The following is a 55,694-nucleotide window of genomic DNA, read 5'->3' as shown; positions in this document are numbered from 1 at the left end:
CCAGCGGCCAGCCCAGCGGGGTCATCCGGATACGCATGTCAGTTCTTCCCCCCGACCGGAACGATGGTCATTGCGTTGCCGCGTGCGATCCGGACCACCGGCCCCTGGACGATCGGCGTACCGCCGCCACCACCACCGGACTGCACCATCGGCATGCCCTGCATCGGCGCACCGCCACCTTCGATTGCTTTGCCGGGCACCGTGCTGCGCTGGTAGCGCGAGACGTCAGCACCCGTCTGATAGCTCGATGCGCCGGCCGACGGCTGGCTCGCTAGCCGTACCATCATCGCCTTTTCGGCCTTCGGATCATTGCCTTGCGGCACCTTCACGGCCCCAGAGGCGATCGCCTCCTCGAGTTCGGCCGAATTGTCGGCGATCGAGCGGAGCGACAGCGAGAGCGAGCCGAGCGTCTGCGCCACCGCCACCTGCTCGGCCATCTTGGGCGTCGCCTCGATCGTCACGTTCGAGAACGTGCGGACCTGCGTCTTGCCGTCTTCGCCCACGAGATTGTCGGTGCGCTGGTCGGTCGCGAGGACGCGGATGTTGCGCATGATCGTCTCGGACACCTTGAGCGGCTGGCCTTCGCCGCCGCCTGCGACCGTCTGCGTCAGGACCAGATCGATCCGATCGCCTGGAAACACGAAGCCTGCGACCGCGGCCTGCGCCGAGACGGGCACGGTGACCGCCCGCATGCCAGGTCCGAGCGCCGCTGCCAGGAAACCGCGATCACCGGGCTTCACCAGCGACCCTTGCGTCACCGGTTGCCCGGCGGTGATGATGCTGCGCACCACCGTGCCCTGCAACGACTGGAGATTGGTCTTGTCCCGGAGATAATAGGCGTTGTCGACCAGCTCCTTCGGCCAGGGCTGGAATTTCAGCGCGGTCGCGTCGAGGATCGTGCCGACCGGCAGCGAGCGGGTCGCGACGAGCACCTCGGGGCCGTCGACCACCGGCGCGGTCATCGCGACCGCCCCGGCTTGCGGCGCCGAGCTTCCGGCGATCAGCGTTCTGGCAAAGAATGCTGTGATGGCCGCGACAATCAGCGCGCCAGCCAGCAATATGATTTTACGACTGTCCATGACTAGTTCGTGCCTTTCAGGCGCCGGAATTCTGCTTCGGCGTTAATCATGACTGAAACTGATTAAGGAGTGGTTCGCGCAGTGCGAGCAGCCCTGCGAATGCTATAGCCACGCCGTACGGGACTTCGATCGCCGCCGATGTCTTCTTGATAAGGCGCTCGGCTATCATGACGAGGGTGACGACGCCGCCTGCGATCGACATGACCATCAGCATCGAGAGGAACGCCGGAAACGGCAACCACAGGGCCAGCGCGACGATAAGCTTGACGTCGCCGCCGCCCATCAGGCCGAAATGGAACGCGACCAGGAACGCGGCGAACACCGCGAGTGCGACGCCCAGCTGCAATACGACGTCGGGCCAGATTTCGAGCCCGTTGGCGTACCACCAGACCGGCGCGAGCAACGCGACCGCGGCATTTTTCCAGTTGGCGATTTCCCGCGTTCGCGCGTCTTCGATGCCGGCGGACACCAGCAGGCCGCCAAGCGCGAAAATCAAAATTGGAAGAGCAATGTTCCACCCCATCGGCTAGACCCTAACGAAGATGGCTTTCGAAAAAGTAACCGTCCCGACCGATTCTTCGTTCGGTTACACGCACGTAGCGGAGCGTGATGCCGCCGAGGCTGTTCGGCGTGCGATCCCGGCCGATGCGCGAATCGGGTATTGGACTGCCCCCGACGGCTGGGCACTGCGTCGCTTCGACTGGCCTGCCGACACAGTATCGCGGCGGTCGCGGGGCGCGGTGCTGTTCCAGACCGGGCGCGGTGATATCTTCGAAAAATACCTGGAGACGTTTGCGCATCTCCATGCACACGGGTGGTCGGTGACCGCGTTCGACTGGCGCGGGCAGGGGGCTCGGGACGGCTTTCCGGGGACCCCCATGTCGGGCACGTCGACGATTACACGACCTATGACCGCGACCTGGCGGCGTTCTGGTCGGACTGGGTGGCGGAGCGGGGGTAGCTAGCCACCCCCGTGATACCTCGCGTGATCTTGGGACATTCGATGGGCGGCATGATGGTCGTGCGCGCACTCGCGGCACGGTCGATCCAGCCCGATGCCGCGATTCTGGTGGCGCCGATGATCGGGCTGAAGTCACCGGTCGGCGCCGGGATCGCCGGTCGTGTCGCGCGGTGGATGGCGTCGCGCGGCAATCCCGCGCGGGGTGCTTGGCGCAGCAACGAGCGGCCCGGTTCGATCGCGTCGCGACAATCGCTGCTGACGCATGACGCCTCACGCTATGATGACGAGCGCTGGTGGCAGGCCGAAAAGCCCGCGCTGTGCCTTGGGCCACCGAGCTGGTCGTGGTTGGCGCAAGGCTTTGCCGCCGCCGCTGCGCTTGCGGTCGATCCGCGGATCGAGGCGATGGAGACGCCGGTCCTGATGCTTGTCGCGGAAGCCGACAAGCTGGTCGATCCCCATGCGGCCTTGCGACTCGGCGCGCGGTTGCCCGATGCGCAGATCGTCCGGTTCGGCCGCGAATCGGCGCATGAGATCCTCCGCGAGGCGGACGGCGTGCGTGACCGGGCCTTGGGCGCCATCGATTCGTTCCTCGATGCCGTCGTGCCGCCGCGTTCGTAATGGCCGCGTTCGCGACGCCCGTGTTCGGACCGGTTTACGACGTGGCGATCGTCGGTGCGGGGATGGCCGGCGCCAGCCTCGCCGCCGCCCTCGGATCGAACGCGCGCGTCCTCGTTCTCGAGGCGGAGGCGGCGCCCGGCTATCATGCCACTGGACGATCCGCGGCGTTCTGGTCGGAGACCTATGGCGGTCCAGATATCCAGCCGCTGACCACCGCCTCGGGGCCGCTTCTCCACGCCGGCGGTCATCTCGCGCCGCTCGGATCGGTGCATATTGGTCGCGCCGGGGACGAGGCGGCGATCTATGCGTTCCTTGCGGCGTTCGCGGATAGCGCGGTGGTCCTGGATCCGGTCGACCCCGCTGCGTTCGTCCCTGGCCTGCGAGCCGACTGGGTGTTCGGCGTGCAGGAAGCGAGTTGCGCCTATATCGATGTCGCGGCGTTGCATGCGGACAGCATCGCGACCGGCCGGCGTGCCGGCGCGCAGTTCGTCACCGATGCTGCCTTCGTCGAGGCACGCCGCGCCGACGGTGTCTGGACGATCGTCACAACCGCGGGAACCGCGCGTGCACGGATTTTGGTGAACGCTGCCGGGGCGTGGGCCGATCGTGTCGCGATCGGCGCGGGGGCGAGGCCATTGGGCCTGCAGGCGTATCGTCGGACGATGGCGCAACTGCGGACCGATCCCGGTGCGCCGGAGACCATGCCGCATGTCGCGGACATCGCCGGGCGGTTCTACTTCAAGCCCGAATCGGGTGGGCGGTTGTGGCTCAGCCCACACGATGAAACCCCGACCGATCCTTGCGATGCCGCGCCGGAAGAGATCGATGTCGCGATTGCGATCGATCGGTTCGAGCGCGTCGTCGACTGGCGGGTCGCTGCGGTCGAGCGACGCTGGGCCGGGCTGCGGACGTTCGCGCCCGATCGCGTGCCGGTCTACGGCTTCGACCGCGATGTTTCCGGCTTTTTCTGGTGCGCGGGGCAGGGCGGCTTCGGAATCCAGACGGCACCTGCCGCCGCCTTGCTCGCTGCCAGCCTGTTGCTGGGCACTGCCCCAGACGTCGCGATCGCGACCCTCGATACGCAGCGCTACTCGCCGCATCGGTTCGCCTGACAGGCGCGACGCTTCGCGAAGTTTAAGCCTCGAAATCGCGAGTCGCGACGGCGCAAACTGATTTCACCGCCGTGAAAACGATCCGCCGCGAAAAATTCGCTTACCATTGTGATAAGCAAATCCGGGAATCTATTGAATAAAATTCCGAAAATTTTCGGTGAAAACCAACAGAATCGGTTTCTTGAGTAAAACTAAAAAATGTTAATTCCCCGCTATGGTTAACGCGCCATGAGTGCCGGGACGAACAAGCATCCGATGATGTCACGATGTGATACTCAACAGATGTGCTTCGCCGGTCCGGTCACTTGGCAGTGGTGTAGTTGCGGATGGACAATATCTTCGTTGGAAGCGCGGTATCTACGATAAGCGCACGGGGCGATCTGGTTCTTCCCGATCAATTCTGCGTTACGATCCAATCCAGGGGCGTACGGGACGATTTGTTCGTTGGTCTTCATGCCGAAGATCCTTGCCTGCTGGTCTATGATCGCGCGAGCGTCGACGATCATCGTGGCGACGTTGCGCGAAACTGGGAGGGGTGCGCGCGATACGGTGCTTCGGCGGCGGCTGGGCTTTGTCGCGCCCGCGCAGATGGACGGCAAGGGCCGGCTCCGCATCGCGTCGTGGATGCGAGCCCGGCGCGGGGTGCAACAGCGCGCGTTGCTGGTCGGCATGGGCCGTCATTTCGAAGTCTGGAATCTCGATCAGGTACTCGAACAGGGGCCGGGGGATCTGATCGTCCTCGCCGCGCTGCATCTCAACACGTCGATCATCAAGGAGGACCATCATGAACCTGCTCTGTCACGCCTCGGGGCACGTCGCCGCGCCGCTGGTGCTGGAAAATCAGGGGTTTCTGTTCAGTCGCTGCCAGCGCTGCCGGCACGATCTGATCCGCTCCGCGCCGTCGGTGGTCGGTTCGGCGGGCGATAGCTGGACCGGTGTGCCCGAGGGGTTGCGCGTGGCGTGGCGCTCGGCGGACGTGTCGGCCTTCGATCAGCCGTCATGGGTACGCCAGTCCTTGCGCCGGATGCGCGAGCGCGGCCAGCAATCCGCGACCGCCGTCAGCGACGCCGCGCAGGTCGCGCTTGCGGTGGTCGGCTGGCACGCCACTAACGCGGCGCGCCGCGCGAAGGATACGACGTTGGCCGCCTATCGCTCGGGCCGCCGCGTGATCCGCCTACCGCGCCCGGCCCGGCCACCGCATGCGGGCATCGTCATCATCAACCTGACGATGAACCGAGACCCGTCCTGGCAGGACGCGGTCCGCGCGGACACGCAGTTCGGCGACATGATCGGCGCGTGATGCGGTGGCAGCTGGATGGCGGCGGTTCTGATAGTCCGGTCACACCGGCGCAACGCCGCCGACAGGTGTACAATTACCACCCCGGCGAAGGCCGGGGCCCAATTGGAAAGGTCGGCGTAACGACACGCCGTCCTTAATCAGAGTCGTTTCCCAGTTGGGCCCCGGCCTTCGCCGGGGTGGGGTAACAGACGCCCGGTCTCAGCGTCGCCCAACCTAGCGCCGCCCGGCGGCCACCGCCGCGTCGCTCGCCAACTTGTCCGCGCGCTCGTTCTCCGGGTGGCCGGCGTGACCCTTGACCCATTGCCATTCGATCTTGTGCCGGGCCACCGCGGCGAGCAGCGCATGCCACAGCTCGGCGTTCTTCACCGGCTTCTTGTCGGCGGTCTTCCAGCCGTTCCGCTGCCAGCCCTTCACCCACTTGGTCAGGCCGTCCATCACGTATTTGCTGTCGGTGTACAGCGTCACCGCGCACGGCCGGGTCAGCGCGTTGAGCGCCTCGATCGCCGCGGTCATCTCCATCCGGTTGTTGGTCGTCGGAGTCTCGCCGCCCGACAATTCCTTCTCGTGCGCGCCCATGCGGATCACCGCGCCCCAGCCGCCGGGGCCGGGATTGCCCTTGCACGCGCCGTCGGTGAAGATCTCGACCTTGGTGATGGAAACGTCGGTGTCGTCAGTCATGCAAACAGATCGTCCTTGCGATACGCCTCGAACCGCCGCCAATACGCCAACGGATCCTTGCGCGTCACCAGCGCATCCGCCGGCGTGTTGAGCCAATCCCACGCGCGCGTCGCCAGAAAGCGAAGGCACGCCCCCTGCGCCAGCACCGGCAGCGCGGCGCGTTCGGCATCGGTTAGCGGATGCCGACTGACATACCCCGCGACCAGCGCCTTGCCGACCCCCGCATCATAGCCTTCGCCCTGCGCATCGAACGCCCAGGCGCTGTGCAGGATCGCCAGATCGTAGGCGCGGATATCGGTGCAGGCGAAATAAAAGTCGATCAGCCCCGTCACCCGGTCGCCGAGCATCAGCACGTTGTCGGGAAACAGATCTGCATGGATGACGCTGCGCGGCAAGTCGGCAGGCCAGGCCGCGACGACCGCATCCGCTGCCGTGCTGATTGTATCGAACAGCTCGGGCTCGATCGCATCCAGATCGCGGCCGCATTTTGCCAGCAAGGCGCGCCAACCGTCAGGCCCCAGCGTATTCGGCCGCACACCAGCGAACCCGGCGAGGCTGACGTGCATCGCACCCATCGCCGCGCCCGCTGCATATGCCTGTGCTTCGCTCGGATGCGACACCGACACCCCGGTCAGGAACTCGATCAGGCACGCCGGCCGCCCGCAAAGCTCGTGGATCAGCGCACCGCTGCGATCGGGCAGCGCGCGCGGCACCGGGTTGCCGTCGACCGCGAGATGGTCGAGCATCGCCATGAAGAACGGCAGGTCGTCCGCCGACACGCGCTTTTCGTACAGCGTCAGGATGAACCGCCCGGTCGTCGTATCGACCAGGTAGTTGCTGTTCTCGACCCCCTCGGCAATGCCCTTGGCCGAGACCAGTTCGCCGTGATCGAATTTGGCGAGGAACGCGCCCAGCGCCTCCGCCGACACCTGCGTGTAGACCGCCATGCTAGGCGGCCGCCTCCAGCCCGCGGGGCAGCTTGAACGCGATCGTCTCGCGGTTGGTCTCGACCTCGCGCTCGGACACCGTGTAGCGCTCCGACAACCGATCGACGAGTTCGCGCACCAGCAATTCAGGCGCCGAGGCGCCCGCGGTAATTCCCAGCGTACCGACGCCGGCGAGGAAGTCCCAATCGAGCTCGCTCGCTCGCTGGATCAGCATCGCCGGCGTACCCTCGCGCTCGGCGACCTCGACCAGTCGCACCGAGTTTGACGAATTGGGCGCACCGATCACCAGTACCGCATCGACGCTGTGCGCGATCGCCTTCACCGCGGTCTGGCGGTTCGACGTCGCGTAGCAGATGTCCTCGCCACGCGGCGGCAGCATCTGCGGGAAGCGACGCTGCAACGTCGCCACCACCGCAGCAGTATCGTCCACCGACAACGTCGTCTGCGTCAGGAAGGCCAGGTTCGACGGATCGGCGGGTGCGAACACCTCGGCGTCCTCGACCGTCTCGATCAGCGACATCGCGCCCGCGGGCACCTGTCCGAACGTGCCGATCACCTCGGGATGCCCGGCATGGCCGATGAACACGATATGCCGGCCCTGCGCGACCAGACGCTCGGCCTGGCGGTGCACCTTCGACACCAGCGGGCACGTCGCATCGAGATATTCGAGCCCGCGATTCTGCGCGTCGAGCGGCACCGATTTCGGCACGCCATGCGCCGAGAACACGACCGGCGCGCCATCAGGCACCTCGTCGAGCTCTTCGACGAAGATCGCGCCCTGCGCCTTCAGCGTGTCGACGACGAACTTGTTGTGGACGATCTCGTGGCGGACATAGACCGGAGCGCCATGCTTCTCGATCGCCAGTTCGACGATCCGGATGGCGCGGTCGACGCCGGCGCAAAAACCTCGGGGCGCTGCGATCAACAGTTCGAGCGGCGGCTTGTCGATTGGGCTCATGATGCGTCAGCCTCTACGCGATTGCTTGCCTGGACGATAGCCGGTTCCTATGGTGCGCCGCGACAGGGGCCGCTTGCGACATGCGGTGGCCCTTTCGCTCGTTCGAGAAGGTAAGCGTCGCCGTGAAAGCCCCTATCCTAGCCGTTTCGGCGTGTGCGATCCTCCTGACCGGGTGCGCCGGCAAGGGCGAAGTCGATGCGACCGGCGGCATTTCCGCGGTCCGCTCGGTCTGCCCGCCTGTCGCGCTCCCTGCTGCGACCGGCGACATTACGCTGTTCAATCCCGCCACCAGCCGTGACCAGTCGGCGATCGACGTCGCCGCGCTGATGACCAATGTCCGGTCGACCTGCGCCGATGCGACCGACCAGGTCGTCACTAGCGTCACCTTCGACATCCGCGCCCGTCGCAACCGCACCGAAGGCGCGCGGGACGTGACGTTGCCATACTTCATCACGGTAGTCCGCGGCGGCACCGCCGTCGTCGCCAAGCGCATCGGCCGCGTCGCGCTGCATTTCGACGCCGGTCAGGCGCTCGCCTCGACCTCGGCGACCGCTTCCGCAACGGTCGCGCGCTCGGCGGCAACGCTGCCCGACGACGTTCGCGAAAAGCTGACCCGCAAGCGCAAGGCTGGCGATCAGGACGCCGCGGTCGATCCGCTGAGCACGCCGGAAGTCCGTCAGGCCGTCCTCCGCGCCAGCTTCGAGGCATTGGTCGGCTTCCAGCTCACCGACGATCAACTCAAGTACAACGCCACCCGCTAAGCCATTGTCCCTCTCCCCGCCGGGGAGAGGGAAGGGGCCCGCCGCCCTTGCGGTGGGAAGGGAGAGGGGAGTGAGGCTCAAAACGCCCGCCCCGCCGTCATGCCGAGCTAGTTCCGAGGCAACGGAACGATGGCCGACGCGCGCTAAATCTTCCCCCACCCCCAAACCCCCGATTGACTAAGATTGTGCGCCGCGTCACAACTCGCGGCGTCGATGTCGTGCAACCGGCATGGCACCGCGCGGGAGAGCGTTTCCGGTCCTTTCAGGGCTGGCCCTTGACTGGGCACGGAACCGCCGAAGGAGCAACCACCCCGGAATCTCTCAGGCACCAGAGACCGCGCGGGGCTGATCGACACTCTGGAAAGCGTCCTGGCGTAAGCCGAGGGCCACCGAAGGGGTAAGCGCTGGACATTGTTCGCGCGAAAGCTCTCAGGTCCCGTGACAGAGGGGTTCGGATCGCAGCACCACCGGGTGCCGCGCGCCCCTTCGACGGAGACCGAGCATGAGCGACCCCGAACTGCGCGACTACGCCAGCATCATCGATCAGGCCGACGATTACGTCGAGCCCGAGATCCTGCCTCTGCCGCTCGACGCGTGGCACCGGGCGCAGGGCGCGCGGATGGTCGAGTTCGCCGGCTACGAGATGCCGATCCAGTATGAGGGCATCATGGCCGAACACGCGTGGACGCGCGACTCGGCCGGGCTGTTCGACGTCAGCCACATGGGCCAGCTGGTCTTCTCCGGCGAGGGCGTCGCGCACGCGCTCGAAACCGTCTTGCCGGGCGACATCGCCGGGCTTGGCGAGGGCAAGATGCGCTACTCGCTGCTGCTCGCACAGGACGGCGGCATCCTCGACGACCTGATGGCCACGCGCCTCCCCGACGACCAGCCGTCGCCATTCTCCGCGCAGGACGTCGAGCCCGAGGCGTACGACCCGCTCCACCCGTCGCCGACCGCCAGCGGCAGCTTCTACGTCGTCGTCAATGGCGCGACCAAGTACGACGATATCAGCTACCTGATCGAGCATCTGCCCGACGACGTCACGATCAACATCCTCGAAGACCAGGCGCTGCTCGCGGTACAGGGTCCGAAGGCGGTTGAAGCAGTCGCGCGGATCGTCCCCGGCGTCGACGGCCTCGTGTTCATGACCGCCGGTGCGTTCCACTGGAACGACGTGCCGCTCTGGATCAGCCGCTCGGGCTACACCGGCGAAGATGGCGTCGAGATTTCGCTCCCCGCCGAGCACGCCGTTGCGTTCGCCGACGCGCTGCTCGCGCTCGCAGAGATCAAGCCGATCGGCCTCGGCGCGCGCGACTCGTTGCGTCTCGAAGCCGGCCTGCCGCTCTACGGTCACGACCTTGACCCCGAGATCACGCCGGTCATGGCCGACCTCGGTTTCGCGCTGTCGAAGCGCCGCCGCGAAGCCGCCGATTTCCCCGGTGCCGAGCGTATCCTCACCCAGCGCGAGCACGGCCCCGCCACCAAGCGTGTCGGCCTGATCGTCGAGGGCCGCCAGCCCGCGCGCGAAGGCGCCGAGGTGATCGACGACACCGGCGCGACGATCGGCCGCCTCACCAGCGGCGGCTTCGCGCCAACGCTCGGGAAGCCGATCGCGATGGCCTATGTGCCGCTCGCGCTCGCCGCCCCCGGCACCCGCATCGAAATCGCGCAACGCGGCAAGGTCCACACCGCCACCGTCACCGCGATGCCCTTCATTCCCCACCGCTACGTCCGCGCAGGAGCCAAGTGATATGAGCCGTTACTTCACGCAGGATCATGAATGGGTCGATGTCGACGGTGACGTCGGCACCGTCGGTATTTCCGAATACGCGCAAAGCCAGCTCGGCGACGTCGTGTTCGTCGACGTCCCAGAAGCCGGCAAGACCTTGTCGAAGGGCGACGAAGCCGCGGTCGTGGAGTCGGTCAAGGCCGCGTCCGACGTGTATTCCCCGGTCTCGGGCACCGTCACCGAGGGCAACGCGGCTTTGACCGACGACTCCAGCCTGGTGAACTCGGATGCCGAAGCGGCGGGCTGGTTCTTCAAGCTGACGCTCAGCGACCCGAGTGAACTCGACAGCCTGATGGACGAAGCCGCCTACGCAGCCTTCGTCGAAGGGCTCTGAACTAACTCGCTCTGACGTAATCCGTCATCCCAGCGAAAGCTGGGACCTCCCGCCGCGGGGCCGACACCAGCGTCTACCCCGCGGTATGAGACCCCAGCTTTCGCTGGGGTGACGGTCTTTTGGAAAGACCGCCATGCGCTACCTTCCCCTGACCCAGCCCGACCGCGCGGAAATGCTCGCCGTCATCGGTGCCGCGACCATCGACGACCTCTTCGTCGACGTCCCCGAAGCCGCCCGCCTCGACGGCCCGGTCCGCGACCTGCCGATGCACGCCTCTGAAATGGCGGTCGAACGCCACATGTCCGCGCTCGCCAAGAAGAACCTCACCGCGGGCGAAGCGCCGTTCTTCCTCGGCTGCGGCGCCTACAAGCATCACGTTCCCGCCAGCGTCGACCACCTGATCCAGCGCGGCGAGTTCCTCACCGCCTACACGCCCTACCAGCCGGAAATTGCGCAGGGCACGCTGCAGATGCTGTTCGAGTTCCAGACGCAGGTCGCGCGGCTGCTCGGTACCGACGTCGCCAACGCCTCGATGTACGACGGCTCGACCGCGTGCTGGGAAGCGATCGTGATGGCGCGTCGCATCACCAAGCGGGGCAGGGCGATCCTGTCGTCGGGCCTCCACCCGCATTACGTCTCGGTCGCCAACACGATGGCCAAGTTCACCGGCGACGTGCTCGACACGACCGCCCCCGAACTGGTCGCCGACATGGACCTCGACCAGCTGATTGCGAAGATCGACGACGACACCTCGTGCGTCGTCGTCCAGTATCCCGACATCCTCGGCCGCATCGCCGACCTGCGCCCGCTCGCGGATGCGTGCCACGCGAAGAAGGCGCTGCTGATCGCGGTCGTCACCGAGCCGGTCGCCTTGGGCGCGATTACGTCGCCCGGCGAGATGGACGCGGACATCGTCGTCGGCGAAGGCCAGTCGCTCGGCGTCGGCCTCCAGTTCGGCGGACCCTATGTCGGCCTGTTCGGCTGCAAGGACAAATACGTCCGCCAGATGCCCGGCCGCCTCTGTGGCGAGACCGTCGACGCCGACGGCCGCCGAGGCTTCGTCCTCACGCTGTCGACCCGCGAGCAGCACATCCGCCGCGAGAAGGCGACGTCGAACATCTGCACCAACTCGGGCCTCTGCGCGCTGGCCTTCTCGATCCACATGACTCTGCTCGGTGAAGCGGGTCTGCGACGCCTTGCGGGGGTGAACCATGCAGGCGCGGTTCATGCCGCGCGTAGACTGGCGAAGGTGCCGGGTGTCGAATTGCTCAACACGTTGTTCTTCAACGAATTCACGCTGAAGCTCCCCGTCGAAGCCCGCCCGGTCGTTCGCACGCTGGCCGACCGCGGCATCCTAGCGGGCGTCTCGCTGGGCCGGTTGTATCCCGGCAATGACGACCTCGCTAACGGACTGGTCGTTGCGGTGACCGAGACGACCACGGCGGAGGACGTCGAAACGCTTGCGTCCGCACTCGAGGAGATACTGGCATGAGCATCAACCAGAGCGGCTGGCGCCCTACGGCTCCCGAGGCGAGCACCGGCGGCGTTCCCGCAAGCGTCACCGGCAACAAGGCGCTGATGCTGGAAGAAGCGCTGATCTTCGAGATCGGCGATGCGAAGACGACGGGCGTCGACTTCGGCGAAGGCGACGTCGCACACGACATGCTCGGTGACCTCACGCGCAAGGCGCCGATCGGCCTCCCCGGTCTCTCCGAGCCCGAAACCGTCCGTCACTACACCCGCCTCTCGCGGCAGAACTACGGCATCGACCTCGGCTTCTTCCCGCTCGGCTCGTGCACGATGAAGCACAACCCGCGCCTCAACGAGAAGATGGCGCGGCTGCCCGGGTTCTCCGACGTCCACCCGCTCCAGCCGGTCGACACGGTGCAGGGCGCACTCGAAGTCATCCACCAACTCGCGCATTGGCTCGTCACGCTCACCGGCATGACCTCGGTCGCGATGAGCCCGAAGGCGGGCGCGCACGGCGAACTCTGCGGCATCCTGGCGATCCGCGCCGCACTCGAAGCCAAGGGCGAAGGCGCGCGGAAGATCATCCTCGTCCCCGAGAGCGCGCACGGCACCAACCCCGCCACCGCAGCGTTCGCCGGCTATAGCGTCGAGGACATCCCCGCCACCGCCGAAGGCCGCGTCGACACCGCCGCGCTGAAGGCCCGGCTTGGCCCCGACGTCGCCGGCGTGATGATCACCAACCCCAACACGTGCGGCCTGTTCGAGCGCGACATGCGCGAGATCTCCGACGCGGTGCACGCGGCGGGCGGCTTCGTCTATTGCGACGGCGCGAACTTCAACGCGATCGTCGGTCGCGTCCGCCCCGGCGATCTCGGCATCGACGCGATGCACATCAATTTGCACAAGACCTTCTCGACCCCGCACGGCGGCGGCGGCCCTGGCTCGGGTCCGGTGGTGTTCTCGGAGGCTTTGACTCCCTACGCACCGCTCCCGTTCGTCGAGAACCAGGACGGCCAGTTCGTCCTCGTCGAGGAGGAAACCGCAGGCGAACATCACGCCGGCAGCTTCGGCCGCATGGTCGCGTTCCACGGCCAGATGGGCATGTTCACGCGCGCACTGACCTACATCCTCAGCCACGGCGCGGACGGCCTGCGCCAGGTGTCCGAGGATGCGGTGCTTAATGCGAACTACATCCTCCGCAGCCTCGACGACACGCTCGACGCGCCGTTCGGCCCCTCGGGTCCGTGCATGCACGAGGCGCTATTCTCGGACTCGGGTCTCGCTGCCGGTTTCTCGACGATCGACATCGCGAAGGGCCTGATCGACGAGGGCTTCCACCCGATGACGATGTATTTCCCGCTCGTCGTCCACGGCGCGATGCTGGTCGAACCGACCGAGACCGAATCGAAGGCGGCACTGGACCAGTTCATCGCCGCGCTCCGCTCGGTCGCCGAACGCGCCAAGGCCGGCGATCCGAGCCTCAAGACCGCGCCGCATTTCGCCCCCGCGCGCGCCTCGACGAGACGCTCGCGGCACGCAAGCCGGTGCTGGTCTGGAAGGACCCGGCCCCGCTGGCGCAAGCCGCCGAGTAACGATACGCTCCCCGTCTAGCTCGGGATCACCGGGCAGGGCGGGGGGCTATCAATGCAGGCGCACGAAGCACAAGGCTGGATCAGCTACGCGATCACGGCCGTCATCATCGGCATCGTCTTCGCGGTCCGCTGGCGCCGCATGAGCGTGGTGAAGCCGCTCAAGCTCGAGCGCCTCTGGGTTTTCCCTGCGGTCTACGCTGCCGTCGCGCTCTACATGTTCGTGATGTACCCGCCGCAGGGCCTCGCCTGGCTGTTCTGCGCGCTAGCCTTGATCATGGGCGCCGCACTCGGCTGGCAACGCGGCAAGCTCATGCGGATCACGATCGACCCCGACAGCCACGCGCTCAACACGACCTCCTCGCCGGCCGCTGTCTTCTTCCTGATCGCGATCGTCGCCGTCCGCACCGGCGCGCGCGCCATTATCGGCGACGGCCACGCGCTGCACCTCAACGCCTTCGCGATCACCGACATGCTGGTCGCGCTCGCGCTCGGCCTGTTCACCACCCAGCGCGTCGAGATGTACCTGCGCGCCAAGCGGATGCTGGAAACTGCCCGGGTTCGCTAGCCCCACCCATCCACGAGCCCCACCCGTCATCCCAGCGAAAGCTGGGATCTTTCGCGGCTTGGGAGCGACATTCCTCAGAGAGATCCCAGCTTTCGCTGGGATGACGGTGGGGAGGAGTGAAGGTCACGCAACCGGACCGACGACGGAATCGAGCCGCAACTCACACGTGACGAACCCCCGCACACCCGCTATCCGCACCCCATGATAAAGCGCGCACTCCCCGTCACCCGTGAGGCGGATTTCTCCGCCTGGTACCAGGCCGTCATCTCCGAGGCCGATCTCGCCGAGGAATCCGGCGTCCGCGGCTGCATGGTCATCCGGCCCTGGGGCTACGGCATCTGGGAGCGCATCCAGCGCCTGCTCGACGACCGGATCAAGGCGACCGGTCACGAGAATTGCTATTTCCCGCTCTTCATCCCGCTCTCGTATTTCGAGAAGGAGGCCGAGCACGTCGACGGGTTCGCCAAGGAAATGGCCGTGGTCACGCACCACCGGCTCAAGGCCGACGGCTATGGCCGGCTGATCCCCGATCCCGACGCCAAGCTCGAGGAGCCGCTGGTCGTCCGCCCGACCTCCGAGATGGTCATCGGCGCCGCGTTCGCGCGCTGGGTCCAGTCGTGGCGCGACCTGCCCGTGTTGATCAACCAATGGGCGAACGTCGTCCGCTGGGAGATGCGCACGCGCATGTTCCTGCGCACCAGCGAGTTCCTCTGGCAGGAGGGCCACACCGCGCACGCCACTCCGCAAGAAGCGCGCGACGAGACGCTCAAGATGCTCGAAGTCTATCGCGATTTCGCGGAGGAATGCCTCGGCGTCCACGTCATCGCTGGCGAAAAGCCCGAGAATGAGCGCTTCCCCGGCGCGGTCGCGACCTATTCGATCGAGGCGATGATGCAGGACGGCAAGGCGCTGCAAGCCGGTACCTCGCATTTCCTCGGCACCAACTTCGCCTCGGCGCAGAACATCCGCTTCCAGAATGCCGGCGGCGAGTTCGAGCTGTGCAACACGACCAGCTGGGGCGTGTCGACGCGGATGATCGGCGCGGTCATCATGGTCCACGGCGACGACGACGGCCTGCGCGTGCCGCCGATGATCGCGCCATGGCAGGTCGTGATCGTCCCCATGTTGCGCGACGTGCCCGAGGACGCGGCGATCGTCGAGTATTGCAAGTCGCTCCAGGCCGAGATCGCCAAGCAGTCCGCGCTCGGCGAACCGGTCCGCGCGCTGCTCGACCTCAAGCCCGCCAAGGCCGCGACCAAGCGCTGGGGCTGGGTCAAGAAGGGCGCACCGATCGTGATCGAGGTCGGCGGCCGTGATGTCGCCGGCGGCAACGTCACCGTGATCCGCCGCGACCGCCTCTACCGCGAGGACGGCAAGCTCGACAGCAACGCCGTCGCGCGGACCGAGTTCGTGAGCGAAGTCTCGGGCATGCTGCACGACGTTCAAGCGACGCTCCATGTCGAGTCGATGAATCGCGTGAAGGGCAACATCGTCCCCGCCGATGACTTCGCCGCGGTCGAAGCGCATTTCGCCGACGGTATGAAGAACCCTGGCTGGGTCGATGTTCGCTGGTCGAAGCCGACCGGGCCTGCGCTCGACAAGGTGGTCGAGCGGTTGAAGGCGCTCAAGCTCACCATCCGCAACGCGCCGATGGGGCAGACCGGCTGCGACGACGGCGCGTGCATCTTCACCGGCGAACCCGCGGTGGAGCGCATCCTGATCGGCCGCGCTTACTAAGCGCGCCGATCGGCTGCGGTCGGCGTCACGTCGAGGGCTTGCTCGAAGTCGGGGGCGGGGTGCCAAACGACCCGGATACCCAGTGCGGCGGACCAACCGAAACGGACCGGTCTGTCGGCTGCGTCGCGGTTCCCTGTGTGGTATCGTCGCATCGTCTTTGAACGGTGCGACCTTAGGGGGCAGGCATGGGCGTGACGGGGATCGGCGGCTTCTTCTTCCGGGCGAAGGACCCGGAGGCGATACGAGCTTGGTATGTCGAGCATCTCGGCGTCGGATCGGTGCCCTCTGGTCCGTGGGAGACGCAGGCAGGGCCAAGCGTCTTTGCGCCGTTCGCGGTCGACGCCGAATATTTTCCCGTGGATCGCCCCTGGATGCTCAACCTGCGCCTCGACGACCTCGACGGCATGTTGGTGACCCTCCGTGCGGCCGGGATCGCGGTGATCACCGATCCCGAATGGGACATGCCCGGCTTCGGCCGCTTCGCCCGCATCCATGACCCGGAAGGCAACCCGATCGAACTCTGGCAACCCGACGATCCTTCATAAGGAAGCCGCGTTCGGCTTCGGTCGGATGAGCGGCGGTGCCGCCAGCCGATCGGTTGAGAATGTGGCGACTCCAAGTACGCGGCGTTCGACCCGCTCGGGAGTGGGCCACTCACCGTGCCGCCATTGATCTGCTGTCTGGTCTTTAGGATGATTGTCGCACGCGCTGCGTTATTGCGGCGGCCCGGGACGGATCGACATTCGACCATCCACCGTTGCGCGCGTGCTACAGCGGTTGGCTCTCCGACCGGTGCCCATGTTTCCCCGCGAAGGCGGGGATCCAGACTGGGCTCCCGCCTTCGCGGGAGAACAAAGAGGAGAAGCGTAACGAACGCGTTGGGCAGCGCGTGCAGGTCCGATCGCGACAGTACCGACAAATTCCGAGCGCCGCCGTTCCGCAAAACCAGATTTTCTCGCCTCCGCGACACCTGGATGCCGACCCAAGCCGGCCCGAGCGAAGCCTAAGGGCCCGCCATGACGAGAACAGATCAGACGGCACACGCTGAAACCCGGCTATCCGCGCCCTCGCGCACCGATCTCCGGGTGGTCAAAACAATTCCCCCTGCGGCCCCCGCGGCGCCCGGAACAGGTCGTTGCGGAGCGCGATCCGCTCCTGATTCAGCCCGTGCTTCGCGCACGCGATCCGGAACCGCGTTCCCAGCAGGTCCGCCCACGGCCCTTGCCCCTTCATCCGCGTGAAGAAATTCGGGTCGTTGTCCTTGCCGCCACGCAGCGACGCGATCGTCGCCATCACCTTCCCCGCGCGATCAGGGAAATGTTCGTCGAGCCACGCGCGGAACAGCGGTGCGACTTCATGCGGCAATCGCACGGGAATGAAGAACGCCCGGCTTGCTCCTGCTTCCGCCGCCCGCGCGACGAGGTGTTCGATCTCATGGTCCGTAATCGCCGGGATGACCGGCGCGATCGACACGTACACAGGCACGCCCGCATCGGCGAGCTTGCGCACCGCGGCCAAGCGTCGCTCGGGATGCGGCGCGCGCGGTTCGACGGTCGACACGATCTTCGGATCGAGCGAGGTGATCGACATCGCCACCGCCGCCAACCCCTTCGCCGCCATTGGTGCGAGCAGGTCGAGATCGCGCACCACGCGGTCGGACTTGGTCGTGATCGTGAGGGGATGATCGGTTTCCGCCAGCACCTCGATGATGCCGCGCGTGATCCGCCAGTCGGTCTCGATCGGCTGGTACGGATCGGTGTTCGTCCCCAATGCCATCGGCGCACAGACATAGCCCGGCTTCGACAGTTCGGCGCGCAACAGCGTCGCCGCCGAAGGCTTGGCGAACAGCTTGCTCTCGAAATCCAGCCCCGGCGACAAATCGTGGAACGCATGGCTTGGCCGCGCGAAACAATAGATGCAGCCGTGCTCGCAGCCCCGATACGGATTGATCGAGCGGTCGAACGGTACGTCGGGCGAGGCATTGCGGCTGATGATCGTCCGCGGTGTCTCGACCGTCACCGTCGTGCGCAGTTTCGGCGCGATCCCGTCGATCCCCTCGCGCATGTCGAGCCAGTCGCCGTCCGCCTCGGTCTGCGGCAGATTGAACCGGCGGCTTTCGTCATTGCGCGTCGCACCGCGAACCGGACGGACCTGTTTCATCGCACGATGATACGCTCGACTACGGAACATATAAAGAACATAATGTTTCGGTCTAAAAAATGCTCGAACGGCTGAGTTAATCTGCATCTACCTGAAATTGATCGCTTTTCACCAAGTGCGACGACACGCGAATCAATACTCGCGGGCGGTCGCGATCCGGCGTAGGGCAAAGCGATGACGGGACAGATGACCACGGTGGAACGCGCATTCGAACTGGCACGCTCGGGCGAGTGCGAGTCGGTCAATGCGCTACGGCAACGCTTGCGCCGCGAGGGGTACGACGCGGTGCATCTCCATCTTCATGGCTCGTCGATCAACAAGCAGCTTGTCGATCTCATCCATGCGGCGAGGGGCGGGTCCGCGCTGGCGTAGTGACGGGCGTCACGCCTTGAACAGCGAGCGGGCCTTCAGCACCGATGTTGCGCCGCTCGCGTCGGTCACCGCGTAGGTGAAGCCCGGCAGCAGACAGTAAGCCCCGACATTCCCTTTCGTATCGAGTGCCAGGAAGCCGACCTGGATGCCGCGGATCGCCGCGCCGCGCAGCGTTGCGATATGACGAACGACCTCTTCGCACGCCTGCTGCGGCGTTGCGCCCGCGCGCATCGAGGCCACGACCCGCGCCGATCCCGCCACGCGCGTGACTTCCTCGCCAAGACCGGTCGAGGTCGCGCCGCCGACGCCCGCCTCGACGTACAATCCCGAGCCGACCTGCGGAGAATCGCCGACCCGGCCGCGCATCTTGAACGCCATGCCCGACGTGGTGCATGCGCCGGCCATCCGTCCGTCGACCGTGCGTGCAAGCAGACCGATCGTGTCATGGTCGAGCGCGCCACCGGGCGTACGGGTAATGCGGTTTTCGCTATTGGCCTCAGGTTGGTATTTCGAGGTCTTGAGCCACTCGCGCCACGCCTTTTCGGACTCGGGCGTGAGCAGCGACTGTTGCGGGAAGCCCTGATCGCGCGCGAACCGCGTCGCGCCTTCGCCGACCAATAGCGTGTGCGGGGTCCGCTCCATCACCCGGCGCGCGACCGAGATCGCGTGCACGGTGTCCTCGAGCGCGGCGACCGCGCCGACGCCGCCGGCATCGTCCATGATGACCGCATCGAGCGTGACGTGGCCATCGCGGTCGGGATAGCCTGAATAGCCGACGCTGTGGTTGTTCGGGTCCGCCTCGGGCACCATCGCTCCCGCCTCGACCGCATCGAGCAACGATCCGCCGGCGCGCATCTTGGCGAATGCCGCGTCGTTGGCGGCGGCCCCGAAGTCCCAGGTCGAGAGGATGACCGCACCCGATCCGCTGCGAATGCGGGGCGAACCCCTTGGTCGCGCGTGTCCGGTCGCGACGCGGCGCGCGCGAAAGGCGCGGCGAGATTGATCGCGCCAAGGCCGCCCAGCGCCGCCAGCAATGACCGTCTCGTATTCATCGTTCGTCCCCCCGGGCACCAATCGCGGGATGCTATCGCAGACCATATCGGCTGACCAGTCACCATGCTGCTTTGCAACATTATTTCTTCGATGTCCTAGATCGGTATTGTTTAGGCATTGACGAAAACTCTCTTTGACCAAACCTGTCATCGGGGCCGGTGAACGCGTCGTGACGCAGCCGGAGTTAAAAGGGGAACATGATGATATTGGATCAGTCCGTGTCGCGGATCGCTCTCGCAGCGTCGATCTTTCTCGCGGCCATGCCGGCCGCGGCGCAGGTCAGTCCCGCCGATGCGGTGAGCCCGGCGCAGGCTGCGGCAACGACGCCGGCGGAGGCGAAGGTCCAGGCCGACGCCGATACCGCGCTCGCCACGCAAGAGACCGCCCGTCCCGCCGCGGTGGCGGACGACACCGTCGTCGTCACCGGGTCGCGGATCCGCCGTCCCAACATGACGTCGGCGGCGCCGATCACCACGGTCACCGCGCAGGATATCCGCGCGCAGGCCGCGATCACCGTCGAGGACGTGCTCAATCGACTGCCGCAGGTGTCGCCCGACAGCCAGCAGACCTATCAGGATTCGGACGGCCGCCAGCGGATCAAGCTGCGCAGCCTCGGTTTCGAACGCACGCTCGTGCTGGTCGACGGCAAGCGGCTCGGCACGCAGAACGGCCAGGACGTCGGCATCATCCCGCCCTCGCTGCTCGAACGCGTCGACGTGCTGACCGGCGGCGCATCGTCGGTCTATGGCTCGGACGCGGTCGCCGGCGTCGTCAACTTCATCCTCAAAAAGGACTTCGAGGGTATCCAGCTCGACGGCAATTACAGCTTCTACAATCACGACAACAAGGACACGATCGTCTCGCCGCTGGCCCGCGCGAACGCATTCGGCAGCCCGCGCGGGCTCGCCAACGACGGCGGCCGTTCGGACGTCACGCTGACCGCGGGGTCGAAGCTGTTCGACGGTGCGCTGCGTTTCTCGGGCTTCGTCAATTACCGCCAGGCCAACGACGTTCCCTATGATGCGCGGTCGACATCCGCCTGCCAGCTCGTCCAGACCGGCAAGGACGGCCCACTGTCGTGCTCGCTGTCGACCTATTCGCCGAGCGGCTATGTCTCGCCGCGCAGTGGCGCGAACAGCGGCGTCGGCTATGTCAACGATCCCGCCGGCACGCAGACGTTCGTGCCCTACGGCGCCGGCGCGGGGAACGCCGCCAATCCGTATGACGGCTATTCCTATCAGCGCCAGTTCGAGCGGTATACCGCCGGCGGTTTCGTCAGCGCACGGATCACGCCCGAAATCGAGCTGTACGGTTCGGGAATCTGGTTCCGCGACAAGTCGATCAATCCCTACCCGACGCGCATCTACAGCTACACCGCCTATGGCGATGCGCCGTACCAGGTGAACTGCAACAACCCGTATCTGTCGGCGTCGCAGGCCAGTACGATCTGCGGCGCGCAGGCGGGCACGTCCGCGACGGCACCGCTCGATGTGCGTTATCGCTTCAACGACCTGCCGTTTGCACCCGACACGTATCTGAACACCGCGATCCGCGCGACCGCGGGCGTACGCGGCACCGTCGGTAAGGCGTGGACCTATGACGTCGGCGGCGTCTTCTCGCGCAATCAGCAGGATATCACGTTCGGCAATTTCGCCGATTACGACCGGGTCAATCGCTCGCTCAACGTCGTCAACGTCAACGGTACGCCGACCTGCGCCTCGAAGGTATCGGGCGTCGATCCCGCCTGCGTTCCGTTCGACGCGTTCAGCGCCGGAACGCTCGGCGCACCACTCGCCGAGTATCTGTTCACCGGCCGCAGCGGCACGTCGAAGGGCGTCGCCAAGCTATGGGACGTCGTCTCGTCGGTCACCGGCGATCTCGGCAAATACGGCGTCACCTCGCCCTTCGCGAACGACGGCGTAGCGATCGCGCTCGGCGCCGAATACCGCAAGGACAGCTATGCTTCGTCCGCCGATGCGATCTACCGCGAGCAGAATGGCGGCACCGACTTCAATCTCAGCCAGGACGTCTGGGAATCGAACATCGAGGTTCAGGCGCCGCTGGTCCAGGAGCGTCGCTTCGCGCATCTGCTGCAGGCGACTGGAGGTTTCCGCGTCTCGAAATACAGCAGCAACCCGAGCGTCTTCAACACTTGGAAGCTGGAGGGCGTCTATGCGCCGATCAGCGACCTGACCTTCCGCGCCTCGTTCAACAAGGCGCAGCGCGCACCGACGGTGTTCGAGATCCGCCAGGCGACGAACATCGATTACAGCCGCCAGGGTGGATCGCAGAACGACTTCTGCGCACCGGTCGCGCGGCAGGTGGCGGATCCGAACAATCCGGGCCGCACGATCACCAGCACCACGCCGCTCGCCTCGCGCGAGGTGTGCGCCGCGACCGGACTGTCCGACGCACTGTACGGCAGCGCCACGCTGCTGTGCCCGAACGACCAGTGCACGGTGCGCTCGGGTGGCTTCACCGCGGATCCCGAGACCGCCTACACGCAGACCTATGGCCTGGTCGTGAAACCGAGCTTCCTCAAGGGGCTGGTCTTCTCGGTCGATCGCTACCGGATCAAGATCAACAACTCGCTCGGCTATAACGACGACAGCTATTACACCGATGGCTGCCTGCGCTCGGGCGGCGACCAGTTCTTCTGCTCGGGGATCGTCCGCCAGCCGGGCACCGGCATCCTCTACGCCGCCGCCGCGAGCAACCCGACCAGCGGCTTCATCCGCGCAGGCACGACCAATTACTATTTCTCGATCGCCCGCGGCTGGGACTTTCAGAGCCAGTACACGGTCGGCCTTGGCGGTGCGGGCAAGCTCGATCTGAACTTCAACGGATCGCTGACGACGTTCGCGGGCGGCCAGGATTCACCGCTTCAGCCCAAGCGCAACTGTGCGGGCTATTACGGCAATGGTTGCAGCCAGCTGCTGCCGAAATGGTCGCACGGTCTGCGGACGACCTACACGACGGGCGACGGGATCTTCAGCACGTCGTTCAACTGGCGCTATGTCGGTTCGCTGACGCATGCCGACAATTCGGGTGACGAGGCGATCGGCGGCACTGCGGCCCGCGCGCGGACGACCTTCTACCATATCGCGCCGGTCAGCTATTTCGATCTGGCGATGACGTTCGCGATCTCGAGGGACTTCTCGCTCCGGTTCGTCGCCAACAACCTGCTCGACAAGACGCCGCCGATCCTGGCGAATTCATACGACATCAGCCTCGCGCGCAGCAACACCATCCCCGCGCGCTACGACTCGCTCGGCCGTAACCTGGCGGTAGGCGCCACCGTCCGGTTCTGACCGCTCGGATGAACGACTGCCCTCCGAAACCCTCCCCCACCGGGGGAGGGTTTCGGTTCAGTCCCCTTCGATCAGCGCCGCGCCGCCCTGCGCATCCAGATCGAGCATCGCCGGCGCGTCCGCCTTCGTCGCCGGCCATTTCGGCAGCCCTGTACCGTTCGGGTTACCGGTCTTCACGAAGTTCACGAGATACGCGCTCGCGGTGTGCGCCGCCGCCCGGTCGGTCGCGCTGGTCTGCGCACCATATTTTATCGCTGCGGTATCGAAGAAGAACGGGATGTCCGTCGCATGCGACGCGCCTGCGGTTGTATCTGTCCGAACCGACGTCGCCACATACGAGAACCGGTAATGATAGGTCGGCACGCCCTTCGCCGCGAGCACCGCCGCGGTGTCGCGCGCGCCGGCGATCATATAGCCTTGCGGCCCACCGATATCGTCACTGGTCGCGCCGATCATCACCGGCACCCGGGCGAACCGTCCCGCGGCATAGGCGGCGACGGGATCGACCGCGAGCCTGCCATCGACCACCGGCCCGCTATACGTCCGCGGCCCCGACCCCGGCGTGAACATCGCCGCCAGGCTTAAGCCATCGGTCACCTGGTCCGCCGACAGTCGACGCAGCTTGGCCAAGGCCTGCGGATCACCGGCCGCGATCCCCTTCGACTGCGCGAACGCGATGCCGATCGTCTCCGCCGTGGCGATCGTCCCGGCAGGCCCGGTGCTGGGGCCGCCCGATTGCACCACCGCCTTCTGGAATGTCCCGCGCGCCATCGGCGACGTCAGCAAAGTGTGGACCGACATGCCGCCCGCGCTTTCGCCGATGATCGTCACGTTGGCGGGGTCGCCGCCGAACGCCGCGATGTTGCGCTTGACCCATTTCAGCGCGGCGAGCTGATCCATATAGCCATAATTGCCAAGCAGCCCGTGATCGGGATCCTGCTTCGTCAACTGCGGATGCGCGAACGTGCCGAACCGTCCGAGGCGGTAATTGAAGCTGACGACCATGATGCCGGACTTGGCCAATTCGCTGCCGGAATAGGTCGGTGGCGACGATCCGCCGTTTACGAAGCCGCCACCGTAGATCCACACCATCACCGGCAATTTCGCCTTCGCACCGGCGGGCTTCCACACATTGGCATAGAGGCAATCCTCGGCCGGCGGCGTGCCAAGCGGCGCGGCATCGCTTGGGAAAGGTTGCTGCATGCAGTCATTGGCATAGCGGCTCGCGTCGCGCTCGCCACGCCAGGCGGCCGCGGGCTGGGGGCCCGCCAGCGGAGCGGACCGACCGGCGGCGCAGCGAACGGAATACCCTTGAACGCCACGACGCCACCGGACTCGCGACCCTGCAACCGACCGGTATCGATCCGCACACGCGTCTCGCCAGCTTCGGCGTGCGCCAACGTCGAACTGGCCAGCAAGGCCGCCGCAAGGGTGAAGGTCAAACGCATGGCACTATCCTCGTCTCTGATCGAAGCGATAACGGCCGAAGCGCGCGACAGAAATGAGTGATGGGGCCCGCGGCGGGAAATCGAACCCGGACCCATCTCCTGCATCGCTGTAACGCAACGTCTGACAATTCCGCCACCTTGGCCTGACAATGGTAGCGCACAGTTAATCGCATAGACAACGGCTGGCTGAACGTAGCGCATAGTATCGACGCAGCCATGATGACTGGGGGAAGGCGATCCGAACGCTTTCGAAACCTCACCATGGGAAAGCCGCCACCAGATGCCCGCGTGAACACGCCTCCGACAGCGTCCGCTGGCGTCTAATCTTCTGGTCGCAGGCTTCGTGCCACCGACACCGATGTGCTTGGACGGTGCCGCCGGACGATCGCAACCGATTTGCCCCCGACAGAGTAGACTTGGCGGTCGGTTTAGATAATCATGGCGTCTGCCAGACACTTGAAGGGTAAAGCCTTGGTATCCTGCTACTCACCGACCCCGGTTTTGGAACAGATCGGTGAACGGTGGTGGCGACGCATCGGGGCTGGAACGCTGACCGCCATCATCATTCTGCTGGCGCTGTGGTTCACCCTTTTTGGATCGAAGAGCGACACGAGGATATCGGGCGGAACACTCCCGTCCTTGTCACGCTGCTACCTCTGCCCGAACGTCCGGTCGCGTCGCCCCCGTTCCTCCTGAGCCCCAGCGTGTTCGCGAGGTCGACGCGGCGGATGGACGGCAGCGTCAGGAGCCTATGCCGGACATCAGGCCGCAAACGGCACCACGTGCGCCTTTAATTCCGGATGTGTCGGATAGTACATTACTGCCTCCTACCATCACGCTCGCCACGTCCGAACCGATTGCTCCGGCACGGCTCGCGCGTGCCGATGGCGTTGGCGGAGGGCCATCGCACGTCGCCAACCGCGGTGATGGTGCCGGCATCGGGCTTGGCACCGGATCTGGTAACGGCATCGCCGGCGGTGAACTCGACGGTCCAGGCCCGCTCGACGTTCTTCGAAAGGCCGATTGGGTATGGAAACCCGGCGACAGTGCGTTGCAGCCGTTTGCACCCCGGCAGGCCGTCGAGAAACGCATTTCCGGAAAGGCGGTCCTCGCCTGCCGGGTTCTACTCTCGACCCGCGTCCATGATTGCCGCGTCATCGCCGAGAGCGCCGGGGGATTTGGCTTTGGCAAGGCGGCGCTGACCGCCTCACGGATCTTCCGGGTTCATCCCCCGCGGCGCAACGGCAAGCCGCTGAACGATGCGTGGGTCGGCATTCCCGTTGTTTGGATCACGGACTCCGTGGTCAAGATGGGCAAGCTGGAAATCGTGACACCAGCCGTCCCAGACACCGCGCCGACCCACTGAGTACATAATAGCGACCCGCGATCGGGGGCACGGATAGAATTCTCAAGTTCCGCCAAGGCGATGAGCCTGGCCGCGTCTGCGAACACAACCCGTTAGCAAACTCTCAATTAGTCGCTGCGAAACCATCCCGCCGGATCACCCGCGGGTCTGGCTGTACTCTAAGCGCTCTGATTTGCCAGCAATCCTGCAGGCGTTGCAGGACGGACGTTTTTGGAACGGGAAGGTGCTCCAGTGATGCTAAACGCAATCTGCAAGCCCATCTTGGGATGGCTTCCGCCCGTATATTTATTGGCGGGCTGGGCTGTCAGTGGATGGTATGTTTTCCACTATACCAGTGCAGTAGCCGCAATCGGGATAGTTTCGGGCATCGCGATATTCGTCCATTACAATGTGATGATCAGGTCGAATATCGTGAACGAACGCAAGTCTATTGACCTGGATCGGACGGCCAAGATCGCCCTTGTTCTCGCTAGCTTGGGATTTTGTGTAGTATTTCTGTATCTGCTGATCGCCAGCTGGACAGCGTATAAAGCGTACGCGGCTGCACCGCTATTTGGCGTCGGAATGGTCTACGTTCCCGCCTTCTCGCTCGGCGTTGCTTCGGCCGCGTATGTAAAATTGATCGCGGTGCACGTATCCAAGCTCAAAGGATAACGTGAGCCAGGTCGGTCGGGGATGCTGGCTAAGAGGTCAGGCGGGTCGAAAGCCCGGGGATCGCGCGACGTGGACGACCGGGAAACGAGATAGATGGGCCGGTCGTCGGACCGGCCCACTATACTTACGCCTTCTTGCGCGCGCGCTTCGGGCTTGCGGCGGCCTCGGTGTCTTCCTCCTCGTCCGGCGAATCCTCACCGGCTTCGGTCAATGCCTCGCCAAGCGCCTTGAGTTTCTCTTGCGACTTGTCGGACTTGTCGGCGATCTTGGTCGTCGCCGTGCCCAGGCGGTGCAACAGCGCATGGACGCGATCCGCGTCGGGCGTGTCCTTTTCCAGTTGCTTGCGCAGCGAGGCGAGGTCGCGCAGGATGCCCTTGGCACCCGCGGTATCGACGTCGGCCAACGCGGCTTCCCAATCCTCGACCATGTCGGCACCCTTGGTGGGCTTGGTAGCATCAAGTCCGCGGTTGATCGCGTTCATCGTTCCGGCGAATTTAACGGCCATGTCATTCTCTCCGCAAAGCCTGTGGTGGCGATCGTCAACGCGGTGTCGCGGGGGAAATGTCCGGGCGGATCGGGTTACCGTATTGCTCTCGATCAATCGGGTGGCGAAAACCGTACGGACCGTATCCTGGGTTATCTTTTGGCGACGCGGCCAAGGCCGAAGTCGACGGGCGGGCAGTAGCTGAAGGACGCATGAGCCGACCGCCAAAACTCGGCAACCGCGCTAACTCTCCTTCGAAGGCAATAGTTTGCAACAGCCCCACACCCGGCGCAGCGGCACGCAAGGACCCCCACCGCCACGCCGGTATTTAAGCGAATTCCTCAGGCGAGCGTCAACCCAACATCCACATTCCCCCGCATTGCGTTGGAATACGGGCAAATCTGATGTGCTGCATCGACCAGTTTCTGCGCATCGTCACGCTCTAGACCCGGCAACGATACCGTCAGGTCGGTCGTGATACCGAAACCACCCGCGGACCGGGGACCAATGCCGACCTTGGCCGTGACCGCGACGTCTTCGGGCAATTTCATCTTCAACTGCTGGCCGGCGACCTTCAGCGCGCCGATGAAGCAGGCGGAGTAACCGGCCGCGAACAGCTGTTCCGGGTTGCTGCCGTCGCCGCCTGCGCCGCCCAGTTCCTTTGGCGTCGAGAGGGCGACGTCGAAGCGGCCGTCTTGCGAGCGAGCATGTCCGTCACGACCACCGGTTGCTGTGGCTTCAGTGGTGTATTTTACGTCGATCGACATTTTGAGCCTCCAATTGCTTATCGCGATAAATATCTAGGTAAGCTTGCTGCTGCTGTCCAGCATTATTTGGTGCGATAATCATTTCCGTGATAGTGATCGTCATGAAGGAGCTATGTGTGTCCGACCCTCTGCCACTCGACGATCAACTGTGCTTTTCGCTCTACGCTGCGACGATCGCGATCAATCGTGCCTACAAGCCTGCGCTCGACCGGCTTGGCATAACCTACCCGCAGTTTCTCGTTCTTCAGACCTTGAACGAGGTTCAGGATGGCCGTTCGATCGGCGCCATCGCCGAGAGGCTCGCGCTGGAACCGAGCACGATCACGCCACTGGCCAAGCGTTTGGAGGCAGCGGGGCTCGTTACGCGGATTCGCAATCCCGCCGACGAGCGTGAGGTCCGCGTCCGTTTGACCGACGCGGGTCGCGCCCGCTGGGCTGAGACGGGATGTCTGGGTCCGTTGATCGTGGAACGATCGGGAATGACGCCGGATAGGCTGGCGTATCTCAACGCTGAAGTGGCGGCGCTTCGTCAGGCGCTAGCGCTCAAGCCCGGGGCCAAATCCGCAGTGGTTCAATGAAATTTGCGATAGATCTTAGGATGCATCTGCTAAAAGCATAGGCGCAAAGATGAAGCCTTCGCTCATTTGATGAGATAGCAACCCGTCGGTCCGCTCCGCGGTTGCGGCTCCGACTGACAATGTCAGACGGGCTGCCGCTGCGCCCGCAACCATCCCGTAATCGAATACCGCTTCGTCGGCGCGGAGGGCGTTATATAGGACACGCTGTGGAGTTGCGGGACAGCTAGGATGTCGAGCGTGTTGAAGTCCGGGACAAGTCCCTCGACGATGCCGTCGCGATCATGGAACAGCAGCAGGCCGCCCATTCGGCGCGCCACTGCGGGGTGAGGCCGAACACATAGGCCGCACGTCGATCCTTGCCGGCAACCTCGTCGTCGTGCGCGGTGAGGAAGTCGCAGGCTGCGTAGGCGGTCGCCTGCGCATCGACGAACCGCGTATCGTCGGCGCCGGTGATCGCCTTCAGCACCGGTAGCGGGGCGGGACTCGACAACCACGAAGCGAATAGCGTGAGCAGATCGGGGTTCGCTACGCGTGCGCCCACGCCGTCCGCCACGCGGATCGTCTCGTAGCGATATTGGAAACCGCTCTCGGCGCCCTTGTGAACCGCGGCATCCAGCGCCTTTCGCTGCGGATCGCTCATCGCGTCCCGGACCGAGCGATCGAGTTCGTAAAAAGTGTCGTTGCTGTTCAGCACCTGCCGCCAATCCGCATGGTCCTGAAGATATGCGCGCAGGCGTTGCGGCCCATCGTCCGACAACAGGTCCTTAATCCTGACGCGACCTGCGCGCGCGTACCGCGCGCGCAGGTCCGAGACATCGAGGTTGGGGTTGAGCAAGAATGGGTCGGTCGGCATCGAAAACCTCGCAGAGGATGCCCACGCCTAACGCCGATGTGCGGCCAGCAGAAGGGTGCGTGTTTATCCCGCTACGCCACCGATATGAGTTCCAGCGCGCGTGGTGGAGCCGAGGGGAATCGAACCCCTGACCTCTGCAGTGCGATTGCAGCGCTCTCCCATCTGAGCTACGGCCCCGCGCGGTTGGCCATAGGCCAGGATCGATGATCTAGCGGCTCGATTTGGGCGTTGCAACCGGGTTGGCGCGACTGCGCCAACTGACCTTCGGCGCGTCGTCGCAACGGAGCGTCGGGTCGCCGTCAAGTTGCCGCAATCACAGGAACATTCCGCCAGCTTGGCGCTTGTAGTCCTCGGAATGTACGACCCCGCGATCGACGGGGCCGGCAGCCGCAGGACAGCAATTAGGAGGTTCCTATGGTCTACGAACGCAACACCCGAGATCGCCAGTCGGGCGACTATTACGGTCGGCCGAACTCGAACGATTATGGTCGCGATTTCCGCGCGGATGGTGGCGGCTATGGTCGTTCCAGCGCGCGCGAATATGAAGCCGCCGGCGAATTTGATCGCGACGACAACCGCAGTGGCCGCGGTCAGGGATATCAGGGGCGTGACGACCAGGGACGCGGCGATCAATATGGTCGCGAGCAGGGCGGTCGCGACTATTATGGCGGCCACAATGACCGCTCGCAGCCATCGAGCGGCGATCGCTACGGCCAGTCGCGCTACGGCCAGGGATCGGGCCAGGGTTATGGCCAGCAGGGTTACGGTCAGCAGGGATATGGCCAGCAGCGCTCCGGCCAGGGCTATGGCCAGCAGTCCTACGGGCAGCGCAGCCAGGGTTCGGGCGATGCCGAATATCACGGCAGCTACGCTTCGGACGGACGTCGCTTCGAGGACGTAGGTCGCAACCGCGATGCCGATGACGACAACCGCAATTCTGCGCGCGGCGGCAGCCGTAACGAGGGGCGTGACTATGGTCGCCAGCCACAGGGCTATGACTATGACGATCGCGGATTCATCGCGCGCGCAGGCGACGAAGTTCGCTCGTGGTTCGGTGACGACGAGGCCGAGCGCCGTCGCGAAGCCGATGCACGCTATGACGAGCGGTCCTATGGCAACTCCGACAACCGTGCGTTCGGCAATCGCGCGTCGAACACGCATGACGACCATTACCATAGCTGGCGCAGCACGCAGATCGCGGCGCTCGACCGCGACTATGACGAGTATCGCAACGAGAACCGCTCGAAGTTCGAGAATGAATTCTCGTCGTGGCGCAATGAGCGCCAGGGCCAGCGCAGCTCGCTGTCGCAGGTTACCGAGCATATGGAAGTCGTCGGGTCTGACGGCAGCCATGTCGGCACGGTCGACAAGGTGAAGGGCGACCGGATTCTGCTGACCAAGAACGACCGCGATGCAGGCGGCGTGCACCACTCGATCCCATCGCGCTGGATCAAGACCGTCGACGGCAAGGTCACGTTGTCGAAGTCGGCCGACGAAGCCAAGGCGGCGTGGAAGGAAGAAGAGCGCAACTCGGCGATGTTCGAGTACGGTGATCGCATGGGCGGCGACAAGAAGGATACCGGCACCAGCGGTTATGCTTCGAGCACGCAGACGGGCAGCACGGCGACTGGTAGCACGCAGACTGGCAGCACGCAGACGGGCAGCACCGGGACCGGCACGGCATCGACCACGGGCACGACCGGCGGCACCACTACTGGCACGACGTCGGACACGCTTGGCAAGTCGGGTTCGACCACGTACTAACTGGTTGAAAGCGTTGGCTGGCGTTGCATGATGTCAGCCGAAAAGGGGCCCGGGCGGAAACGTCCGGGCCTTTTTGCAGGTTGCGTTGAGTGTGCGTTTCGCCATACCCGCAACACGAATAATCAAGACAGGAGCAAGTTTATGGCCCGTGCATGGAGCCTGAAGGCACGTCCGCAAGGCATGCCGAAGCATACCGACTTCGCCATGATCGATCTCGATCAGTCGACGCTCGGCGCCGGCGAGGTGCGTATCGCCAATCGCTGGCTGTCGGTCGACCCGTACATGCGCGGGCGGATGAACGACGTGAAGAGCTATGTCCCGCCGTTCGCTCTGGGCGAGGCGATGCAGGGCGGCGCGGTCGGCGAAGTGGTCGAGAGCAACGACGACGGCATCAAGGTCGGCGACATGGTGCTGCACATGGCCGGCTGGCGCGACGAGGCGGTGGTGCCGGCCGCGCAGGTGCAGAAGCTGCCCGCGCTCGACGTGCCTCCGCAGGCGTTTCTGGGTCAGCTCGGCATGCCGGGGATGACCGGGTATTTCGGCCTGCTTCAGGTCGCCGAAGCCAAGGCTGGCGATACGGTGTTCGTGTCGGCGGCGGCGGGTGCGGTCGGATCGACGGTCGTGCAGGTCGCAAAGGCGAAGGGCATGACGGTGATCGGCTCGGCCGGCGGTGCGGAGAAGTGCGCGTGGGTGAAGTCGCTCGGTGCGGATGCGGTGATCGACTATAAGAGCGACGTGCCGGTAGTGAAGGCGCTCGGCGAGGCTGCTCCGAAAGGTATCGACGTGTATTTCGACAACGTCGGCGGCGAGCATCTCGACGCGGCGCTGGCACATGCGAACCTGCATGCGCGGTTCGCGGTGTGCGGGATGATCGACGTGTATAACAGCGGGGCTGCGACGCAGCTGAAGTATCTCGCGCGGCTGATCGGTAACCGCGTGCAGATCCGTGGGTTCATCGTCAGCGACTACATGAATCGTGCCGAGGAGTTCTACAAGGACATGGGCGGGATGCTGGCGGCGGGGACGCTGAAGCGGCAGGAGACCGTGCACGAGGGGCTCGAGACGATGCCGGATGCGTTTTTGGGGCTGTTCTCGGGTGGGAACACGGGGAAGATGCTCGTCAAGGTTTGAGTTCGTATCCCCAACCTCTCATCGTCATTCCCGCGCAGGCGGGAATCCATACTGGCAAGCGTAGCGGTCTAACCGCCAGCGTTTGAGAATATGGGTCCCCGCCTCCGCGGGGATGACGATGGTTGTGCCCCTTCCTACAGCCACTTCGCCTGCTTGAACTTTACGTATAGCGCGGCGCAGACGACACCGATCACCCCCAGCACGACGAAATACCCGTATTCCGTCTTCAACTCGGGCATGTTCTCGAAGTTCATGCCGTAGATCCCGGCGATCGCGGTGGGGACGGCGAGGATCGCGGCCCAGGCGGCGAGCTGGCGGGTGATCGCGCCGGTGCGTTGTTGTTCGAGCAGGTTGCTGAATTCGAACACCGACGTCAGCACTTCGCGCAGGCCCTCGACCATCGTCTGGACGCGGCGGACGTGATCGAGCACGTCGCTGAAATACGGTTTCGCCTCGGTGTCGATGCAGGGGAGGTCGAGGCGGACGATCTTGCCCGCGACCTCGCCCATGGGTCCGAGGATGCGCTGGAAGCGGATCATTTCGCGTCTCAGACCGAAGATACGGACAATTTCGTCGCGGCCTAGGAATGCGTCGATCGTGCGTTGTTCCATCGCCAGCACCTCGTCCTCGATGCTCTCGACGATCGGGAGATAGCCGTCGACGACGTAGTCGAGAATTGCGTGGAGGACGTAATCGACGCCGTTGATCAACAGCGTTGGCGCGGCTTCGAGCTGTTCGCGGAGTGCCTTGTGCGAGCGTGCCGAGCCGTGGCGGACGCTGATGATGTGACTGTGGCCGACGAAGATCGCGGTTTCGCCGTACGCGATCTTGTCGTCTTCGAGTTGCGCGGTGCGCGCGACCACGAACAGCTGGTCGCCGTACACGTCGACCTTGGGCAGCTGGTCAGCCTTGATCGCGTCCTCCACTGCCAGCGGGTGGAGGTTATACTGATCCTTCAGCGTCCGCATTTCCTCGGCCGACGGATCGCAGATGCCGATCCAGACGAACTCAGAGCGATCCGCGGGGCAATCAACTTTCTCGTCGATCGAGACCGCGCGGACGCGCTTGCCATGACGATAGAGATACGCGGCGACGACCGTCATGGAGCCTCTGAATTACGCTAACGAGGCTCGCGCCGGTATCAGAACGCCGGGAGCACCGCACCCCGATAATGCTGCTCGATGAAGGTCTTGGTCGCCGGGCTACGCAGTGCGGCGATCAGTTTCACGACGCGCGGGTCCTTCTCGCCACCGGGCAGGCCGACGACGAAATTGACGTAAGGGCTGTTCTTGTCCTCGATCGCGAGCGCGTCGCGGACCGGGTTGAGCTTCGCGTCGAGCGCGTAGTTGGTGTTGATCAGCGCGAGATCGACCTCGCCGAGCGTGCGGGGCAGGGTGGCGCCCTCCAGTTCCTTGAAGTTCAGGTTCTTCGGGTTGGTGGCGATGTCGTTGAGGCTCGACAGCGGGTTGGTCGGGTTCCGGAGCGTGATCAGCCCGGCCTTCTGGAGCAACAGCAGCGCGCGGCCACCGTTGCTCGGCTCGTTCGGGATCGCGACGGTGGCGCCGTTGGGGATCTGCGCGATCGACTTCCACTTGCGCGAATAGGCACCGAGCGGTTCGACATGGACGCCGGCGTAGGTCACCAGATGCGTGCCGCGCGAGGCGTTGAACTGGTCGAGATACGGCTTGGTCTCGAAATAACTCACGTCGATCTGCTTCTGCTCGACCTGGAGGTTGGGCTGGACGTAGTCGTTGAAGACGCGGATCTGGAGGTCGACGCCTTCCTTGGCGAGCGTTGGCTTGATCGATTCCAGGATTTCGGCGTGCGGCACCGCGGTTGCGGCGATCGTCAGCGTCTTGCCGTCGTTGGTCTTAGCACCACCGCAGGCGGCGAGCGCGAGCAGCGAGAACGAGGCGAGCAGGGTGCGGCGGTTCATGGCAGTTCCTAGCGGCGGGTGAAGTGGCGAGCGAGCGCGTCGCCGGCATATTGGATGATCTGGACGAGCACGACCAGCAGCACGACGGTGACGACCATGACGTCGGTCTGGAAGCGCTGATAGCCGAACCGGATCGCGAGATCGCCGAGCCCGCCCGCACCGACCACGCCCGCCATCGCGGTGAACGAGACGAGCGCTACCGCGGTGACGGTGGCGCCGGCGATCAGTCCGGGGAGCGCCTCGGGAATCAGCGCGCCGGTGACGATCTGACGCGTGGTGGCACCCATCGCCTGCACCGCCTCGATCGTGGTGCGGTCGACTTCCTTGAGCGATCCCTCGACGAGCCGCGCATAGAACGGCGCGGCGCCGACGACGAGCGGCGGGATGGCGCCGGCGACGCCGAGCGAGGTGCCGACGAGCATCACGGTGAGCGGGATCATCACGATCAGCAGGATGATGAACGGCACCGAGCGGAGAATGTTGACGATGATGCCAAGGACGGCGTTGGCGACGCGGTTCTGCGACAGCCGGCCCCGGTCGGTGAGGTAGAGCAGGACGCCGAGCGGCAGGCCGAACGCGATCGTCAGGATCAGCGATCCGCCGAGCATGATCAGCGTGTCGAGGCACGCCTGGCCGATGTCCGACCAGTCGATGTTGGCGAAGAAGCTCATGCCGCCAGCGCCGCCAGCATGCGCTGCGTTGCCGGGTGGGCGGCGTTGGCGAAGATGTCGGCGACGTCGCCGGTCTCGACGATGCGGCCGCGTTCTAGGACGGCGACGCGGTCGCAGACGTAGCGGACGACGTCCATTTCGTGGGTGATGAGAACGATCGTCAGGCCGAGGTCTCGGTTGAGGTCGCGGAGGAGGGTGAGGACCGAGCGGGTGGTTTCGGGGTCGAGCGCGCTGGTGGCTTCGTCGCAGAGCAGGATGTCGGGGTCGGTGGCGAGCGCGCGGGCTATACCGACGCGCTGCTTCTGGCCGCCGGAGAGCTGGGCGGGGTATTTGGTGGCGTGATCGGCGAGGCCTACGCGGTCGAGCAGCGCGGCGACTTTCGTCTCGCGCTCGGCTTTGGATACGCCCGCGAGCACCAGCGGGAACGCGACGTTCGCGGCGACCGTGCGCGACGAGAGCAGTCCGAAGTTCTGGAAGATCATGCCGATCCGGCGGCGCAGCGCGCGCAGGTCTGAGGCCGACAGCGCGGCTACGTCGACCCCATCGACTTCGACCCGCCCTGAAGTCGGGCGTTCGAGCGCGTTGATCAGGCGGATCAGCGTCGACTTGCCTGCGCCGGACTGGCCAATGACGCCGAACACGCCGCGTGCGGGAATCTCCAGCGAGACCCCGTCGAGGGCCGCCGCTTCGCTGGCCGGGTAGGTTTTAACAACGTCGGTGAGGCGGATCATGCGGAGTCCATGACTTGCACCGCGAACCGCTCCATTTCCTCGGCCTGCGGGCTCATCTGGAGCAGCAGCAAGTCGAGACCGGCCGCCTCGTACTCCGCGATACGCTCCTTCAACTGCTCGGGCGTGCCGACCAGATTGGGGCGCAGGCCGCGGTTGGAAACGGAGTATTCCTGGATCTTCAACTCGCGTTCGAGCTGCGTGCCCGATAGCCACTGGTCGAAATTGGCATAGCCGGCGGGTAGCTCGGTGACGCTGGTGATGCGCTCGAGTTCGCGTTTCGCCTCCGCCTCGCTGTCGCGGACGATCGCGTAGGCGGCCATGCCGTACTGCATAGGCGCACCGCCGGCCGCTTCGCGCCGCGCCGCCATGTCGGCGATTTTCGGCGCGATCGCGTCGGCGGGGTCGCCGTGCATGACGTAGGCGTCGCACTGCGCGGCAATCATCGCCTTGGCCTTCTCGCTTTCGCCGCCCGCGTAAACGGTCGGGCGCTTGGCGGGCTTGGGTGAGCAGATCGCTTGTTCGGTGGTGTAGAACTGGCCCGCGAAGTCAAAGCGCTCCTGCGTCCACAACCCATCGACGACGGTCAGCCACTCAGCGGTGCGCGCGTAGCGATCGTCGTGCTGGTCGAACTGGAGGCCGTATTGCTTGGCCTCGTCCGCCCACCAGGACGAGACGACGTTGAGCGCGAGCCGCCCGCCCGAGATCCGATCGATGTTCGCCGCGGCCTTGGCGAACAGCGCGGGGTGATGGAAGTTCGGACGGACCGCGACCATCAGCTCGATGCTGTCGGTCACCGCCGCCAGCGCCGCCGCCGTCGACCACGCGTCGAGCGCGGGCTGTTCGATGCCCTTGATGTCGTTGAGGTTCAGCTCGGCGATCAGCGTCAGGTCATAGCCCCAGCGCTCGGCATTCTGCGTCAGCGCCTTGGTGTAGGCCCAGCTCGCCTCCATCCCCTCGTCGGGGACGTTGCGAAGCCAGCCGCCGAAGACGGGGGTCCAGTAACCATAGCGCATCAGCGGGCCTTCTCGATCTGTTCGACGAGGTAATCGACGAGGCGGTCGTGCGGATCCCAGCCGAGCACATCCAATGGCTTGGCGACGAAGTTCGACAGCGCGTTGATGTCGTAGAAGCGCGCGACGTCGTCGCGGTCGTCGATCATCACCTCGACTCCGCCGACGTCGAGATCGACCGCGTTGGCGATCGCTTCGGCGGCGTCCTTCAGGGTCTGCGAGGGCTCGACCGCGGCCATCTTGATGCCGGAGCCGGGAACGACGCACGCGTCCGCGGGGCAGAGGTCGAACGCACCGCCACCTGCGACGTCGATTGCGTAAAGAAATTTGCGGTCTAGCGTCTCGATCCGGGTGATCGCGCCGTCGCGGACGGGGACGTATTCCTGGACCAGCAGCACGCCGTCGACGCTGCTCGGTAGGCCGGTGTCGGCTACGACGGTGCGCAATTCGTCTAGGCTGTCGAAGCGGACGATGCCTGCGCCTGATCCACCGATGTTCGCCTTCACGACCAATGGGAAGCGCAGCGTCTGCGCGGCGGGGACGACGTCTGCGGCGCGGTGGACGACACGCGTCTCGGGGATCGCGAGGCCGAGCGAGGCGATCAGCGACAATTGCCGCGCCTTCGAGGCGTCGATCGCGAGCACGTCGGTGCCGTTGATCACGCGCGCACCGGTGCGGCGCCAGTGATCGAGCATCGCCATCGTGTCGAAGATCGGATGCTCATCGTTGCGCAGGAAGCTCGACATCGCGATGCGGTTGAAGACGACGGGGGCGGGGGCGCTCTGGTCGGCGGGGTTCCAGAAGCCGTCGGGCGTGGCGCGGGTGAACGCGACGCCGCGGCGGTCGAGCGCGGCGAACAGCGGTTCGAACCAGAGCGGGTGCTCGTAGAGAATGGCGAGATCGGTCATCGTGTCCCGGATACGCATTGCGCGCGGGCGTGCAAACCCAAGCAATAGTTTGGCACGCGCAATTTCGCATCGTTACCGGCTGACGTTCTCGGCTGATGTTCCCGGCTGACAGGGCGCGTTTGCCGCGGTAGCCTTGGCGATGATCTTGAAAACGCTTGGCGCTTCGCTCGTCCTTGTCTGTGCCGTATCCGGCTCGGCGCAAACCGTCGCTCCGGCGACACCGGCCACGCTTGTTCCGGCCGAGTCGGTGCCGGCGGCGACCGTCTCGATTGTGATGACGACCAGCGAGGGGCCGATCACGCTGGCGTTGGAAAAGGATCGCGCGCCGCTGACGACCGCGAATTTCCTGCGTTATGTCGACCAGAAGCGGCTCGATGGCGTGACGTTCTATCGCGCGATGAACCTGGGGCAGGGGACCGGGCTGATCCAGGGCGGGCCGCAGAACGATCCGAAGCGCATCTTGGAGCCGGTGGCGCACGAGCCGACCAGCAAGACCGGGCTGTCGCATGTCGATGGGACGATCTCGCTGGCGCGGTTGGCGCCGGGGACGGCGACGGCGGATTTCTTCATTACCGTCGGGCCGGTGTTGTCGTTGGATGCGAACTCGACGGGGAGTGGGGATACCGCGGGGTATGCGGCGTTCGGGCATGCCGTCGAGGGGATGGATGTCGTGAAACGCATCCTCGCTGCGCCGACGTCGGCGACCGCCGGGGTCGGGGTGATGAAGGGGCAGATGATTGCCGCGCCGGTTAAGATTTTGACGGTTCGGCGGGCGAAGTAGGGGAGGACTTTACGTCACCTCATCAGCTCCGCCACCCCGGCGAAGGCCGGGGCCCAGTTGGAAAGGTTGCAGTAACGGCGGACTGTGCGTCGTTATCGCCGTCCCCCAACTGGGCCCCGGCCTTCGCCGGGGTGGGGTTGAGGTTGGGACGGTTGGACCGAGACACAGAGCGCCGCCTAGCCGTTCCCCCGCGGACGCGGGGGCCCAGCTAAATATAGGGCGGTGCCTGTGGCTCCTGGGCCCCCGCGTTAGCGAGGGAACAAGGAACAGAAGTGTAGTTGGTAACAGGGAGTTCTCGAACGCGAACTCGACTGGGTCAGGCGGCGACGGCGTCCGCTTTCGTCGCCATCCATGCTTCGGCCTTGGCCAGCGCGGGGGCGTCGTCGACGTCGATCCAGTCGATGTCGCTGCAATCGACGATCCGGGCTAGGCCTTGCGCGGCCAGCAGGCGGACGCCTTCGGTCAAAGACGGGCTGGCGAGCGTTGCCAGTGCATCCGACAGCGCTGGGCCGATCGCGAAGACGCCGGTGTCGTAGCAGTCGTGGGGTTCGAGGCCCTTGCCGATCGCGACGATGCGGTCGCCTTCGGTGGCGACGCAGGTGACGTCCTCGGGGTCGACCCAGTCGTGGCCGAGCCGTCGGTCGATGCCGAGGCGTAGACCACCGCCAGCGCCGGCTTTCGCCATGCGCGCGTAGAGGTCTGGGCTGACGAGGTGATCGCACATCGCCAGCACCGCTTCGCTATCGGCCAGCGCGTCGCGTGCCGCGAGGACCGAGACGCCATTGGGTTCGCGGTGATCCGCGAGAACCGTCTCGACCTTCAACGGCCAGCGCCGGCTCGCGAGATACGCTTCGATCGCCTCACGCCCGTAGCTCACCGTCACGATCGCCCGCGCAAAGCCGGCCTCGGCCAGCCCCTCAAGCGCGTGGGCGATCAACGGCCGCCCCGCTACCGCGCAGAGCGGCTTGTACGGGGCGGAGGTGCGAAGGCGGCTGCCTTCCCCGGCGGCGAGGATGATCGCCGTTTGAATCCGGGGCGTGTCGATCATGTCAGGCAGCCTTGATGAACCGCTCGACTTCGATCTGCGCGAGATCGTCGGTCATCTGCGTGCGCGGGTGCTTGCAGAAATAGGCCGAGGCGGGATCGATCACGCCGGCGATGCCGCGATCCTTGGCGATCTTGGCGCAACGGATCATGTCGATCGCGACACCCGCCGAGTTGGGGCTGTCCTCGACCGAGAGACGCAGCTCGATGTTCATCGGCACGCCGCCGAACAGCTGGCCTTCCATGCGCAGGAAGCAGACCTTGTTGTCGTTCTGCCAGGGGACATAGTCCGACGGACCGATATGGACGTTGTCGTCGTCCATGCGCTCGGCCGCAACCGACTGGACGGCTTCGGTCTTCGAGATCTTCTTCGACTCGAGCCGGCGATGGTTCGACATGTTGAGGAAGTCGGTGTTGCCGCCGGTGTTGAGCTGGTAGGTGCGATCCAGCTTCACGCCCCGCTTGGCGAACAGGTCCGTCAGCACGCGGTGGACGATCGTCGCGCCAAGCTGCGCCTTGATGTCGTCGCCGATGATCGCGACGCCGGCGTCTTCGAACTTCTTCGCCCAGACCGGGTTCGAGGCGATGAAGACGGGGATGTTGTTGACGAACGCAACGCCTGCTTCGATCGCGCATTCGGCGTAGAATTCGGTGGCTTCCTGCGAACCGACCGGCAGATAGTTCATGAGCACGTCGGCGCCCGATGCCTTCAGCTCGGCGATGACCTCTTCACGGGTCGGCTCGGCGGCGTCCGAAACGAGGAACGTGCGGTCGTCCTTGAAGTCGGCCATGTGGTCGGCAACGCCGTCCAGCTTCTTGCCCATCTTCACGATCGTGCCGGTGTTGCTCACGTTCGGTGCGAACACCGCGGTGCAGTTGGGCTTGGCGAAGATCGCCTCGGCGACGTCCTTGCCCACCTTGCGGCGATCGACGTCCCAGGCCGCGACGACCTTGATGTCGCTCGGCTTGTAGCCACCCATGTCGAAATGCATCAGGCCGACCTGGTCGTTGGCGCCCTCACGGTAATGCTCGAGGCCTTGCACGAGCGAGCTCGCGCAGTTGCCGATGCCGACCACGGCGATCCGAATGCTATTCATTACTGACCCTGTTCCTTACGAAAGATGCATGCGCGACGCGGTCTTTGGTCGCGTTGCAGAAGTATTACGAACGAAAGCCCGCTCGACACGACGGTGCCAGACGAGCCCGACGATGGCCACGAGCGTCAGAGGGACGATCTCGAACCACCAGAAGATGCGTGGGTTGCCCGCGAAGCAGGCGACGAAGATCGCCCATACCCGGACATTCGCGGTAAGCAAGGCCATGAAGCGCAAGGGCGCGACGGCACGGGCACCGTATACGGCGCCTAGTGCGACCGGATCGGCCGATTGGGCAAGCGTACGCTCGAACGGCATGGCAATCCGGTCGATGCTGCCGGCGACGCCGTCGTAAAAGCGGACGAGCGGGTTGCCGATCGGGACGGGGGCGCTTCGAGCGCCACGCCCTTGATACGGCGATGGAAGCGCGAACGCTCACCCTCGTACATGTTTGACTGTACCGCATGCGCGCCGCCGGCGGCGAAGGCGAGGACCCAACCCTCGGGCGTGTCGATCGTCAGCGCAAGCGAGATGTAGATCAGCGCGAATACGCCGTGATCGCACAGACCATCGAGCATCCGGCCGAGCGGGCTGGCCGTCTTGGTCGCGCGTGCCACCATGCCGTCGAGGCCGTCGGCAATCAGCCACCCCATCGACAGAACGAGGCCGACGAGCGCAACCGCCCAGTTTCCCCATTGCGTGTAGGCGAGCGCGGCTGCGCCACCGAGGCAAAGCCCCGCCACCGATACCGAATTGGCCGAAATTCCACGCGCAAGCGCAAGCGGGAGCAACGCGCGGCCCGCTGGATGAATCAGCCAAAGGTTAGATGGGATCTCGATCCGGCGATCGCGCGATCCATCCGGTGGAGCCACTGTCATAGGATTTTCATAATGCGCCGCGCAGGCGATTTATGCAAGGTATCGCGAGTAACCTCAAGGAACGCTTGAGCGCAATTCTTCGATCCAAGCCGTTGCGATACCGTCGGACGGGGCCCGCCAGTCGCCGCGTGGCGATAGCGCACCGCCCGCCGACACCTTCGGCCCGTTCGGCATCGCCGACCGCTTGAACTGGCTGGTCGTGAAGAACCGGAAGAGGAACTTCTCCAGCCAGTGGCGGATCGTCGGCAGGTCATAGGCGACGCGCGCATCCGCCGGCAGGTCCTCCGGCCACGCACCGACGCTCGCATCGCGCCATGCGTGCCACGCAAGAAACGCGATCTTGGACGGCGCCAGGCCGTGACGGATCACATAATGCGCGAAGAAATCGTTCAATGCATAGGGTCCGATCATCGACTCGGTGCTCTGCAATGCACCGTCCGCACTCGCCGGAACGAGCTCGGGCGAAATCTCCTGTGCGAGGATCGTCGAAAGGATCGCGTCGGTCGCCGCGTCATACTGGTCGGTGCGGATACACCAGCGGATCAGGAACTGGATCAGCGTCTTCGGCACGCCGCTGTTCACCGCGTAATGGCTCATCTGGTCGCCGACGCCATAGGTGCACCAGCCGAGCGCCATTTCGCTGAGGTCGCCGGTGCCGAGCACGATCCCGCGCCGCTGGTTGGCGAGACGGAAGAGGTAATCGGTGCGAAGCCCTGCCTGTACGTTCTCGAAGGTGATGTCGTAGACGGGCTCGCCTTCGCTGAAGGGGTGGCCGATGTCCTCCAGCATGCGGCGAGCGGCGGGACGGATGTCGATCTTCTCGGCGGTGATGCCGAGCGCGCGCATCAGCGCCCAGGCGTTCGCCTTCGTGCCTTCGCCGGTCGCGAAGCCGGGCATGGTGAAGCCGAGGATCGCGCTGCGGGGGCGTCCGAGCCGGTCCATCGCCTTAGCCGCGACGATCAGCGCGTGGGTCGAGTCGAGGCCGCCGGATACGCCGATCACGATCGTCTCCGCGTGCGCCGCGGCAAGGCGCTTCGACAGCGCCTCCACCTGGATGTTGAACGCCTCGTAACAGTCGTCGTCGCGCCGCGCCGGGTCATTGGGGACGAACGGGAAACGGCGGATAGCACGTTCCAGGCCGCTGTCTGCGAGTACCGGCGCGTGATCGAACGCGATCCGTCGGAAGCGTGTTTCGGGATTGCCGGCGAACATCGCCGCATCGTTGAACGTGCCGGTCCGCAGCCGTTCCTGCGTGATCCGTTCGCAGTCGATATCGGCGACGACCAGTTCGGGCTCGGTCGCGAACCGCGCCGACTCCGCGATCTGTTCGCCGAGTTCGTGGATCAGTCCCTGGCCATCCCACGCGACCTCTGTCGTGCTCTCGCCCGGTCCCGCCGCGGAATAGACATAGGTGCAGACGGCCCGCGCCGATTGCGCCGCCGCCAGCATCGCCCGATCGCGTGCCTTGCCGATGACGATGTTCGAGGCGGACAGGTTGCAGCAGATCAGCGCCCCCGCGAGCGCACCCGCGGTCGAGGGCGGGGTAGGGGCCCAGTAATCCTCGCAGATCTCGGCATGGAAGACGAAGCCGGACAGGTCGCGCGCGGCGAAGATCAGGTCGGTCCCGAACGGCACCTCCTCGTCGCCAAGCTCGATCGTCAGTCCGGTCATACCGGCACCACTCGCAAACCAGCGCTTTTCGTAGAACTCGCGGTAATTCGGCAGGAACGTCTTCGGCACCACGCCCAGCACGCGCCCGCGCGCGATCGCCAGCGCGCAGTTATACAACCGCCCGTTGCGCACCAACGCCGCGCCGACCAGCAACACCGGCCGCAAGGTCGCGCTCGCCTCGACCACGGTCGCGATCGCGGCCAGCGTCGCGCGCTGCTGCGCGGTCTGGAGATGCAGGTCGTCGATCGCATAGGAGGTGAGGTTCAGTTCGGGGAACACGACGAGGTCGACGCCCTTCGCGTCCGCCTCACGTGCCAAGGCGATCGTGGCCTCGGCATTCGCGGCGGTATCCCCTACCGACGCGCGCGGCGTGGCGGCGGCGACCCGGATCAGGGCATGGCTGTGGATCGCGTAGAATGGGTGCGTCATGTCACACCGATACAAGTGCACGGCCGCACGCGCTACCGGCTTGCCAAGGCGCTCACGTCACTGCGAGGCGTTCGGCAAAGGCCGGATCGCGCCAGGCTTCGGTGTCGAGAATGTCCCGCAGGATGTCGCCCGCGCGCCAGACGTCTTCGTGGCTGAGATACAAGGGCGTCAGGCCGAGGCGGAGGATGTCGGGATCGCGGAAGTCGCCGATCACCCCGCGCGCGATGAGCGCCTGCGTCAGTGCATAGGCTTCCGGGTGGCGGAAGCTGATGTGGCTGCCGCGTCTGGCGGAGTCTCGGGGGCTGACGCAGTCGAGGCCCAACGCGTCGCCGGCGGCGGCGAGGATGGCGAAGAGCTGTGCGCTCTTGGCGGCGACGGCGTGCTGGTCGATGTCGGCCCAGAGGTCGAGTGCGGTTTCCAGCGCGGCGGTCGAGAGCATCGCCGGGGTACCGGCGAGCCAGCGCTTCATGCCGGGCGCGGGGCGGTAGGCATCCTCGAACGCGAACGGCGCGGCATGGCCCATCCAGCCGGAGAGCGGGCTGGCGAACGAATCCTGCCAGCGCTTGGCGACGAAGAGGAACGCCGGCGCACCGGGGCCGCCGTTGAGGTATTTGTACGTGCAGCCGACCGCGAGATCGGCGTTCGCGCCGGTCAGGTCGATCGGGACGGCGCCGACGCTGTGGCTCAGATCCCAGAGCATGAGCGCGCCGGCATCGTGCGCGCGGGCGGTCCACTCGCGCATGTTGAAGCGGTCGCTGGTCTTGTAGTGGACATGTGTGAGCAGCAGCACCGCGGTGTCGTCGTCGAGCGCGGCGGCGAGATCTTCGCGCGCGACCACCTTGAGGCGCGCGCCGGGGACGCAGGCGACCGCGCCCTCGGCGATGTGGAGGTCGGTCGGGAAGTTGCCGGCTTCGCTGACTACGGTGTGGCGGTCGGGGTTGCTGCGCAATGCGGCGACCAGCGCCTTGAACAAATGCGTCGAGGTGGTGTCGCCGATGATCACCTCGTCCGTCGCTGCGCCGATCAGCGGGGCGATCTTGGCGCCGATCCGTTGCGGGGCGTCGATCCAGCCTTCGTTCCAGCTGCGGATGAGGCGGTCGCCCCATTGGCGGGTAGCGACATCGGCGAGTGCGGCGGGGGTCGCCTTGGGCAGCGCGCCGAGCGAATTGCCGTCAAGGTAGATCACGCCGTCGGGAAGCGCGAACCTGTCGCGGTAGGCGGCGAGCGGGTCGGTCGCGTCGAGCGCGCGGGCGTCTTCGAGGGTCACTTGGTCATTCCCAGGTCGGTAAGGATCAGACGCTTTGCTTCTGCCCAGGCGGGCGTTTCGGGGGCGATCAGTTCGACATGGCCGGTCGCGGGGATCGTGTGCAGCGTGGCGGTATCGCCGGCCGCGGTCGCCTTGGCGACATAGTCGGTGGCCATGACGAAGGGGATGATCCGGTCCTCGCGGCCGTTGATCAGGTCCTGCTTTACGCCGAGCGGGAGCAGGCGCGGGACCGACGTGTCGGGATAGATGTCGGGGTGCTGCGGCGTCGGCGTACCGACGAGCTGGGTAACGACCTCGGTGCCGCAGCCGTTTTCGGGGTTCGCCGCGGTGGCTTCGAGATCGGGGAGACCGCCGAGGCTGATGACATGATGGATGCGGAGCGGATGCGCGCTGTAGAGTGCGCTGGTCTTCGCAATCCGCTGGCGGGCGGCGAGCCAGAGTGCGAGGTGACCGCCCGCGGAATGGCCGATCGCGACGACGCGGCGTGTGTCGAGGTTGAACGTCTTCGCGTTTACGGTGAGTTGGTCGGCGGCTTTCGCAGCGTCCTGGAACGTGCCGGGATAGCCGCCACCACTCCGGTCGACGCCGCGATAGTCGATGTTCCACACCGCAACGCCGGCGTTGCGCAGGTCGTCGGCGACCCAGTTCATCAGGCTGCGATCGGCGATGCTGGTCGTCCAGCAGCCGCCATGGACCATCACCACCACCGGCAAGCGGCCTTTGCCGCCGGTCTTGCCCTTGGGGAGCCAGACGTCGACCTTCTGCATCTGGTCGGTTCCATAGGCGATCGTCGCGTCTGGCGTCGGCTTGGGGCGGGCGGTGAGCACGGACCAGGTAAGCAGGTCGGCGGCGGCGGGCATCGGCATCGTGGCCAATGGTAGCAGCAAGGCGGTGGCGAGGAATAGGCGCATCCGGCGACGCTAGCCGACCGTCATCGACCTGTCCCGTCCGTAGACGCCGCGTCGTAAATTTTGCCCCGAACCGGGCGAAAGTCGGCGTAGAGAAGATGTAGAAGTGATCTGCGGCCTCGCGGATCGAGCACGGGGTGCGCCTTGAAGATCCTGGTGTTGTCGAGCCTGTACCCGAATGCCGTGCAGCGGCGTCACGGGATCTTTATCGAGCACCGTGTCGGTCATGTCGCCCGGCCCGGCGACGAGGTTCGCGTGGTCGCGCCCGTGCCGTGGTTCCCGAGCGCCGATCCCCGGTTCGGGCGCTATGCCGAATTCGCGAACGCGCCGCATGCCGCGGTGCGCCGCGGCGTAACCGTGACCTACCCGCGCTATCCGGTGGTGCCGAAGATCGGCATGATCGCGGCGCCGTGGCTGATGGCGGCGGCGCTGTACCGGCACATCGCGCGGATCCGGCGTGAGTTCGATTTCGACGTGATCGATTCCTATTATCTGTATCCGGACGGCGTCGCGGCGAGCCTGCTTGCGCGGAAGTTCGATCGGCCGTTCGTGATGAGCGCGCTCGGCACCGATGTCAGCCTGATTCCGCACTACCGCGCCGAACGCGCGATGATCCTGGCGGCGATCGACCGGGCAAGCGCGACGACCGCGGTGGCGGCGGCGCTGCGCGACGAACTGATCGCGATCGGTGCGGCGCCCGGAAAAGTCTGTGTGGTCGAGCACGGGGTCGATCTCGTGCTGTTCTCGCCGCCTGCCGACCGCATGGCCTTGCGACGGCGGATGGGGATCACGGCGCCGACGGTGTTGTCGGTCGGGCATCTGATCGATCGCAAGGGGCATGACTTCGCGATCAGAGCGATCGCGACTTTGCCCGACGTGCGGTTGATGATCGCCGGCGACGGGCCGCGCGGGGGGCGTTGCGCGCGCTGGCGGCCAAGCTCGGCGTTGCGGGACGCGTGGATTTCCTCGGCCATGTCGACCAGCATCGATTGCCCGACCTGTACGGCGCGGCGGATCTGACCGCGAGCTGCTCCGACCGCGAGGGGATCGCCAACGTCCTGCTCGAGTCGCTTGCCTGCGGAACGCCTTTGGTGGCGACGCCGGTATGGGGTTCGCCCGAGGTGGTGCGCGTGCCAGAGGCTGGCGTGCTGACCGCGGATCGATCGGATGCGGCGATCGCCGAGGGGATCGCGCGGTTGCTCGCCGACCTGCCCGATCGGGGCGCGACGCGGACTTACGGCGAGCGCTACGACTGGCGCGAGACCGGGCGGCAGCACCGCGCGCTGCTTGCCGCGGCGATCGCCGGGCATGTCCCCAAGGCGCCACGAGAACAAAAGGTGACGATGACGCGCGGGATGCTTTGATCGTTACGCGCGCGGCTGCTATCGATGCGTGCAATGGCCAGCAGTGATTTCAAAGACCCCTTCGACAGCATCGTCGACGCCCCCTTCGATAGCGCGCTCAGCGAGCGGTATCTGGTCTATGCGTTGTCGACGATCACGGCGCGGTCGCTACCCGACGTCCGCGATGGGATGAAGCCGGTGCATCGGCGCCTGCTCTGGGCGATGCGGCTGCTGAAACTCGATCCCGCGCAGGGCTACAAGAAGTGCGCGCGGGTCGTCGGCGACGTGATCGGCAAATACCATCCGCATGGCGACCAGTCGGTCTACGACGCGATGGTGCGCTTGGCGCAGTCGTTCGCGATGCGCTATCCGTTGGTCGACGGGCAGGGCAATTTCGGCAACATCGACGGCGATAACGCGGCTGCTTACCGGTACACCGAGGCGCGGCTGACTCAGGTCGCGATCGACCTGATGGATGGGCTGGACGAGGACGCGGTTGCGTATCGTCCGACCTATAATGGCGAAGACCACGAGCCCGAGCTGTTCCCGGGGCTGTTCCCGAACCTGCTGGCGAACGGCGCGAGTGGGATCGCGGTCGGGATGGCGACGAGCATTCCGCCGCACAACGCCGCCGAGTTGCTGGAGGCGGCGATCGTGCTGATCGACCGGCCGGATGCAGACGACGCGGCGATCCTGGAGCATGTGAAGGGGCCGGACTTCCCGACCGGTGGACTTGTCGTCGATCCACCGGCCGTGATCCGCGAATCCTATGCGACCGGCCGGGGCGGGTTCCGCGTCCGCGCGCGCTGGGAGACCGAGCGCGAGAAGGGCGGCGGCTGGCAGTTGATCGTCACGGAGATCCCGTACGGCGTCCAGAAGGGCAAGCTGATCGAGCAGATCGCCGATCTGATCAATGCCAAGCGGCTGCCGATTCTCGCCGACGTGCGCGACGAATCGGATACCGAGATCCGGATCGTGCTCGAACCGCGCAGCCGCACGGTCGATCCGCAGATCCTGATGGACGGGCTGTTCCGTCTCACCGATCTCGAGACGCGGATCAGCCTCAACCTCAACGTGCTCGACAAGGATCGCACGCCGCGCGTGATGAGTTTGCGCGAGGCGCTGGCGGCGTGGGTGGATCACCAGTTTGTCGTGTTGCGTCGGCGGACCGAGCACCGGTTGAGCAAGATCGCCGACCGGGTCGAGCTGCTCGACGGCTATCTGATCGCGTACCTCAATCTCGACCGCGTGATCGAGATCATCCGGACCGAGGACGAGCCGAAGAAGGTGATGATCGCCGAGTTCGCGCTGACCGATCGCCAGGCCGAGGCGATCCTCAACATGCGGCTGCGGTCTCTGCGCCGTCTCGAAGAGTTCGAGATCAAGACCGAGCGCGACAAGCTCGACAAGGAGCAGGCGACGCTGGCCGCGTTGCTCGCCGATCCGAAGAAACAGCGCGCCCGGATGAAGCGCGACATGGCGAAGATCCGCGATCGCTATGGGTTGGAGACGGTGCTCGGCAAGCGGCGCACGACGATCGAGGAGGCCGCACCGACGCGCGACATCCCGCTGGAGGCGATGATCGAGCGCGAGCCGATCACGGTGATCCTGTCGCAGCGCGGCTGGATCCGGGCGATGCGTGGGCACAACGATCTCGCCAGCCCGGAGGCGCTGAAGTTCAAAGAGGGCGATGGCCCGGCGTTTGCGTTCCACGCGCAGACGACGGACAAGCTGCTGCTCGCGGCGGAGAACGGTCGGTTCTACACGCTGGCGGCGGACAAGCTGCCGGGTGGGCGCGGGTTTGGCGAGCCGGTGCGCGCGATGATCGACCTCGACGGCAGCGTCGGGATCGTCGCGCTGCTACCCGCGAGCCGGCATCCGAAACTGCTGATCGTCGCAACCGATGGGCGTGGCTTCTCGGTGAGCAGCGCCGACGTGATCGCCGAGACGCGCAAGGGCAAGACGGTGATGACGCCGCGGCCGGGCGCGCAGTTGAAGATCGTCCGGCCGATCGGGCCGACCGACGATTACGTCGCGGCGATCGGCGACAACCGGAAGATGCTGGTGTTCCCGCTCGCCGAACTGGTCGAGATGACGCGCGGGCAGGGGCTCCAGTTGCAGCGCTACCGCGATGGCGGGCTGGCGGACGCGATCACCTTCACCTTTGCCGAGGGTTTGAGCTGGGCGATGGGCGGCGGGAGCGGGCGGCAAAGAACCGAATCGGACTTGGGGCCGTGGCGTGCGGCGCGCGGTGCGGCGGGAAGAATGCCACCGACGGGCTTCCCTCGCGACAATCGTTTTGGCTGATCCAGCGGATAGCGCGCTGTAGAATCGTGCGATTGGCTAAAACTGACAGATAACCGGTCTATTCGGTTCCTTCAGGACGTCTTAACGAAGGTCGGCTAGGCAGGGGCATGGCATCGATGGCCCCGGAAGCGATAGCGCAGAACATTGTTGCGACCGACCTGGTCGCACGGGCGCTTGAACTCATCCCCATTCCCGCGGCGCATCTCGTGCTGACCGGAGGCCAGTTCGAGCTGTTCGCAATGAATCGTGCGTACCGGCTCGCGGGCCTCGGTGTCGTGGCGGAACGGTCGCCGATGATCGTCGACCTTGCGCCGCGTATCGTCGCCTTTCTCGAATCCCAGCTGATCCGGACGGATTTCGAATGGGTGCTCGGCGACGCGATCGACTGTCGCTATTACCGCGTGACGATCGCCCGTTCGTTCGCCGCATTCCGCGACCGCTGCACGATCAGCTTCGTCGACCAGACGTCGCAGGTTCAGACCGAGCGCAGCCTCCGGCGCGAAATGACCACCGACAGCCTGACCGGGCTGCCCAACCGCGAAGGGTTCGAGGACCTGATCGAGGGGGGCGAGGATCGTAGCGCCAATGCCGTCCTCGCGATCGATATCGACCGGTTCGGGCGATTGAATTCGTGCCTCGGTTCGCTGGCGGGCGACGAATTGCTGATCACCGTGGCGCGGCGGATCAAGGGCGCGCTCCGCGCAGGCGATACGCTGGCACGGATCGGCGGCGACCAGTTCGGCATCCTGATGGCGCTCGACGGCAATCGCGGCGAGGCCCATGCGCTGGCCGAGCGGATTCAGCGCACGCTGACGGCACCATTCCGCCTGACCGATTACGAGATCAGCGTCGAATGCTCGGTCGGGATCGCCTATGGCGCCGACGAAGCCGAGGACGTCGCGGAACTGATCCGGCACGCGCAGTTCGCCGTGAAGCGCGCCAAGGCCAGCGGCCGCGCCGAAAGTTACCTGCCGCAGGACCTTGCGATCGCACGCGCGCAGTTCAGCATGGAGACCGCACTGCGGCGCGCCATCGCGAACCGCGAGTTGCGGCTGGCGTATCAACCGATCTGCGATCTCGCGACCGGGCGGATCGTATCGTTCGAGGCGCTGGCACGCTGGACTGACCTCGACGGCCACGTGCATTGTCCGACGGATTTCATCCCGGTGGCAGAGGAATCGGGGTTGATCGTTCCGCTCGGACGCTGGGCGATCGACGAGGCGGCGCAGACGTTGGCGCGCTGGGATGAACGTTTCGGGGGGCATTGCGGCGTCAAGGTCGCGGTCAACCTGTCCGCAATCCAGCTGCAGCGCGACGACATTGCTCCGGTCTTGAGCGCTGCGTTGGACTCGACCGGCCTGACCGGTGACCGGTTCACGCTGGAACTGACGGAAAGCGCGATCGTGTCCGATCCCGACCGGATCGCGGGGACGATGCACGCGCTGAAGGCGCTCGGTACGACGCTGGCGATGGACGATTTCGGGACCGGCTATTCGAACCTGGCGTATCTCCAGAAATTGCCGATCGACGTGTTGAAGATCGACCGGAGCTTCGTGACGGGGATGCTCGCGGACCGCGACAAGGTGTCGATCGTCCGCGCGATCCTGAGCTTGGCGCAGGCGCTCGGGATGAAGACGACCGCCGAGGGGATCGAGACCAACGAACTCGCGCAGACCCTGGCGGCGCTGGGGTGTACGTTTGGGCAGGGATATTTCTATGCGAAGCCGCTTGAGGCGGATGCGGCGTTTGCGATGATTGCGCCGTAGAGTTGGAGGTGCGCATCGATCGGCTTTGTTCTGAGCGCCGCCAACGCAGCTGCCACTGTCATGCCCGTGGCGCGCTCTAGTCCAACCGCTACCGTCGTTTCAACGGCTACCGTCGTCCCGACAGCTCACCGTCCGAGCAGCACCTGCCGTCCCGACAGTCCACCGTCCCGACAGCCGGACATCCCAACCGCGCCCGTCATCCCAGCGAAAGCTGGGATCTCCTCGTGGAGCGTCCAGCACGCGCCAACCGGGATACCCCAGCTTTCGCTGGGGTGACGGTCGAGGGGCGGGCGAGTCCGAAGGGGCAGGCGAGTCCCACGGGTCGGGCGAGTCCGACGAGGCGGGCGAGTCCGGCGGCGCGGGGGTCTGACGGGATGGGCAGAACTGAGGGGACGGGCGGGGCGCTGCGGTGAAGCGGGCGGAATACTTGGTCCACATTCCGACGATCCTCCCCCGGCAGGGGGAGGATTGCAGATCGGGCAGGTCTGCCGCGCTAGTTCAGCGTTTCGGCGACCATTTCGTCGGCGATCACGGCGACCCGTGCCGCGTCGGGGAAGCCTTCGACGATCCACTGTGTCTCGACCCTGCGCAGCATCGCCGCGACATCCGGACCCTTGCGCAGGCCGCGTTCGACCAGGGCACCGCCCGAGAACGGGAATGCGGGTGGTGTCCAGTCCTTGATCGCGGCCACGTTGTCGCCCGCGATCAGTAGCCGATCGATCGCGCCGGCCGTGCCTGCGCGATAGGCGAGCGCCTGGGGGCCCTCCTCGCCGGGGCCGGCGGTGGCGGCGATCAGGCGTTTGCGGTCGGTGTTCGATAGCTTCAGCCGCGCGCCGACGGCTTCGGCCGCCGCGGGCGCGATCGTCATGGCGAGGCGGCGGATCGGGTCGGGGGCGATCCCAGCCGCGGCTTCGCGGTCGGCTAGGAGGGCGAGACGTTCGACTCCGGCGGCATCGATCTCGGGGAGGACGGCGCGGAAAATGCCGCGCTCTACCATCAGCGCGACGACCGGCACGGCATTGGCGGCGACCAGCAATTTCAGCACTTCGCTCGCGATGCGTTCGCGGGAGAGCGCCATCAGGTCGTTCGCGCGCTTCGTGCAAGCATCCAGCCCGGCTTGGTCGATCACGGTGCCGAAGCGCGCGTGGAACCGGAAGAAGCGGAGGATGCGGAGGTGATCCTCGGCGATCCGCTGCAACGGGTCGCCGATGAAGCGCACGCGTCGTGCCGCGAGATCGTCGAGCCCGCCGAAATAATCGAAGATCTCGCCGGTCGCGGGATCGGCGTAGAGCGCGTTCATCGTGAAGTCGCGCCGCGCCGCGTCTTCGCGCCAGTCGTCGGTATAGGCTATGATCGCGTGGCGACCGTCGGTCGAGACGTCGCGGCGCAGCGTCGTCACCTCGACCGGCCCGGCGGCGGTGACCGCGGTGATCGTACCGTGCGCGAGTCCGGTCGGGACCGCCTTGATCCGCGCGTCCTGGAGACGCTCGATCACCTCCTGCGGGGGCAGGCGGGTGGCGATGTCGACATCGGCGACGTCGATCCCGAGCAGCGTATCGCGCACGGCGCCGCCGACGAAGCGCGACTCGCCCTCTGCCGCACCCAGAACCTTGGTCAGTGCTGCAAGGCCGTCACGGTCGCGCCACGGCGCGGACGGGAGGATCAAGACCACCTCAGGCGGCGGGCGAGGTTGACGATCATCGCCGCGGTCGCACCCCAGATGCGGCGCTCGTTCCACATGATCTCGTAATAATGCCGGTCATGGCCCTGCCATTCGAGCGTCGCCTCGACATGGTTCGCCTCGTCGAGAAGGAACGCGAGCGGGACTTCGAAGACGCTGGCGACCTCCGCCTCGCTCGGCGTGAAGATCAGGTCCGGCGGGATGATGCCGATGACGGGCGTTACCTGGAAGCCGGTGACGGTGCGGTAGCTGTCGGCCTCGCCGATCACCTGCACCCTGTCGCGGGGGAGTGCGATTTCCTCCTCCGCCTCGCGCAGCGCGGCGGTGACGACGTCCTCGCCGGGATCGATCCGGCCGCCGGGGAATGCGATCTGGCCGGGATGGCGGCTCATCGTGTCGGTGCGCTGCGTCAGGATCACGCCGGGATCGGCGCGATCGGTGACCGCGATCAGCACCGCCGCGGGGAGCAGCGTGTCGGCGGCGGTGAGATCGCCGTCATGCTGGTCGCCGGTGAGCAGAATCATGTGCGATCCGGCGCCCTTGGCCAGTGCCGCCGCCAACCGTTCCGTCAGGCTCATGCGGCGGGCTCCAGCGGAAAGAACGCGCCATCGCTCCACAGACCGGCGGGCGTTTCCCCATCGGCGATCGCGCGCTCGGCGAGGTCGTAATAGACCGAGCGGACCACCAGCGCCTCCATCCCACCGCGGACGGCGAGGTAGGGTCGCGGGCCGCCATCGCCATCGGCTGTATCCTCGACGAAGCGCAACGGATGCTCGGGGCCTGCGGTGACGAGGTCGCCGGTGTTGAGCCGGAAGGCGAGCTTCGAGTCCCGACCGCTGCCCTCGGCCTTCATTTCGACCGCGATGAACGGCGCGTCCTCGACCTCGATATCGAGCTTTTCGACCGGGGTGACGAGGACGTGGCTGCCATCGGCCTCACGACGCAGGATCGTCGAGAACAGCCGGACCATCGCCGGACGCCCGATCGGCGAGCCCTGATGATACCAGGTGCCGTCACGCGCGATCCGCATCTCGCTGTCGCCGCAGTGCGTCGGGTTCCATTTCTCGACTGGCGGCAATTTGGCCTCTTCGACGAGCTTGGCGATCTCGGCGAGGCTGAGCGAGGCGATATCGGGAATGGGATCCATGGGCATGGCGGCGGACTAGGCGGGCAGGGGGCCGAGGTAAAGCGGCGCCTTATGCGGATGCGGTGACCGGCAAGCGGGGCCCCAGCATGCCGGTAGCGTCCGGCACCGCATCGCCGCGCGCGAGCAGGCGGTGACGTTCGACCGGACCGGGTGCGTTCCAGCGTGCGGTACGCTCGGCGGTGAAGCCGAAGAAGCGGCCATAATAGTCGGGATCGCCGATCAGCATCAGCGCATCGTCGAGGCCGGTGGCGGCTGCGGCGTTGAGCGCGCGCGCCATCAACCGCCGGCCGATACCGTCGCCCTGATGCGTCGGCTCGACCGCGACCGGGCCGACCATGACGAGCGGGATCTGGTTGGAATCGTCGACCAGCGCGATCGGCCAGCACTGGATCGAGCCGACCAGCACGCCGTCCTCGAGCGCGGCGAAGCTAAGCGCGGCGATCGCCTTGCCGGCACCGCGGATCGTGTAGGCGGTGCGCGCGAACCGATCGGGCCCGAACGCGCGGTCGAGCAGGAACTCGACCGCGGTCGAGTCGATGCTGTCGAGGGGGACGAGAGTGATCACCGGCATCTCCTGCCCCTAGTGCGTCCGAGCATGGACGGCACCTGGTCGGTGGGGCAGCGCGCTTTAGCCTTGGCGAGGCTGAACGCAAGGATAACCGGCCGTCGGCGATCACGCCTGGCCGGACGGAGGGGAGGGCAGGCACCACCGGTTATTGCCGTCTCCCTCTCCGACGCGTTCGGCGCCACCTCCCCCTGGCGGGGGAGGATTGGTGGATCGGCCTTCGCACGAGGCTTCGAAGAGCCGACTTTCATCTCGGCGTGCGTCTGCTAGAGGCGCGGCGATGGAAGACAGTCTTCAACTCGAAGTCCACGATCTCGAAGTGCAGGTCCTGACCGGCATCTATTCGGAGGAGACTCACCTGCCGCAGCCGCTGCGGATTTCGCTCACCGTGGATATGGTGTGCCCCAAGCGGTTCGACCCGGACACGCCGTTGTCCGCCTCGAAGAATTACCTCGATCTCAAGAACGCGGCGACCACCGCGCTGCCGGTCGGCGTGCACTTCACGCTGATCGAGGGTGTTGCGGATCACATCTGCGAGACGCTGTTCCTGCAGGATTCGCGGGTGCTGCGCGTGCAGGTGAAGATCGTGAAGCTGGCGATCGCCGAGGCGGACGAGGCGATCGGCGTGACGCTCGTCCGCCATCGCCGCTGACGCCATGCGGCTGATGCTGGAGCCGGGCGACGATGTCGCCGCGTTGGTGCGGGGGGCGATTGGCGACTCGCGAGTCGTGGCGATTGCCGCGACGCTGGACGTGCTGGCGCAGGCGCAGGCGCGGGCAGCGATCGGGCCGCTGGCGATCGAACTGGCGCCTGCGACTCGGGTCAATGCGGTGGTGCAGACCGCGGGGGCCGAGCCCGCCGATGTGGATGCCGCGGTCGCTTTTCTCGAAGCGGCACGGTCCACCACCGGGCAAGTGATCGAGATCCGTCAGCGCTGATCCAGAATGATCCTCCCCGTGCGGGGAGGATCATGGGGGCGTCTAGATCTTCCGCGTGCGACCGCATGGGCCTAGCGCGGCCAGCACGTAGGCGTAGTCTTCTCGCGCGATCGTCGCATCGGCGGCCTCGAGCGACGTGGTGCTCCGCTCGGGCAGGGTCGGCGGCAACGCGCACGCCATCCGGTACCACAGCAGAGTCTCGGGCGCGGGGGGCCGCCGACTCGTCGACGATCTCGCTCAGTGCAACGGCCCAGTGTGGCTGCTCGCCGGGGCGGCGCAGGATCGAGAGCGACACCGGACGCTGATCCGCGGTTGTCAGGAAAATCTGTGTCTCGCCCTCGCCGGGCAGCGCGCCGGCGACGTGGAAGGCATTGCCAACCCCGGTGATGACCGGCGGTGCATCGCTCGCCAACGCGTCTTTGGCGATCCGTCGTGCGCGCGCATCCGATGCGGGCGTCCAATCGAGTTGCGCGTCGGGCGCGACCAGCTGGACCTGGTTGACCGCTCCCGCCACCGGTCGTGCGAAGATCAGCACGCGCGCCTTCTTGAACTTGGGCACGCGGCCCGCCGAATCGGGCATGACGTCAAGCAGATATCCGATTCGTGGCGGCAACCCGTCCGCCCCCCGAACCAGCGCGGTGACGTCCACCTCGACATATAGTCGGACAAGCCCCGGGGCGAGATTGGGCGCTTCGGCCGCTTTTATCTTACTTGTCGATCGCACCGTTGCATCGGCGATGATCGGCGCGGACAAAACGAGGTCAGCGATGTCGGCAT

At 65.8% G+C, this 55,694-nt stretch carries 56 protein-coding genes, 1 tRNA gene, 3 pseudogenes and 2 riboswitches (1 of these 62 only partly in view); of the genes and pseudogenes, 27 read left to right on the top strand and 33 right to left on the bottom strand.

The annotated features are described in order from the left end of the window. The 3 genes in view from QP164_RS10925 to QP164_RS10915 are tightly spaced (at most 46 nt apart) and all read right to left on the bottom strand, a layout consistent with a single transcriptional unit that may run on beyond the window. A protein-coding gene (locus QP164_RS10925) for a type II and III secretion system protein family protein (RefSeq protein WP_333923136.1) crosses the window boundary here: on the bottom strand, positions 1–37 show its 5' end (the start). 1,529 nt of this gene lie to the left of the window's left edge; 37 of the gene's 1,566 nt are visible here — the first part of the coding sequence; its start codon is at positions 35–37; its stop codon lies beyond the left edge, outside the window. 1 nt (position 38) lies between these two features. Next, a complete protein-coding gene (cpaB, locus tag QP164_RS10920; protein WP_333923135.1) occupies positions 39–1,079 on the bottom strand; it encodes a Flp pilus assembly protein CpaB in 1,041 nt (346 codons plus the stop codon). A gap of 46 nt (positions 1,080–1,125) precedes the next feature. Continuing rightward, positions 1,126–1,602 (bottom strand): A24 family peptidase, encoded by a 477-nt coding sequence (locus QP164_RS10915; protein ID WP_132735682.1) that lies wholly within the window; start codon positions 1,600–1,602, stop codon positions 1,126–1,128. A gap of 19 nt (positions 1,603–1,621) precedes the next feature. Between QP164_RS10915 and QP164_RS10910 the strand changes: the two genes are divergently transcribed. The 3 genes from QP164_RS10910 to QP164_RS10900 are packed head-to-tail and all read left to right on the top strand — an operon-like array spanning position 1,622 to position 3,770. Beyond that, positions 1,622–2,044: an alpha/beta hydrolase gene (locus QP164_RS10910; RefSeq protein ID WP_333923134.1), complete on the top strand. Its 423-nt coding sequence runs from the start codon at positions 1,622–1,624 to the stop codon at positions 2,042–2,044. A 38-nt stretch (positions 2,045–2,082) separates the two neighbouring features. Further along, positions 2,083–2,658 carry an alpha/beta hydrolase gene (locus QP164_RS10905; protein ID WP_333923133.1) on the top strand — a complete coding sequence of 192 codons (576 nt, stop codon included), beginning with the start codon at positions 2,083–2,085 and terminating at the stop codon, positions 2,656–2,658. Continuing rightward, complete coding sequence (locus QP164_RS10900; RefSeq protein WP_333923132.1) at positions 2,658–3,770, top strand: NAD(P)/FAD-dependent oxidoreductase; 1,113 nt, start codon at positions 2,658–2,660, stop codon at positions 3,768–3,770. Before QP164_RS10905 ends, QP164_RS10900 begins: the two co-directional genes overlap by 1 nt. Positions 3,771–4,175: 405 nt before the next feature. On the opposite strand, the gene QP164_RS10895 is transcribed toward QP164_RS10900, so the two are convergent. Continuing rightward, on the bottom strand, positions 4,176–4,556 hold the full coding sequence (locus QP164_RS10895; RefSeq protein WP_333923131.1) for a hypothetical protein: 381 nt from the start codon (positions 4,554–4,556) through the stop codon (positions 4,176–4,178). Here QP164_RS10895 and QP164_RS10890 point away from each other — a divergent pair. Next, positions 4,555–5,070: a hypothetical protein gene (locus QP164_RS10890; protein ID WP_333923130.1), complete on the top strand. Its 516-nt coding sequence runs from the start codon at positions 4,555–4,557 to the stop codon at positions 5,068–5,070. The two genes, QP164_RS10895 and QP164_RS10890, sit on opposite strands and share 2 nt — an antisense overlap. 213 nt (positions 5,071–5,283) lie before the next feature. Here the strand turns inward: QP164_RS10890 and rnhA are convergent, their stop codons facing one another. From rnhA to ispH, 3 genes are read right to left on the bottom strand one after another with little or no spacing between them, the layout of a single operon-like run. Further along, positions 5,284–5,748, bottom strand: coding sequence for a ribonuclease HI (rnhA, locus tag QP164_RS10885; protein ID WP_132735670.1), 465 nt, complete (start codon positions 5,746–5,748; stop codon positions 5,284–5,286). Further along, positions 5,745–6,695 (bottom strand): homoserine kinase, encoded by a 951-nt coding sequence (gene thrB / locus QP164_RS10880; protein WP_333923129.1) that lies wholly within the window; start codon positions 6,693–6,695, stop codon positions 5,745–5,747. The genes rnhA and thrB overlap by 4 nt, the downstream gene beginning before the upstream one ends. A gap of 1 nt (position 6,696) precedes the next feature. Further along, the gene (gene ispH, locus QP164_RS10875) at positions 6,697–7,653 is read right to left on the bottom strand and encodes a 4-hydroxy-3-methylbut-2-enyl diphosphate reductase (protein WP_132735665.1); all 957 of its coding nucleotides are present in this window, start codon (positions 7,651–7,653) and stop codon (positions 6,697–6,699) included. Between the two features lie 158 nt (positions 7,654–7,811). Between ispH and QP164_RS10870 the strand changes: the two genes are divergently transcribed. From QP164_RS10870 to QP164_RS10835, 8 genes and pseudogenes are all read left to right on the top strand, one after another. Further along, the gene (locus tag QP164_RS10870) at positions 7,812–8,414 is read left to right on the top strand and encodes a hypothetical protein (RefSeq protein ID WP_435368416.1); all 603 of its coding nucleotides are present in this window, start codon (positions 7,812–7,814) and stop codon (positions 8,412–8,414) included. Positions 8,415–8,644: 230 nt separating this feature from the next. After that, a riboswitch (glycine riboswitch) is annotated at positions 8,645–8,762 on the top strand. Position 8,763: 1 nt separating this feature from the next. Further along, a riboswitch (glycine riboswitch) is annotated at positions 8,764–8,869 on the top strand. Positions 8,870–8,916: 47 nt separating this feature from the next. Next, on the top strand, positions 8,917–10,164 hold the full coding sequence (gene gcvT / locus QP164_RS10865; RefSeq protein WP_333923127.1) for a glycine cleavage system aminomethyltransferase GcvT: 1,248 nt from the start codon (positions 8,917–8,919) through the stop codon (positions 10,162–10,164). A gap of 1 nt (position 10,165) precedes the next feature. Further along, entirely contained in the window at positions 10,166–10,537 is a 372-nt protein-coding gene (gcvH, locus tag QP164_RS10860; protein WP_132735659.1) for a glycine cleavage system protein GcvH, read from the top strand. 133 nt (positions 10,538–10,670) lie between these two features. Then, positions 10,671–12,029 (top strand): aminomethyl-transferring glycine dehydrogenase subunit GcvPA, encoded by a 1,359-nt coding sequence (gcvPA, locus tag QP164_RS10855; protein WP_333923126.1) that lies wholly within the window; start codon positions 10,671–10,673, stop codon positions 12,027–12,029. Then, a pseudogene (gene gcvPB / locus QP164_RS10850) lies at positions 12,026–13,599 on the top strand (aminomethyl-transferring glycine dehydrogenase subunit GcvPB). The gene gcvPA and the pseudogene gcvPB overlap by 4 nt, the downstream one beginning before the upstream one ends. 52 nt (positions 13,600–13,651) lie before the next feature. Continuing rightward, positions 13,652–14,164, top strand: coding sequence for a CcdC protein domain-containing protein (locus tag QP164_RS10845; protein WP_333923125.1), 513 nt, complete (start codon positions 13,652–13,654; stop codon positions 14,162–14,164). Between the two features lie 201 nt (positions 14,165–14,365). Next, positions 14,366–15,901, top strand: a complete 1,536-nt coding sequence (locus tag QP164_RS10840; protein ID WP_333923124.1) for an aminoacyl--tRNA ligase-related protein — start codon at positions 14,366–14,368, stop codon at positions 15,899–15,901. Positions 15,902–16,086: 185 nt separating this feature from the next. Beyond that, on the top strand, positions 16,087–16,446 hold the full coding sequence (locus tag QP164_RS10835; protein ID WP_333923123.1) for a VOC family protein: 360 nt from the start codon (positions 16,087–16,089) through the stop codon (positions 16,444–16,446). A gap of 544 nt (positions 16,447–16,990) precedes the next feature. On the opposite strand, the gene QP164_RS10830 is transcribed toward QP164_RS10835, so the two are convergent. Continuing rightward, complete coding sequence (locus tag QP164_RS10830) at positions 16,991–18,061, bottom strand: PA0069 family radical SAM protein (RefSeq protein WP_333923122.1); 1,071 nt, start codon at positions 18,059–18,061, stop codon at positions 16,991–16,993. Between the two features lie 174 nt (positions 18,062–18,235). Here QP164_RS10830 and QP164_RS10825 point away from each other — a divergent pair, with 174 nt between their 5' ends. Continuing rightward, positions 18,236–18,433 carry a hypothetical protein gene (locus QP164_RS10825; protein ID WP_132735639.1) on the top strand — a complete coding sequence of 66 codons (198 nt, stop codon included), beginning with the start codon at positions 18,236–18,238 and terminating at the stop codon, positions 18,431–18,433. Between the two features lie 9 nt (positions 18,434–18,442). Here QP164_RS10825 and QP164_RS10820 read toward each other — a convergent pair whose 3' ends face one another. After that, entirely contained in the window at positions 18,443–19,504 is a 1,062-nt protein-coding gene (locus QP164_RS10820; RefSeq protein ID WP_443027434.1) for a N(4)-(beta-N-acetylglucosaminyl)-L-asparaginase, read from the bottom strand. A 200-nt stretch (positions 19,505–19,704) separates the two neighbouring features. Between QP164_RS10820 and QP164_RS10815 the strand changes: the two genes are divergently transcribed. Beyond that, positions 19,705–22,797, top strand: a complete 3,093-nt coding sequence (locus QP164_RS10815) for a TonB-dependent receptor domain-containing protein (RefSeq protein ID WP_333923121.1) — start codon at positions 19,705–19,707, stop codon at positions 22,795–22,797. A 57-nt stretch (positions 22,798–22,854) separates the two neighbouring features. On the opposite strand, the gene QP164_RS19865 is transcribed toward QP164_RS10815, so the two are convergent. Beyond that, complete coding sequence (locus QP164_RS19865) at positions 22,855–23,208, bottom strand: carboxylesterase family protein (protein WP_443027485.1); 354 nt, start codon at positions 23,206–23,208, stop codon at positions 22,855–22,857. 75 nt (positions 23,209–23,283) lie between these two features. Then, a pseudogene (locus QP164_RS10810) lies at positions 23,284–24,245 on the bottom strand (carboxylesterase/lipase family protein); the annotation flags it as partial. A gap of 751 nt (positions 24,246–24,996) precedes the next feature. Here QP164_RS10810 and QP164_RS10805 point away from each other — a divergent pair. Together QP164_RS10805 and QP164_RS10800 are read left to right on the top strand one after the other, a co-directional pair. Continuing rightward, on the top strand, positions 24,997–25,611 hold the full coding sequence (locus QP164_RS10805) for a TonB family protein (RefSeq protein WP_333923120.1): 615 nt from the start codon (positions 24,997–24,999) through the stop codon (positions 25,609–25,611). A 234-nt stretch (positions 25,612–25,845) separates the two neighbouring features. Beyond that, positions 25,846–26,265, top strand: a complete 420-nt coding sequence (locus QP164_RS10800; RefSeq protein ID WP_333923119.1) for a hypothetical protein — start codon at positions 25,846–25,848, stop codon at positions 26,263–26,265. A gap of 124 nt (positions 26,266–26,389) precedes the next feature. On the opposite strand, the gene QP164_RS10795 is transcribed toward QP164_RS10800, so the two are convergent. After that, the gene (locus QP164_RS10795; RefSeq protein WP_332754613.1) at positions 26,390–26,770 is read right to left on the bottom strand and encodes a hypothetical protein; all 381 of its coding nucleotides are present in this window, start codon (positions 26,768–26,770) and stop codon (positions 26,390–26,392) included. A gap of 320 nt (positions 26,771–27,090) precedes the next feature. Continuing rightward, entirely contained in the window at positions 27,091–27,516 is a 426-nt protein-coding gene (locus QP164_RS10790) for an organic hydroperoxide resistance protein (protein ID WP_333923118.1), read from the bottom strand. A gap of 101 nt (positions 27,517–27,617) precedes the next feature. On the opposite strand from QP164_RS10790, the gene QP164_RS10785 reads away from it, so the two are divergent. Beyond that, positions 27,618–28,094, top strand: a complete 477-nt coding sequence (locus QP164_RS10785; protein ID WP_443027484.1) for a MarR family winged helix-turn-helix transcriptional regulator — start codon at positions 27,618–27,620, stop codon at positions 28,092–28,094. 122 nt (positions 28,095–28,216) lie between these two features. Here QP164_RS10785 and QP164_RS10780 read toward each other — a convergent pair. Together QP164_RS10780 and QP164_RS10775 are read right to left on the bottom strand one after the other, a co-directional pair. Further along, positions 28,217–28,734 (bottom strand): annotated as a pseudogene (locus QP164_RS10780) (2OG-Fe(II) oxygenase family protein). Between the two features lie 314 nt (positions 28,735–29,048). Further along, positions 29,049–29,124, bottom strand: a tRNA-Ala gene (locus QP164_RS10775). A gap of 237 nt (positions 29,125–29,361) precedes the next feature. Between QP164_RS10775 and QP164_RS10770 the strand changes: the two genes are divergently transcribed. After that, a complete protein-coding gene (locus QP164_RS10770) occupies positions 29,362–30,711 on the top strand; it encodes a DUF2171 domain-containing protein (protein WP_333923117.1) in 1,350 nt (449 codons plus the stop codon). A gap of 141 nt (positions 30,712–30,852) precedes the next feature. Next, complete coding sequence (locus QP164_RS10765; protein ID WP_333923116.1) at positions 30,853–31,842, top strand: NADP-dependent oxidoreductase; 990 nt, start codon at positions 30,853–30,855, stop codon at positions 31,840–31,842. Positions 31,843–31,976: 134 nt separating this feature from the next. On the opposite strand, the gene QP164_RS10760 is transcribed toward QP164_RS10765, so the two are convergent. The 6 genes from QP164_RS10760 to QP164_RS10735 are packed head-to-tail and all read right to left on the bottom strand — an operon-like array spanning position 31,977 to position 37,116. Further along, a complete protein-coding gene (locus QP164_RS10760) occupies positions 31,977–32,945 on the bottom strand; it encodes a magnesium and cobalt transport protein CorA (RefSeq protein WP_333923115.1) in 969 nt (322 codons plus the stop codon). Between the two features lie 38 nt (positions 32,946–32,983). After that, on the bottom strand, positions 32,984–33,778 hold the full coding sequence (locus tag QP164_RS10755) for a MetQ/NlpA family ABC transporter substrate-binding protein (protein WP_332754605.1): 795 nt from the start codon (positions 33,776–33,778) through the stop codon (positions 32,984–32,986). Between the two features lie 8 nt (positions 33,779–33,786). Further along, positions 33,787–34,449 (bottom strand): methionine ABC transporter permease, encoded by a 663-nt coding sequence (locus tag QP164_RS10750; protein ID WP_056062682.1) that lies wholly within the window; start codon positions 34,447–34,449, stop codon positions 33,787–33,789. Continuing rightward, positions 34,446–35,180 (bottom strand): methionine ABC transporter ATP-binding protein, encoded by a 735-nt coding sequence (locus QP164_RS10745; protein WP_333923114.1) that lies wholly within the window; start codon positions 35,178–35,180, stop codon positions 34,446–34,448. Before QP164_RS10745 ends, QP164_RS10750 begins: the two co-directional genes overlap by 4 nt. Further along, positions 35,177–36,193 carry an LLM class flavin-dependent oxidoreductase gene (locus QP164_RS10740; RefSeq protein ID WP_333923113.1) on the bottom strand — a complete coding sequence of 339 codons (1,017 nt, stop codon included), beginning with the start codon at positions 36,191–36,193 and terminating at the stop codon, positions 35,177–35,179. Before QP164_RS10740 ends, QP164_RS10745 begins: the two co-directional genes overlap by 4 nt. Next, positions 36,193–37,116: an ATP-grasp domain-containing protein gene (locus QP164_RS10735; protein ID WP_333923112.1), complete on the bottom strand. Its 924-nt coding sequence runs from the start codon at positions 37,114–37,116 to the stop codon at positions 36,193–36,195. The genes QP164_RS10740 and QP164_RS10735 overlap by 1 nt, the downstream gene beginning before the upstream one ends. Before the next feature lie 121 nt (positions 37,117–37,237). Between QP164_RS10735 and QP164_RS10730 the strand changes: the two genes are divergently transcribed. Beyond that, positions 37,238–37,879: a peptidylprolyl isomerase gene (locus QP164_RS10730; protein ID WP_333923111.1), complete on the top strand. Its 642-nt coding sequence runs from the start codon at positions 37,238–37,240 to the stop codon at positions 37,877–37,879. 316 nt (positions 37,880–38,195) lie between these two features. On the opposite strand, the gene QP164_RS10725 is transcribed toward QP164_RS10730, so the two are convergent. From QP164_RS10725 to QP164_RS10695, 7 genes are read right to left on the bottom strand one after another with little or no spacing between them, the layout of a single operon-like run. After that, a complete protein-coding gene (locus QP164_RS10725; RefSeq protein WP_333923110.1) occupies positions 38,196–38,927 on the bottom strand; it encodes a phosphocholine cytidylyltransferase family protein in 732 nt (243 codons plus the stop codon). A gap of 1 nt (position 38,928) precedes the next feature. Beyond that, positions 38,929–40,020, bottom strand: a complete 1,092-nt coding sequence (locus QP164_RS10720) for an inositol-3-phosphate synthase (RefSeq protein ID WP_132735585.1) — start codon at positions 40,018–40,020, stop codon at positions 38,929–38,931. A 15-nt stretch (positions 40,021–40,035) separates the two neighbouring features. Beyond that, the gene (locus QP164_RS10715; protein ID WP_333923109.1) at positions 40,036–40,335 is read right to left on the bottom strand and encodes a hypothetical protein; all 300 of its coding nucleotides are present in this window, start codon (positions 40,333–40,335) and stop codon (positions 40,036–40,038) included. After that, a complete protein-coding gene (locus tag QP164_RS10710) occupies positions 40,287–40,895 on the bottom strand; it encodes a CDP-alcohol phosphatidyltransferase family protein (RefSeq protein ID WP_333923108.1) in 609 nt (202 codons plus the stop codon). The genes QP164_RS10715 and QP164_RS10710 overlap by 49 nt, the downstream gene beginning before the upstream one ends. Positions 40,896–40,949: 54 nt before the next feature. Beyond that, positions 40,950–42,995, bottom strand: a complete 2,046-nt coding sequence (locus QP164_RS10705; protein ID WP_333923107.1) for an NAD(+) synthase — start codon at positions 42,993–42,995, stop codon at positions 40,950–40,952. Positions 42,996–43,047: 52 nt separating this feature from the next. After that, a complete protein-coding gene (kynU, locus tag QP164_RS10700) occupies positions 43,048–44,262 on the bottom strand; it encodes a kynureninase (protein WP_333923106.1) in 1,215 nt (404 codons plus the stop codon). Next, positions 44,259–45,173 (bottom strand): alpha/beta hydrolase family protein, encoded by a 915-nt coding sequence (locus QP164_RS10695; RefSeq protein ID WP_333923105.1) that lies wholly within the window; start codon positions 45,171–45,173, stop codon positions 44,259–44,261. The genes kynU and QP164_RS10695 overlap by 4 nt, the downstream gene beginning before the upstream one ends. Before the next feature lie 141 nt (positions 45,174–45,314). Here QP164_RS10695 and QP164_RS10690 point away from each other — a divergent pair, with 141 nt between their 5' ends. The 4 genes from QP164_RS10690 (at position 45,315) to QP164_RS10675 (ending at position 50,586) form a co-directional block, all read left to right on the top strand. Further along, the gene (locus QP164_RS10690) at positions 45,315–46,190 is read left to right on the top strand and encodes a glycosyltransferase (RefSeq protein ID WP_333923104.1); all 876 of its coding nucleotides are present in this window, start codon (positions 45,315–45,317) and stop codon (positions 46,188–46,190) included. Then, positions 46,127–46,534, top strand: a complete 408-nt coding sequence (locus QP164_RS10685) for a glycosyltransferase (RefSeq protein ID WP_333923103.1) — start codon at positions 46,127–46,129, stop codon at positions 46,532–46,534. Before QP164_RS10690 ends, QP164_RS10685 begins: the two co-directional genes overlap by 64 nt. Before the next feature lie 33 nt (positions 46,535–46,567). Then, on the top strand, positions 46,568–48,820 hold the full coding sequence (gene parC / locus QP164_RS10680) for a DNA topoisomerase IV subunit A (RefSeq protein ID WP_333923102.1): 2,253 nt from the start codon (positions 46,568–46,570) through the stop codon (positions 48,818–48,820). A 107-nt stretch (positions 48,821–48,927) separates the two neighbouring features. Continuing rightward, entirely contained in the window at positions 48,928–50,586 is a 1,659-nt protein-coding gene (locus QP164_RS10675; protein WP_277983163.1) for a putative bifunctional diguanylate cyclase/phosphodiesterase, read from the top strand. A gap of 493 nt (positions 50,587–51,079) precedes the next feature. On the opposite strand, the gene QP164_RS10670 is transcribed toward QP164_RS10675, so the two are convergent. Genes QP164_RS10670 through QP164_RS10655 form a run of 4 tightly spaced genes read right to left on the bottom strand, consistent with a single transcriptional unit; the run spans position 51,080 to position 53,979 of the window. Beyond that, the gene (locus QP164_RS10670) at positions 51,080–52,258 is read right to left on the bottom strand and encodes a CCA tRNA nucleotidyltransferase (protein WP_443027433.1); all 1,179 of its coding nucleotides are present in this window, start codon (positions 52,256–52,258) and stop codon (positions 51,080–51,082) included. Next, positions 52,249–52,845, bottom strand: a complete 597-nt coding sequence (locus QP164_RS10665) for a CoA pyrophosphatase (protein ID WP_132735565.1) — start codon at positions 52,843–52,845, stop codon at positions 52,249–52,251. Before QP164_RS10665 ends, QP164_RS10670 begins: the two co-directional genes overlap by 10 nt. After that, entirely contained in the window at positions 52,842–53,420 is a 579-nt protein-coding gene (locus QP164_RS10660; protein ID WP_132895303.1) for a DUF1285 domain-containing protein, read from the bottom strand. The genes QP164_RS10665 and QP164_RS10660 overlap by 4 nt, the downstream gene beginning before the upstream one ends. A gap of 43 nt (positions 53,421–53,463) precedes the next feature. Continuing rightward, complete coding sequence (locus QP164_RS10655) at positions 53,464–53,979, bottom strand: GNAT family N-acetyltransferase (RefSeq protein ID WP_132895804.1); 516 nt, start codon at positions 53,977–53,979, stop codon at positions 53,464–53,466. A gap of 280 nt (positions 53,980–54,259) precedes the next feature. On the opposite strand from QP164_RS10655, the gene QP164_RS10650 reads away from it, so the two are divergent. Together QP164_RS10650 and QP164_RS10645 are read left to right on the top strand one after the other, a co-directional pair. Continuing rightward, the gene (locus QP164_RS10650) at positions 54,260–54,631 is read left to right on the top strand and encodes a dihydroneopterin aldolase (protein WP_132895302.1); all 372 of its coding nucleotides are present in this window, start codon (positions 54,260–54,262) and stop codon (positions 54,629–54,631) included. A gap of 4 nt (positions 54,632–54,635) precedes the next feature. After that, positions 54,636–54,917, top strand: coding sequence for a Rossmann fold domain-containing protein (locus QP164_RS10645; protein ID WP_132895301.1), 282 nt, complete (start codon positions 54,636–54,638; stop codon positions 54,915–54,917). A 42-nt stretch (positions 54,918–54,959) separates the two neighbouring features. Here the strand turns inward: QP164_RS10645 and QP164_RS10640 are convergent, their stop codons facing one another. Then, on the bottom strand, positions 54,960–55,085 hold the full coding sequence (locus QP164_RS10640; protein WP_333923100.1) for a hypothetical protein: 126 nt from the start codon (positions 55,083–55,085) through the stop codon (positions 54,960–54,962). A gap of 85 nt (positions 55,086–55,170) precedes the next feature. Between QP164_RS10640 and QP164_RS10635 the strand changes: the two genes are divergently transcribed. After that, positions 55,171–55,578, top strand: a complete 408-nt coding sequence (locus tag QP164_RS10635; RefSeq protein ID WP_333923099.1) for a hypothetical protein — start codon at positions 55,171–55,173, stop codon at positions 55,576–55,578. The last annotated feature ends 116 nt before the right edge of the window (positions 55,579–55,694 follow it).

This window comes from Sphingomonas sp. LR59 (genome assembly GCF_036855945.1).
Taxonomy (GTDB): domain Bacteria; phylum Pseudomonadota; class Alphaproteobacteria; order Sphingomonadales; family Sphingomonadaceae; genus Sphingomonas.
Note: the sequence above shows the minus strand (reverse complement) of the source record. Positions and strands in the feature narration are given on the sequence as shown.

Coding starts and splice junctions, on each gene's coding strand:
- cpaB (WP_333923135.1), bottom strand. CDS start 1,079: ATGGACAGTCGTAAAATCATATTGCTGGCTGGCGCGCTGATTGTCGCG.
- QP164_RS10915 (WP_132735682.1), bottom strand. CDS start 1,602: ATGGGGTGGAACATTGCTCTTCCAATTTTGATTTTCGCGCTTGGCGGC.
- QP164_RS10910 (WP_333923134.1), top strand. CDS start 1,622: ATGGCTTTCGAAAAAGTAACCGTCCCGACCGATTCTTCGTTCGGTTAC.
- QP164_RS10905 (WP_333923133.1), top strand. CDS start 2,083: ATGGGCGGCATGATGGTCGTGCGCGCACTCGCGGCACGGTCGATCCAG.
- QP164_RS10900 (WP_333923132.1), top strand. CDS start 2,658: ATGGCCGCGTTCGCGACGCCCGTGTTCGGACCGGTTTACGACGTGGCG.
- QP164_RS10890 (WP_333923130.1), top strand. CDS start 4,555: ATGAACCTGCTCTGTCACGCCTCGGGGCACGTCGCCGCGCCGCTGGTG.
- QP164_RS10895 (WP_333923131.1), bottom strand. CDS start 4,556: ATGATGGTCCTCCTTGATGATCGACGTGTTGAGATGCAGCGCGGCGAG.
- rnhA (WP_132735670.1), bottom strand. CDS start 5,748: ATGACTGACGACACCGACGTTTCCATCACCAAGGTCGAGATCTTCACC.
- thrB (WP_333923129.1), bottom strand. CDS start 6,695: ATGGCGGTCTACACGCAGGTGTCGGCGGAGGCGCTGGGCGCGTTCCTC.
- ispH (WP_132735665.1), bottom strand. CDS start 7,653: ATGAGCCCAATCGACAAGCCGCCGCTCGAACTGTTGATCGCAGCGCCC.
- gcvT (WP_333923127.1), top strand. CDS start 8,917: ATGAGCGACCCCGAACTGCGCGACTACGCCAGCATCATCGATCAGGCC.
- gcvH (WP_132735659.1), top strand. CDS start 10,166: ATGAGCCGTTACTTCACGCAGGATCATGAATGGGTCGATGTCGACGGT.
- gcvPA (WP_333923126.1), top strand. CDS start 10,671: ATGCGCTACCTTCCCCTGACCCAGCCCGACCGCGCGGAAATGCTCGCC.
- QP164_RS10845 (WP_333923125.1), top strand. CDS start 13,652: ATGCAGGCGCACGAAGCACAAGGCTGGATCAGCTACGCGATCACGGCC.
- QP164_RS10840 (WP_333923124.1), top strand. CDS start 14,366: ATGATAAAGCGCGCACTCCCCGTCACCCGTGAGGCGGATTTCTCCGCC.
- QP164_RS10835 (WP_333923123.1), top strand. CDS start 16,087: ATGGGCGTGACGGGGATCGGCGGCTTCTTCTTCCGGGCGAAGGACCCG.
- QP164_RS10830 (WP_333923122.1), bottom strand. CDS start 18,061: ATGAAACAGGTCCGTCCGGTTCGCGGTGCGACGCGCAATGACGAAAGC.
- QP164_RS10825 (WP_132735639.1), top strand. CDS start 18,236: ATGACGGGACAGATGACCACGGTGGAACGCGCATTCGAACTGGCACGC.
- QP164_RS19865 (WP_443027485.1), bottom strand. CDS start 23,208: ATGATCGCCGGCGCGCGCGACACCGCGGCGGTGCTCGCGGCGAAGGGC.
- QP164_RS10805 (WP_333923120.1), top strand. CDS start 24,997: ATGCCGGACATCAGGCCGCAAACGGCACCACGTGCGCCTTTAATTCCG.
- QP164_RS10800 (WP_333923119.1), top strand. CDS start 25,846: ATGCTAAACGCAATCTGCAAGCCCATCTTGGGATGGCTTCCGCCCGTA.
- QP164_RS10795 (WP_332754613.1), bottom strand. CDS start 26,770: ATGGCCGTTAAATTCGCCGGAACGATGAACGCGATCAACCGCGGACTT.
- QP164_RS10790 (WP_333923118.1), bottom strand. CDS start 27,516: ATGTCGATCGACGTAAAATACACCACTGAAGCCACAGCAACCGGTGGT.
- QP164_RS10785 (WP_443027484.1), top strand. CDS start 27,618: ATGAAGGAGCTATGTGTGTCCGACCCTCTGCCACTCGACGATCAACTG.
- QP164_RS10770 (WP_333923117.1), top strand. CDS start 29,362: ATGGTCTACGAACGCAACACCCGAGATCGCCAGTCGGGCGACTATTAC.
- QP164_RS10765 (WP_333923116.1), top strand. CDS start 30,853: ATGGCCCGTGCATGGAGCCTGAAGGCACGTCCGCAAGGCATGCCGAAG.
- QP164_RS10760 (WP_333923115.1), bottom strand. CDS start 32,945: ATGACGGTCGTCGCCGCGTATCTCTATCGTCATGGCAAGCGCGTCCGC.
- QP164_RS10755 (WP_332754605.1), bottom strand. CDS start 33,778: ATGAACCGCCGCACCCTGCTCGCCTCGTTCTCGCTGCTCGCGCTCGCC.
- QP164_RS10750 (WP_056062682.1), bottom strand. CDS start 34,449: ATGAGCTTCTTCGCCAACATCGACTGGTCGGACATCGGCCAGGCGTGC.
- QP164_RS10745 (WP_333923114.1), bottom strand. CDS start 35,180: ATGATCCGCCTCACCGACGTTGTTAAAACCTACCCGGCCAGCGAAGCG.
- QP164_RS10740 (WP_333923113.1), bottom strand. CDS start 36,193: ATGCGCTATGGTTACTGGACCCCCGTCTTCGGCGGCTGGCTTCGCAAC.
- QP164_RS10735 (WP_333923112.1), bottom strand. CDS start 37,116: ATGCGTATCCGGGACACGATGACCGATCTCGCCATTCTCTACGAGCAC.
- QP164_RS10730 (WP_333923111.1), top strand. CDS start 37,238: ATGATCTTGAAAACGCTTGGCGCTTCGCTCGTCCTTGTCTGTGCCGTA.
- QP164_RS10725 (WP_333923110.1), bottom strand. CDS start 38,927: ATGATCGACACGCCCCGGATTCAAACGGCGATCATCCTCGCCGCCGGG.
- QP164_RS10720 (WP_132735585.1), bottom strand. CDS start 40,020: ATGAATAGCATTCGGATCGCCGTGGTCGGCATCGGCAACTGCGCGAGC.
- QP164_RS10715 (WP_333923109.1), bottom strand. CDS start 40,335: ATGCCGTTCGAGCGTACGCTTGCCCAATCGGCCGATCCGGTCGCACTA.
- QP164_RS10710 (WP_333923108.1), bottom strand. CDS start 40,895: ATGACAGTGGCTCCACCGGATGGATCGCGCGATCGCCGGATCGAGATC.
- QP164_RS10705 (WP_333923107.1), bottom strand. CDS start 42,995: ATGACGCACCCATTCTACGCGATCCACAGCCATGCCCTGATCCGGGTC.
- QP164_RS10695 (WP_333923105.1), bottom strand. CDS start 45,173: ATGCGCCTATTCCTCGCCACCGCCTTGCTGCTACCATTGGCCACGATG.
- parC (WP_333923102.1), top strand. CDS start 46,568: ATGGCCAGCAGTGATTTCAAAGACCCCTTCGACAGCATCGTCGACGCC.
- QP164_RS10675 (WP_277983163.1), top strand. CDS start 48,928: ATGGCATCGATGGCCCCGGAAGCGATAGCGCAGAACATTGTTGCGACC.
- QP164_RS10665 (WP_132735565.1), bottom strand. CDS start 52,845: ATGAGCCTGACGGAACGGTTGGCGGCGGCACTGGCCAAGGGCGCCGGA.
- QP164_RS10660 (WP_132895303.1), bottom strand. CDS start 53,420: ATGCCCATGGATCCCATTCCCGATATCGCCTCGCTCAGCCTCGCCGAG.
- QP164_RS10650 (WP_132895302.1), top strand. CDS start 54,260: ATGGAAGACAGTCTTCAACTCGAAGTCCACGATCTCGAAGTGCAGGTC.
- QP164_RS10645 (WP_132895301.1), top strand. CDS start 54,636: ATGCGGCTGATGCTGGAGCCGGGCGACGATGTCGCCGCGTTGGTGCGG.